Origin of the sequence: Nostoc foliaceum FACHB-393, from assembly GCF_014698505.1 — a bacterium.
GTDB lineage: Bacteria > Cyanobacteriota > Cyanobacteriia > Cyanobacteriales > Nostocaceae > Nostoc > Nostoc foliaceum_A.
The window spans coordinates 1-43,339 of sequence record NZ_JACJTD010000057.1 but is presented as its reverse complement, the minus strand read 5'-3'; the positions used below and the strand labels follow the sequence as shown (position 1 = coordinate 43,339).

The 43,339-nt window shown below is 42.6% G+C and carries 38 protein-coding genes; 14 read left to right on the top strand and 24 right to left on the bottom strand.

The annotated features are described in order from the left end of the window. Nucleotides 1-288: 288 nt before the first annotated feature. Nucleotides 289-1,332 carry an isochorismatase gene (locus H6G92_RS30255; RefSeq protein WP_190899378.1) on the top strand — a complete coding sequence of 348 codons (1,044 nt, stop codon included), beginning with the start codon at nucleotides 289-291 and terminating at the stop codon, nucleotides 1,330-1,332. Nucleotides 1,333-1,414: 82 nt separating this feature from the next. Here H6G92_RS30255 and H6G92_RS30250 read toward each other — a convergent pair whose 3' ends face one another. Next, on the bottom strand, nucleotides 1,415-2,329 hold the full coding sequence (locus tag H6G92_RS30250) for a LysM peptidoglycan-binding domain-containing M23 family metallopeptidase (RefSeq protein ID WP_190899376.1): 915 nt from the start codon (nucleotides 2,327-2,329) through the stop codon (nucleotides 1,415-1,417). Between the two features lie 280 nt (nucleotides 2,330-2,609). On the opposite strand from H6G92_RS30250, the gene H6G92_RS30245 reads away from it, so the two are divergent. Beyond that, the gene (locus H6G92_RS30245) at nucleotides 2,610-3,818 is read left to right on the top strand and encodes an HhoA/HhoB/HtrA family serine endopeptidase (protein WP_190899373.1); all 1,209 of its coding nucleotides are present in this window, start codon (nucleotides 2,610-2,612) and stop codon (nucleotides 3,816-3,818) included. A 258-nt stretch (nucleotides 3,819-4,076) separates the two neighbouring features. Here H6G92_RS30245 and H6G92_RS30240 read toward each other — a convergent pair whose 3' ends face one another. The 3 genes from H6G92_RS30240 to ispD all read right to left on the bottom strand — a co-directional run bounded on the left by H6G92_RS30240 (nucleotide 4,077) and on the right by ispD (nucleotide 5,875). Further along, the gene (locus H6G92_RS30240; protein WP_104908394.1) at nucleotides 4,077-4,424 is read right to left on the bottom strand and encodes a DUF760 domain-containing protein; all 348 of its coding nucleotides are present in this window, start codon (nucleotides 4,422-4,424) and stop codon (nucleotides 4,077-4,079) included. 97 nt (nucleotides 4,425-4,521) lie between these two features. Next, complete coding sequence (gene scpB / locus H6G92_RS30235) at nucleotides 4,522-5,046, bottom strand: SMC-Scp complex subunit ScpB (RefSeq protein ID WP_190899371.1); 525 nt, start codon at nucleotides 5,044-5,046, stop codon at nucleotides 4,522-4,524. Between the two features lie 145 nt (nucleotides 5,047-5,191). Continuing rightward, nucleotides 5,192-5,875: a 2-C-methyl-D-erythritol 4-phosphate cytidylyltransferase gene (gene ispD, locus H6G92_RS30230; protein ID WP_190899368.1), complete on the bottom strand. Its 684-nt coding sequence runs from the start codon at nucleotides 5,873-5,875 to the stop codon at nucleotides 5,192-5,194. Between the two features lie 69 nt (nucleotides 5,876-5,944). On the opposite strand from ispD, the gene H6G92_RS30225 reads away from it, so the two are divergent. Further along, nucleotides 5,945-6,904 (top strand): glycosyltransferase family 9 protein, encoded by a 960-nt coding sequence (locus H6G92_RS30225; protein WP_190899366.1) that lies wholly within the window; start codon nucleotides 5,945-5,947, stop codon nucleotides 6,902-6,904. A gap of 223 nt (nucleotides 6,905-7,127) precedes the next feature. Here the strand turns inward: H6G92_RS30225 and H6G92_RS30220 are convergent, their stop codons facing one another. Further along, a complete protein-coding gene (locus H6G92_RS30220) occupies nucleotides 7,128-7,598 on the bottom strand; it encodes a CRR6 family NdhI maturation factor (RefSeq protein ID WP_190899384.1) in 471 nt (156 codons plus the stop codon). 631 nt (nucleotides 7,599-8,229) lie between these two features. Between H6G92_RS30220 and H6G92_RS30215 the strand changes: the two genes are divergently transcribed. Further along, on the top strand, nucleotides 8,230-8,676 hold the full coding sequence (locus H6G92_RS30215; RefSeq protein WP_190899382.1) for a Fur family transcriptional regulator: 447 nt from the start codon (nucleotides 8,230-8,232) through the stop codon (nucleotides 8,674-8,676). A gap of 79 nt (nucleotides 8,677-8,755) precedes the next feature. On the opposite strand, the gene H6G92_RS30210 is transcribed toward H6G92_RS30215, so the two are convergent. Next, nucleotides 8,756-11,863, bottom strand: coding sequence for a pentapeptide repeat-containing protein (locus H6G92_RS30210; RefSeq protein ID WP_190899364.1), 3,108 nt, complete (start codon nucleotides 11,861-11,863; stop codon nucleotides 8,756-8,758). A gap of 142 nt (nucleotides 11,864-12,005) precedes the next feature. On the opposite strand from H6G92_RS30210, the gene H6G92_RS30205 reads away from it, so the two are divergent. Both H6G92_RS30205 and H6G92_RS30200 read left to right on the top strand, forming a co-directional pair. After that, entirely contained in the window at nucleotides 12,006-13,781 is a 1,776-nt protein-coding gene (locus H6G92_RS30205) for a DUF3685 domain-containing protein (RefSeq protein WP_190899362.1), read from the top strand. Nucleotides 13,782-13,841: 60 nt separating this feature from the next. After that, nucleotides 13,842-14,552, top strand: coding sequence for a diacylglycerol/polyprenol kinase family protein (locus tag H6G92_RS30200; protein WP_190899360.1), 711 nt, complete (start codon nucleotides 13,842-13,844; stop codon nucleotides 14,550-14,552). A gap of 46 nt (nucleotides 14,553-14,598) precedes the next feature. Here the strand turns inward: H6G92_RS30200 and H6G92_RS30195 are convergent, their stop codons facing one another. The 8 genes from H6G92_RS30195 to pilM all read right to left on the bottom strand — a co-directional run bounded on the left by H6G92_RS30195 (nucleotide 14,599) and on the right by pilM (nucleotide 24,338). After that, nucleotides 14,599-16,053: a dihydrolipoyl dehydrogenase family protein gene (locus tag H6G92_RS30195; RefSeq protein WP_190899358.1), complete on the bottom strand. Its 1,455-nt coding sequence runs from the start codon at nucleotides 16,051-16,053 to the stop codon at nucleotides 14,599-14,601. A gap of 151 nt (nucleotides 16,054-16,204) precedes the next feature. Then, entirely contained in the window at nucleotides 16,205-17,374 is a 1,170-nt protein-coding gene (gene cobD / locus H6G92_RS30190; protein ID WP_190899356.1) for a threonine-phosphate decarboxylase CobD, read from the bottom strand. A 26-nt stretch (nucleotides 17,375-17,400) separates the two neighbouring features. After that, nucleotides 17,401-17,685 carry an HU family DNA-binding protein gene (locus H6G92_RS30185; protein WP_010998076.1) on the bottom strand — a complete coding sequence of 95 codons (285 nt, stop codon included), beginning with the start codon at nucleotides 17,683-17,685 and terminating at the stop codon, nucleotides 17,401-17,403. A 1,078-nt stretch (nucleotides 17,686-18,763) separates the two neighbouring features. Then, nucleotides 18,764-18,931, bottom strand: coding sequence for a hypothetical protein (locus H6G92_RS30180; RefSeq protein WP_313890010.1), 168 nt, complete (start codon nucleotides 18,929-18,931; stop codon nucleotides 18,764-18,766). Between the two features lie 238 nt (nucleotides 18,932-19,169). Beyond that, a complete protein-coding gene (locus tag H6G92_RS30175; protein WP_190899354.1) occupies nucleotides 19,170-21,557 on the bottom strand; it encodes an AMIN domain-containing protein in 2,388 nt (795 codons plus the stop codon). Between the two features lie 126 nt (nucleotides 21,558-21,683). Continuing rightward, nucleotides 21,684-22,454: a pilus assembly protein PilO gene (locus H6G92_RS30170; protein ID WP_190899352.1), complete on the bottom strand. Its 771-nt coding sequence runs from the start codon at nucleotides 22,452-22,454 to the stop codon at nucleotides 21,684-21,686. Next, nucleotides 22,451-23,227 carry a PilN domain-containing protein gene (locus H6G92_RS30165; RefSeq protein ID WP_190899350.1) on the bottom strand — a complete coding sequence of 259 codons (777 nt, stop codon included), beginning with the start codon at nucleotides 23,225-23,227 and terminating at the stop codon, nucleotides 22,451-22,453. The genes H6G92_RS30170 and H6G92_RS30165 overlap by 4 nt, the downstream gene beginning before the upstream one ends. Nucleotides 23,228-23,231: 4 nt before the next feature. Continuing rightward, on the bottom strand, nucleotides 23,232-24,338 hold the full coding sequence (gene pilM / locus H6G92_RS30160) for a type IV pilus assembly protein PilM (protein WP_190899348.1): 1,107 nt from the start codon (nucleotides 24,336-24,338) through the stop codon (nucleotides 23,232-23,234). Between the two features lie 142 nt (nucleotides 24,339-24,480). Here pilM and H6G92_RS30155 point away from each other — a divergent pair, with 142 nt between their 5' ends. Then, nucleotides 24,481-25,779, top strand: coding sequence for an ABC transporter substrate-binding protein (locus H6G92_RS30155; RefSeq protein WP_190899346.1), 1,299 nt, complete (start codon nucleotides 24,481-24,483; stop codon nucleotides 25,777-25,779). 30 nt (nucleotides 25,780-25,809) lie between these two features. On the opposite strand, the gene H6G92_RS30150 is transcribed toward H6G92_RS30155, so the two are convergent. The 3 genes from H6G92_RS30150 to H6G92_RS30140 all read right to left on the bottom strand — a co-directional run bounded on the left by H6G92_RS30150 (nucleotide 25,810) and on the right by H6G92_RS30140 (nucleotide 28,245). Further along, nucleotides 25,810-27,108, bottom strand: coding sequence for a bifunctional folylpolyglutamate synthase/dihydrofolate synthase (locus tag H6G92_RS30150; RefSeq protein ID WP_190899344.1), 1,299 nt, complete (start codon nucleotides 27,106-27,108; stop codon nucleotides 25,810-25,812). Between the two features lie 223 nt (nucleotides 27,109-27,331). Further along, nucleotides 27,332-27,457 (bottom strand): photosystem II protein Y, encoded by a 126-nt coding sequence (locus tag H6G92_RS30145; RefSeq protein ID WP_069072075.1) that lies wholly within the window; start codon nucleotides 27,455-27,457, stop codon nucleotides 27,332-27,334. 260 nt (nucleotides 27,458-27,717) lie between these two features. Continuing rightward, the gene (locus H6G92_RS30140) at nucleotides 27,718-28,245 is read right to left on the bottom strand and encodes a gamma carbonic anhydrase family protein (RefSeq protein WP_190899342.1); all 528 of its coding nucleotides are present in this window, start codon (nucleotides 28,243-28,245) and stop codon (nucleotides 27,718-27,720) included. A gap of 242 nt (nucleotides 28,246-28,487) precedes the next feature. On the opposite strand from H6G92_RS30140, the gene H6G92_RS30135 reads away from it, so the two are divergent. From H6G92_RS30135 to map, 5 genes are all read left to right on the top strand, one after another. Next, the gene (locus H6G92_RS30135) at nucleotides 28,488-28,997 is read left to right on the top strand and encodes a TIGR02652 family protein (protein ID WP_442946757.1); all 510 of its coding nucleotides are present in this window, start codon (nucleotides 28,488-28,490) and stop codon (nucleotides 28,995-28,997) included. A 76-nt stretch (nucleotides 28,998-29,073) separates the two neighbouring features. Further along, nucleotides 29,074-29,517: a VOC family protein gene (locus H6G92_RS30130; protein WP_190899338.1), complete on the top strand. Its 444-nt coding sequence runs from the start codon at nucleotides 29,074-29,076 to the stop codon at nucleotides 29,515-29,517. Nucleotides 29,518-29,659: 142 nt separating this feature from the next. Next, nucleotides 29,660-32,509: a M16 family metallopeptidase gene (locus H6G92_RS30125; protein WP_190899336.1), complete on the top strand. Its 2,850-nt coding sequence runs from the start codon at nucleotides 29,660-29,662 to the stop codon at nucleotides 32,507-32,509. 261 nt (nucleotides 32,510-32,770) lie between these two features. After that, nucleotides 32,771-33,295, top strand: coding sequence for a cupredoxin domain-containing protein (locus tag H6G92_RS30120; RefSeq protein ID WP_190899333.1), 525 nt, complete (start codon nucleotides 32,771-32,773; stop codon nucleotides 33,293-33,295). A gap of 287 nt (nucleotides 33,296-33,582) precedes the next feature. Continuing rightward, a complete protein-coding gene (map, locus tag H6G92_RS30115) occupies nucleotides 33,583-34,410 on the top strand; it encodes a type I methionyl aminopeptidase (protein WP_190899332.1) in 828 nt (275 codons plus the stop codon). A 134-nt stretch (nucleotides 34,411-34,544) separates the two neighbouring features. On the opposite strand, the gene H6G92_RS30110 is transcribed toward map, so the two are convergent. Beyond that, nucleotides 34,545-35,798: a hypothetical protein gene (locus tag H6G92_RS30110; RefSeq protein WP_242059361.1), complete on the bottom strand. Its 1,254-nt coding sequence runs from the start codon at nucleotides 35,796-35,798 to the stop codon at nucleotides 34,545-34,547. 433 nt (nucleotides 35,799-36,231) lie between these two features. On the opposite strand from H6G92_RS30110, the gene H6G92_RS30105 reads away from it, so the two are divergent. Both H6G92_RS30105 and H6G92_RS30100 read left to right on the top strand, forming a co-directional pair. Beyond that, entirely contained in the window at nucleotides 36,232-37,629 is a 1,398-nt protein-coding gene (locus H6G92_RS30105; RefSeq protein WP_190899328.1) for an amidase, read from the top strand. A gap of 8 nt (nucleotides 37,630-37,637) precedes the next feature. Then, nucleotides 37,638-38,336, top strand: coding sequence for a Crp/Fnr family transcriptional regulator (locus H6G92_RS30100; protein ID WP_190899326.1), 699 nt, complete (start codon nucleotides 37,638-37,640; stop codon nucleotides 38,334-38,336). An 84-nt stretch (nucleotides 38,337-38,420) separates the two neighbouring features. Here the strand turns inward: H6G92_RS30100 and H6G92_RS30095 are convergent, their stop codons facing one another. From H6G92_RS30095 to H6G92_RS30070, 6 genes are all read right to left on the bottom strand, one after another. Continuing rightward, nucleotides 38,421-38,912, bottom strand: coding sequence for a hypothetical protein (locus H6G92_RS30095; RefSeq protein WP_190899380.1), 492 nt, complete (start codon nucleotides 38,910-38,912; stop codon nucleotides 38,421-38,423). A gap of 21 nt (nucleotides 38,913-38,933) precedes the next feature. Continuing rightward, nucleotides 38,934-39,281: a cupin domain-containing protein gene (locus tag H6G92_RS30090; RefSeq protein WP_190899324.1), complete on the bottom strand. Its 348-nt coding sequence runs from the start codon at nucleotides 39,279-39,281 to the stop codon at nucleotides 38,934-38,936. 93 nt (nucleotides 39,282-39,374) lie between these two features. After that, entirely contained in the window at nucleotides 39,375-40,151 is a 777-nt protein-coding gene (locus H6G92_RS30085; RefSeq protein ID WP_190899323.1) for an SAM-dependent methyltransferase, read from the bottom strand. Between the two features lie 83 nt (nucleotides 40,152-40,234). Further along, nucleotides 40,235-40,774, bottom strand: a complete 540-nt coding sequence (locus H6G92_RS30080; protein ID WP_190899321.1) for a GNAT family N-acetyltransferase — start codon at nucleotides 40,772-40,774, stop codon at nucleotides 40,235-40,237. Between the two features lie 298 nt (nucleotides 40,775-41,072). Next, entirely contained in the window at nucleotides 41,073-41,909 is an 837-nt protein-coding gene (locus H6G92_RS30075) for an EndoU domain-containing protein (RefSeq protein WP_190899318.1), read from the bottom strand. 171 nt (nucleotides 41,910-42,080) lie between these two features. Further along, nucleotides 42,081-42,947 carry an aldo/keto reductase gene (locus tag H6G92_RS30070; protein WP_190899317.1) on the bottom strand — a complete coding sequence of 289 codons (867 nt, stop codon included), beginning with the start codon at nucleotides 42,945-42,947 and terminating at the stop codon, nucleotides 42,081-42,083. Nucleotides 42,948-43,339 lie beyond the last annotated feature (392 nt).

The following is a 43,339-nucleotide window of genomic DNA, read 5'->3' as shown; positions in this document are numbered from 1 at the left end:
ACCTTGGGTCGCCAAATGCTTTTTTGCACCACAGTTGAGCATGAATTCTTATTGGATTTTCCACTCTCTCTGCCCCCTCAAATCTCTTCCCCTAGTAGTTTACTTCTACTTGTGTGTACACCGTAGCTTTTTAAGGGGGGTTAGGGGGGATCTAAAAGTGCTTAAAGTCACAGCGAAACACTTTTCAAACAACCTCTTAGGTTCCCATAATGAGGTTTTCTAAGTAAAGCATTATATTATATTTAACTAAGGGCAAGCTTAATAATTACAACATAAATACAGAATTATATGAATACCCAAACAACAACCCAACTACCAATTCCCCCACATTTTAACTCCAATAAGGTAGGAGAAGTATGGCGCGTACCTTACCAAGAATGTGCAACAGCAGGCGAAGTATGGGCACAAAAACACGACATCAAACCAGCATCTTTAGATAAAACCAGGATTTGTTTACTATTAATTGATGTCCAAAATACCTTCTGTATCCCAGGATTTGAATTATTTGTAGGTGGAAAATCTGGGAAAGGGGCAGTGGATGATAACGTCAGATTGTGTGAATTTATATATCGGAATTTGGGAGTAATCACACAAATTGTACCCACCCTGGACACCCACACAGCAACGCAAATCTTTCATCCCATCTTTTGGGTGAACGCCGCCGGAGAACATCCTACTCCAGCAGCGACTAACATCACCCTAACAGATATCGAACAAGGAATCTGGAGAGTTAACCCAGCAGTTGCTGACAGTGTTACTAATGGAAATTATGAATTATTAGAAAAACATACTTACCATTACGTTAAAAAACTAAGCCAAGACGGTAAATATCCCCTCACAATTTGGCCTTATCATTCTATGTTGGGCGGCATTGGTCATGCTTTAGTTTCTTCAGTAGAAGAAGCAATATTTTTTCACGGCATTGCTCGTCAGAGTCAGACGCAATTTGAAATAAAAGGTGAGAACCCATTAACAGAAAACTATTCCATCTTACGTCCAGAAGTGTTGGAAGATTTTGAACAACGTCCACTTGCTCAAAAGAACACGCGCCTGATTAAGCAACTTTTAGAATTTGATGCTGTAATTATTGGTGGGCAAGCTAAAAGTCATTGTGTCGCGTGGACAATTGACGATTTATTAACAGAAATTAAACAGGTAGATGCTACCCTTGCTCAAAAAATCTATTTACTAGAAGATTGCACTTCCCCCGTTGTCGTTCTAGATATTGTGGACTACACAGAACAGGCAGATGCGGCATTTACAAGATTTTCAGAGGCAGGAATGCACATCGTAAAATCTAGCGAATCAATAGCATTTGGGCATGGGGCATAGGGCATGGTTATTCTATCCCCTTATCTCCCTATCTCCTCCTGCTTGCTCATCCCCCACTCCCCACTCCCTAATCCCTAATACCTCATTTCTTCAAATAACCTTTGGGATCTTGTGCTACCCAACCGAGAGATGAGCTAGAACGCACTTCAAAATGGAGATGTGATTGACTGGAGGTTGGTTTTCCACTAGTACCTACTGTTCCCAGTAAGTCTCCTTTGCTTACCTGCTGACCTACAGTAACCTTGATATTGTCAAGCTGGGCATAGCGGCTTTGAAGTCCGCCACTATGGTTAATAATGACCAACTTGCCATAGGAACCTTGGTCATTAGCAAAAGCTACAGTTCCAGGCGCGATCGCTAGCACATCTGTACCAACTGGTGCTAACAAATCAACACCACTATGAAAGAAAACTTCACCTGTAGCAGGATTAATTTGCCAGCCGTAAGGTAATCCCACAGTTACTACTTGTGCCAAGGGGTATCCAGACAGGGATGCACGGTTTGGCGTACCTACATCAGTAGGTAAAGGGGACTTTGTTACAACACCATTGGGTGACCAATTTACTCCCGGAACAAACACAACTCTGGGGTCTTGTTGGCAGCCATTCACCTCAAAAAGGCTATCAGCACGAACTTTGTATTGTGCCGCTACTTGTCGCCAAGTTTGACCACGAGGCACTTCGACTACAATCCCATTGTAGGGAGGAATTTGAAGTACACTACCAACGGCTACGTAGGTGGAACCCGCCGTAGACATCGCACCATTCTGTAAAGCTGGATTCATGCCAATAATAGTTGTAGGCATGAGATTGTAGCGCTGTGCTATGCTCTCCAAAGTTTCGCCACGAACAACTTTATGGCGTTGGAAGCGAGATAGAGCTGGAGTTGGACAACCACCCACAGCAGCGTTGGCGCTGTTGGTGTTTGGCAGTATGGATACTAGGCTCAAGGCGCTAACTAAGCTACAGAGAAACAGTTGACGAAAGGGTAAAGTCATGTATAAAGGTCAAGAGCGCATTAACTTTAGATTTTAGATGGAGAGTGTGAGAAGTGGGGAGCAGAGGGAGACAAGGAGAAGAATCAATGCTTAATACTTCTCTATGAGAGGCTGCGCCCTAAGCGTAGCTATGCCGCAGGCTTTACGGCAACGCTCAGTACAAATCCCCTATACCCCATGCCCTATGACCAATTCATCGTAAATTTATCTGTCCACTTACCGTTAGCTTGACTACACTTAGAAATTAGCAACTGCATTGTTGTCCTTAAGCAGAATGATTATGAAGTTATCTTTAAAGCAACTGGGCGTTTATGTGTTCTTACTGGTGTTCGGCTGTGGTGCAGGTTTATTTGGTAGTCGCTATCTCCTGCTACAAAATCCCTCGTTCCGACAGTTAAAAAATGTAACAATGGCTTCGCCTCCAGAATCGGTAGTGCCAAATTCTTCTAACGGAGCGATTGGTGCTACTGGGGGCGATAATGTGAATTTTATTGCGACGGCAGTGCAAAAAGTTGGCCCAGCTGTGGTAAGAATTAACGCCACTCGCAAAGTTGCCAATCCCATATCTGATGCATTGAAAAATCCCCTCTTGCGGCGATTCTTTGGAGAGGATGAGCAACCAATTCCCCAAGAACGCATTGAGCGCGGTACAGGTTCGGGATTTATTTTGAGCGAAGATGGAGAATTACTCACCAATGCTCATGTAGTGGCAGATACAGATACAGTACAAGTCACCCTCAAAGATGGTCGCAGTCTAGAGGGGAAGGTAGTAGGAGTTGATTCTGTGACAGATGTGGCAGTAGTGAAAATAAAAGCGAGTCATTTACCGACAGTAAAGTTGGGCAATTCGCAAAACTTAATACCAGGACAATGGGCGATCGCTATTGGCAATCCTCTGGGTTTAGATAATACTGTCACTATTGGCATCATCAGTGCTACAGATCGCACCAGCACTCAAGTTGGTGTCCCAGATAAGCGAGTTAGCTTTATCCAAACTGATGCCGCAATTAACCCTGGTAATTCTGGTGGCCCCTTGTTAAACGCCCAAGGCGAAGTAATTGGTGTTAACACTGCTATCCGCGCTGATGCTCAAGGACTCGGTTTTGCTATCCCCATTGAAACCGCCGCCCGCATCGCCAATGAACTTTTTACCAAAGGGCGTGTAGAACATCCGTTCTTGGGAATTGAAATGGCAGACCTTTCTCCCACCAGAAAACAACAGATTAATCAAGAAAATCAACTGAACATTCAGCAGGAAGCTGGAATTGTAATTAAAGGAGTCACAGAGGATTCCCCAGCCAAGCGTGGAGGACTGCTTCCTGGAGATGTGATTCAAAAAGTTAACGGTAAACCAGTCAAAACCTCAGCCCAAGTTCAGAAGTTCGTAGAGTCCAGCACAGTTGGGGACATAATAGCTATGGAAGTCAACCGCAGCGGTAAAATTCAAACCTTCAGAGTACAGTCAGGAGCTTATCCCAAAAGGAAATAGTCAAAACAATTCGTAATTGATAATGACGCTGGCGGACTCCTTCGCGCTGCGCTAACGTAATTCGTAATTGATAATGACGCTGGGAAAATTGCTACCGCTACGCTCTCAGTGGAAGCTTGAACTCTCCACAAATGTCTTGTTGACACTGAATTTTTAATTCAGCGTGGGCTGCTATACCCTCTTTAATTACGAATTACGAATTACGAACTAGTAATTATTTGGTCAATAGTCCCAGAATATTTGACTACTGACTATTGATTATTGACCATTAGACAAATGCTCTAACTGCATTCTTTGTTCCATCTGGCGCAGAAAATACCCCGTCATCATGGCCGACGCTAGAAGCCCAGCTAAGTTCTCCCGATCTGTTGTGATTTGCACGTTGAAATTTTCTGCCGGGAGCATTCCCACTAGCCCTTGGACATTTTGCGAGATAATTTGTTTAATTTCGGGGCTGGCGGACTGAGCAATCCTAGCTAAAACATCAGGAGACTGATGTTGTAGATATTTGAGTAACTGATTAGGGTATTCCTCAGAGTGGTCGGAAAGAAGTTGATTAGGGTGTTCCTCAGAGTTGTCATTCAAAAAGTCAGGATTAAACACCATTGGCAGTTTTATTTAGCTTAATTGCTAACTCTACTTTAAACCATAGTACAAGGGTAGCGCATTCACCACGGGTATAAGCCCTGAAAAGCAGGGGACATTATTTTGGTTCTAGTTCTAGTTCTAGTTGTTCTTCCTTTTGGCTGGTGGAAAGTATTTGCGGGAGTTGTTCTATTTGGAAATACTGATGAAACTTCGGGGTTACTTGCAGTGAATAAGAGCGAGAATCGCTGTCTCGACGCTTTCGGATGAAACCAAGTTCGACGAGTTCGGGAACGTGTTGATATACTCCTGAGCCGCGTAGGTTAATCAAGTCGCTCTGAAGTATGGGACTATTAAGGGCGATCGCAGCTAAAGTCCGCAATGCACCTACACCCAATTCTACTGGTATCATCGTTTGCACCAAATCATGAAAATCAGACCGGAGTTGCAAACTGTAACCATCTGGAGTTTCTACTACCTCTAGGGCGCTATCTCGGTGGGCATAGTTGTCCATTAGTTCAATTATGCCTTCTTTGACAGTGGCGCGATCGCACGCGGCATACTCGGCGATTTCGCCGAGCGACAAGGGTTTACCTTTTAAATAGAGAATTGCTTCTATCTTCGTCGCTGTGGCTGTAATCATTTAGTTACTAGTCATTGGTTATTAGTCATTGGTCATTAGTACATGACAACTAACAATCAACAAGTGTGTGGCATTATATCGTAAATTGTCAAAATATTGTTTGAAACTCTGAAATTGGACATGGGGAATTGGGGAATCATTTTCCTCAAAAGCCTCTAGTTGTGAGAATAAATTCTGCGATCGCTAAATCTTGTGGAGTAGTGACTTTTAAATTTGTCTCCTCTCCCTCGACAATTCGGACTTCAATACCGCACTTTTCAAACAAAGCGGCATCGTCAGTTACTTCCCAACCTTGACGGACACCTTCAGCGTGGCACTGTTTCAACAACTTGACATCAAATCCTTGGGGAGTTTGTGCTGCCCACAATTTTCGTCTGTCGGGTGTTTCTTGAATTATGCCTTGTTCATCGACAACTTTGATAGTGTCTTTGACCGATACACCAGCAATTAAACCGGGACAGTGACGAATGGCTTGGGCACAAGAGTTAAATAAATCTGGTGTGGCTAGGCATCTGGCCCCATCATGAATCAAAACTTGTTCTGCGGCTACTGGCAGGGACTGCAAACCATTGTAAACAGATTCTTGGCGGGTGGAACCGCCTTGTATCAATTCCACTGGTTTAGTCAGCTTCAGATCGGCGATAATTGCGTTAAAGTCTGGCCAATCAGTAGGCTGAGAAATAATCCCAATCCAACTGATTGTATTAGCGGCTTCTGCGGCTAATAGAGTCCAAGCAATAATTGGTTGCGATCGCACTTTCAGAAGGAGTTTATTACGGTTACTCCCCATTCTTTTTCCGATTCCCGCAGCTGGAATTAGTAAATACACAGAATTCCTCAATCTTTAAGCTATATATTTTCCCCTAAAATAGGGAGCGAGTAAGCGTCAATAAATATTATGCGAGTAGTAGCCCTTGTACCTGGCGGAATTGGCGACCAAATTCTCTTCTTTCCGACTCTAGATGACCTGAAGCGCCATTACCCTAACGCTCAGATAGATGTCGTTGTTGAACCCCGGTCAAAGGCTGCCTACCGAGTGAGCAAGTCAGTTCACGAGGTACTGACCTTTGATTTTCAAGACCGTAATAGTCTGGCAGATTGGGGTAACTTGGTGGGGACAATTCGCGATCGCGAATACGATGTCGTCATTGCTGTTAAGCAAATTTGGTTGCTTGGTCTTTTACTTTGGTTGACGGGAATTCCCATACGTATTGGCTACAAAGGCAAAGGTTCGGTTTTTCTGACCCACGCTGTGCCATTCAAACCATCCCAGTATGCGGCGGCAGTATATCACGATTTGCTGCAACCATTGGAAATAAATAGTCCTGTCCCAGAGTTAGCGGTAAATGTGCCAAAACCAGATATTGAGTGGGCACAAAAAGAACAAAAACGCTTAGGGGTGAATGAAACAGGCTATATCTTGATTCATGGCGGTTTTGGCCAGTTATCCCAGGCTAAAGAACTGGATAAAATCTACCCTGTCGAAAGTTGGCATCAAATTATTCAAGGCTTCCAAGACAAGCAGCCGGATCTGCCTGTGGTGGTGATTAAGGGAACTGATGATGAGCAGTTTGTGCGATCGCTTCTGGGGTCTTCTCCAGATATCAAGGTGACTGCCCCTGATGATATTGGCAAGTTAACTGCTATGATTGCCGGGGCAAATTTGATGTTGTCTACTGATAGTGCGGCACTACAACTGAGTGTTGCAGTCCAAACCTATACCATCGCCTTATTTGGGCCCACTAATCCAGCTAAGTTGTTGCCGAAAAACGATAAATTCCTGGCCATTGCATCTCCCACGGGAAAAACGGCGGATGTTTCACCAAACGCCGTTTTGGAAAAGATTTGGGGTGGCTAAAGGGCAGTTTGTCCTGATTTCTGCGATAAGTCTATTGGATATCCAAATGTAGTTATGCGTTTGTTGAATGACCGCAAAACCTGGACGTGACAGCTAGATTTTGCGGTTATTCAGTATTAAAAACCAGATTTCTCTCTAGCAATGCTTTGTGCTTACTTGCGATCGCGCCTGGGCTAGGCAATAGGCATAAGGGTTTTAGCCTAGTTCCTTTTTCTTCACCGAGTTAAAATATCTCAAAAAAAGCATCATCTAATTCATAACCCAGCATTTGGGCCATAGACTTCAGCCGCGAGAGGCTGGGGATATTTTGCTGTTTGAGCCAATCACCCAAAATGAAGATTTTGTGCATCAAAAATATTTCTAAGGCTTCAGGATTGTACTGAATGCCTTCTTGGGAACTGAACTGGTGTGGTACAAGCATGGCGGCGTAACGAGCAAATTCTCCAGCTTTCCAATCTAGTAAAAATGGTAACCAAGGGTATTTGGCATCTAGGCGCACAAACCACAGCCGCACCTCTGGAATTTCTGAGAGTTCCCGTGGATCGCCAGGTTCGAGATCGTAATTGAGATCAAAGCGTAGCTGCTGTTCATGGGACGCGACCCCATCTTGCAGCAGTTGTTCAATCACGGTTGACGCAGGCGACAGATCCAGATTGTTAATGAAGTCATTATTGAGTGCGATCGCAATTGTCATTGATTCAGCAGCCACTTTCTTGATGCTCAACTGTAGGATCGAGAATATACAGTAGCAGCTTTCAGGGATTGGCGCTACATTGATCTTTATAAATCAATTGGTATTTACTAATACTTTTTTGTTGATAATTGGTCAAACTATACAAGATTTACCCACAAATCTGACCTTCTCAAATTATTTTGATACTTTTGCTTAGTTTTCGCTGGTTATCACAAATATATATCTATTGGCTAGCATTGATATCAGCCTCTGGTGATGCCTGTGGTTCTTCCTAGCCTACACCACTCACGTACACCAAATTTTTCTCCACTTAAATGTTTCTTTACTAATTCCTAATAAATTACTACACGACTTACATAGAATCAGCCTACTTGGGCAAGGCAACGCTTGCCCCAAGGTGGACATTTACAGCAATTTTAAGTTAAAGTTGTAATGAGTTTGTTTTAGATTAAGGTCTGAGAAAGTAGCCGTCAACAAGCAAAAAAAATAATTATCGCCACCTGTCTTTTGCAGCATCAAAAGCCAAAACACAAGTACAGGTAGAACAGCGGTGTGCAATATTATTGCATATATTAAATAACCAATAAACATTTAAATGGGAAATTTTCCCCAACAGTTAACAAGCTGTAATATGCAAAAACAAACAATTTCTCCAAAACCAATTCGTTCTTTAGAAGATGCGCTGGATCGGTGTCAAATCCTGGGTATGCGCGTCAGTCGTCAGCGTCGCTTTATTCTGGAATTACTTTGGCAAGCAAATGAACATCTTTCTGCTAGAGAGATTTACGATCGCTTGAACCAACTAGGTAAAGAGATCGGTCATACTTCTGTTTATCAAAATTTAGAAGCATTATCTAGTCAGGGCATCATTGAATGTATTGAACGCTGTGATGGGCGTTTGTACGGCAATATCAGTGACTCTCACAGTCATATCAACTGTGTGGATACAAATCAAATTCTTGATGTTCATGTGGAACTACCAGAAGATTTGATCCGCAAAATTGAAGAAGAAACAGGAGTGCGGATTACTGACTACAGTATTAACTTTGTTGGTTACCGCAACCCGCAAGAAAGCTGATGGTAGTTAGGAGTCATTCAATTTTAGATTTTTCCTTCAATCCAAAATCTAAAATTGACGACTTCCCTAGCTAATAAAACTAATAATAATTAGTCTCATCAATGGAGTTCTTGCCAAAAACTGTCTCATCATCGGCATCATCATATAAATCTACTGGTACAATTGTGCCTTCGCAGCTTTCAATTAGTCCGATCGCAGGGAGTTTGTTCCAATTATTATCTGGGTTTGTCGGAATTTGGACGGTATTTAAGAAGGGTTGCTGCGATGCCTGTGGCGGTAAACTACGCAAATGTTTCAGTCTTTGAAATGATTCTTTGGAGAACAAAGCACCATTATCAGCGGCCAACTTTTTGTCTGCCTCAGTAAGGATGGCATCAAATAAGCAGGCGTTGGTGAGATTCGCTGAATTAAGATTCGTCCCCATAAGATTAGCCTGTTGCAGGTTTGCGCCTGTCAGGTTTGCCTGTTGGAGATTTGCGCCTGCGAGGTTTGCCTGTTGAAGGTTTGCACCGGCGAGGTTTGCTTGTTGAAGGTTGGCTCCAGCTAAATTTGCCCCCATTAACTCTGCATTGGATAAGTTTGTCTGCTCAAGATTTACCCCAGTTAACATCACTTGTAACAAAGAGGCTCCCGATAAATTTAGTCCAGCCAGAGACTTGATTCGGGTTGCGAAGGCACCCTTTTGCAAAAGGGTTGTTCTAGCAATCAGCGCACTTAAGGCCTCTGGATTGAATTCTGCAAAATTGGCTGGATTCCCACAAGGCCAAAAAGGAATCTTTGTTTCTCGGTAGCAAGCACAAAGCAATAAAAACACATTCAGTCCCACCGCAGCATTCACTTGCTCAACATTCACCGGGTTTTGCAGTGCGTGGAAATGAGTCAAAGCTTTGTGAGCCATCCCTTCATCCAACCAATAGCCTTGACAGTAAGCACGCCAGAAAGACAAAAGCCGTTGGAACAAAACTTCAAAAGAAAACTTGTGCTTTTGCTCCCGGCGCAAAATTGCGTAGGCGCAGTCCGCCGCAGGCATCGCCAGTTCCTCAATTTCCTGGCTAAGTATCCCGTAACCCAGTAAATTGTAGATACGCTGGGCAAAGCTAGTGGGATCAAGCACAAAGGTGAGCGTGCCATAATCCTCATCTTGGTACTGAGTCAGCAATTTCAACTCAGCAGTCACAGCTTCAGCACAAAGATATTCTCCTAACTTGACATGCGAAAACTCAATTAAACTCCTCTGCGCGGCAGTCGCTACAAGGGGGGAAATTCCCGCAACGCCCTGCCTGGCTGTGCGTGAGGTATCCGAACCCTGAATTTTAAAATAAAAAGCTGGTAAATTATTTGTATTTACTTCCTCAGGCAAATTAATTTGATGACGTTGGGAGTGTAAGATTTTCAGAGCGATCGCTTGCATCTGCTCAATTAAATCTTGGGGATGATGACCAGCGAGTAAATTAGCGATCGCTTCTGGAGTTCGGTGGATATGAGCCGATCCTGAGCGCAGGAGCATAGTTTTGATCCCACCAATTAGCGGATAACCCAACAACCATCGACTCAGGCGATGATAAATTTCCCATAACAGAGAAAACTTTGGGGTATTAGTAGCTAATTGTAATACTTCATCATCTAGCAGTCCGTCGCGGTGCAAAATGCCCAACAAATGCAGCATTAGGGGTTGACGAACAAGAGGAGATAATTCTCTTAACTTTGATTGGCTGGCAAATAACCCTGTCTGTTTTAAGAATGTAAAGAAATTTTGAGCGATCGCCAATGATTGCACTTTTGCCCACTGCTGAAACCATTGTTTGAGTTCCTCCACATCCAACGGCTGAATGATAATTCGCTTTAATGGCAGGGGTATCTCTGGGGCGATTTTCTCTAGTGTTGTTGATCGACTCGTTAACAAAATTTTGTGTCGGTACTGAGAATGAAAGTTCAGTAATTGCTGAATAAAAATTGCTTGTGCCCTTATACCCTGACTAGAAGGGGGTAGTTCATCCAAACCATCCAGCAGCAACAGACAAGGGAGATTTTCTTGCTCTAACCAAGCTGAAAGATTAACAGGAAAGGCAGAATTTAGGGTTTCGATGAAAGTTTTGCCATATTTTACATCCCGTAACTTAATTACTATAGGCATCCAGGTAGGGTAAAATTCTTGTGCTACCTGTGCTGCCCAAAGTTGGCAAAAACTAGTTTTTCCATAACCAGGTTCTGACTCAATGACAGCGATCGTTTCTAAATCAGCTAGCTGTTGCTGGGCCCATATCTTTAAATCAACTGGTTTAACAATTTTATTATCCTGCTCAGAAATAATTGCCTCTATTGGTAAGCCTTTTTGTGGTACATAGATATCCTTAAGGGCAAAGGATTCCATGAGTAAAGGCATACTGAGGTTTTTAATCAAACTTGCACGGTAATGTTCTCGCTGCAAATCAATTTTCTCACTGACTGTAGAACCAACTTCTGGGGCGATCAAATTGGGAGATAATGATATCCCCAAACGGAAAAATTTTTGCAGTTGGGCTAGAGGTGCGGCATTTTCGGTAACGACTACCAGTAAGTGCCCAGGAAGTGAGTTGATTAAACGTTGTGTTAGGAGTTTAGCTTCAGGTTCCTCTGCGCCATTGGCAACTAACCAAGCTATAGCAGCGTTGTTTATTTGTTGCACCAGTAATGAATCTGCAACCAAAGACAATGCTTGTTCAGCTTGAGTGTCAGTCAATTTACCTGGGCTGAGAGTTTTCAGCAATCCTTGCAGTTGCGGGTCTTGAAGGCTCAGTTTACCTACATTCTCTTTAAGTATTTGTGCTTGGATAGGTATACTTGCCCGGTCTAGCCACGGTCTTTGTAAGCTTGCTTCCTGCTCTAGAATTGCTTGCAAAGCCTGGAGATAGGCAATTTGAAACGCTAGCCATGTACCTTCGTTACGTTTTAATGGTTTTTTTTTGCTGAGGCTACGCAACAAGTTTTCTGTTAACTGGGAAATAGCACTGATTTCTTGCCAAACAAGACCTAAGGGTAATTCTAAGACCTCTACTAAGGTACAGATGTCAAAAGGCATGAGGCTTTTGACTTCCATATCCTGAACAATCCGGTAGGCAATACCTGCCAATTGCCCCGCTGAAAATCCTTTGATTTGATTGATTGCGATATAGCGTTCTGCCAACCAGTGCCGAATACTCAAGTTCATTTAATTACACAGTGACGGCTGCCTATGGCAATTATGATCGATTTATCCGTTTGCGAAAACAGGTAACAATGGGGAAGACAAAGTTTTGTATCAAAGCTGTTTTCTAATTGGTAAAAACATTGCTTGTGTAATTGAGTAGACTATGAGCGATCGCCTTCTAAAATTATTGTTAATCGACCAAGACCCGATTTTTCGTCTGGGATTACGGGTAGCTCTAGAAGCAATTCCTAACCTGGAAGTAATAGCAGTGGTAGAAAGTGATACCGCTGCCTTGCAGATTTTAACTGAAATTGCCCAAGAAGACCCTAACCAGGTAAATCTGGTAGTTTTGGAATTAGGTAATGGTCGCTCCACCACTAGTCAGCAGCTAGGTTTGCAATTCTGCCGACAACTCAAAGCTTTATATCCCAATCTGCCAATTTTGCTTCTCAGTTCTGTCCAAGAACAAGGACTGCTATTGGCTGCAAAATCTATTGGTATAAATGGCTACTGTCCCAAAGGCACACCACTTGCTGAGTTAGTTGCCGCCATGCAAGAAGTTGCCGATGGTAGTTCCTATTGGTTTCGGGACACGGAAGCAATCACAACTCCTCACTCCTCACTCCCTAGTACAGACGCGATTAATCGCGTCTCTCCCCACTCCCCACTCCCTTTTTCTAGACTGCGAAATAATTTACGTTTGTCAGGAATTGATTACATTAATGCTACCTTAGCCGCAGTAACAGCACAATTACAAGTTCCGGGACTACCAGTATTAGATCGAGCAATTCTAGCTGGACAGCGGCGAGAACTGCTAGCGGCTCGTTGGTTGCTAAATCGGTTGTTGGTTTCACCGCAAGAAAGGCAAGAGGAACATATTCCCGTTACCGATGAGGTGCTTATCAGTCCTTCGTTGAGTATTGCCATTCAGCAAAGGCAAACTGTGTCACCTTTACTTAGTCCAGGAGCGCTACAATCTGCCTTGTTTGCGTCTTGCATTACAAAACTTCAATTTCCTTTACAAAATGTCACAGATGTCCCTTTAGAAATTGACATCTTTCGTGAAGAAAAAAAACGGGAATTACTTTATCTTATCCTGCAAAAATTAGCTCAACAGTTGGATGAACTCCGTGCTTCTCAAATCGAAATGAATCAATTACATGAGGTGAAAAGTACCTTGTTACGCGATTTATGGCAAGCAGCAATTACAGATTTTTTTGGAAAATTCTCTCGAATTCAAATAGGGAAACAAAATATAGAAATTGTTAATTTATTACTACAAAACACAGAAATTGTGCAGGCAGATATTCTTAATAAAATCCCGCTAGTTTTTGAGTTGTATTCTTATCTACTATTTCAAACAGAATTGTATATTGATAATGGTTCTTATCCAGCAGTGAGCAATGAAGCCAAGTCCCAAGCATTAATGATTTTAGAAAACTTGTTGATTCAGGTAGCAAATGGCGTAGTGCAACCACTACTCAACTCTTTAGCAGATGTGGAAGCAATTAAGCAAAAGTTATATAGTCGCCAATTTATTTCTACAAGAGAAATTGAACGGTTTAGAAACGATTTATCGTGGAAATATCGGTTAAAAAATTATATAAATGAGCCAAAAGCAGTTTTTGAAAGTCGCTACGATCTGTTTGTAATTGCGCCTCGCGGTATTGCCAATACTTCAGTTTATGCTCCTCGAAATCAGGAGTTAGGCAAACTTTCTAATATTCCTTTATTCGTGACATTATTTTTAGAATTTAGTGATGCGATCGCACCGCGTTTAAAATCACTATTAGCTATTGTAGGTAGCGGTATAGTCTTCATTCTCACCCAAATAATTGGTCGAGGTTTAGGTTTAATCGGTCGTGGTATTCTTCAAGGTATTGGTAGTGTTTCGTTAATAGAAAAGAACTTTAGACGAAATAGCGATCGGACTAAATGAAAAAGCAAGGGAGTAGAAAGCACAAGGGAAGAATGACCAATGACTAATAACTAATGAATAATGACCAACAATGATTTTATCGGGCTAGCAATTTCTTATGTTTACGCTATTGGTCTGCTTGTCATTGGCGAGGGACTGCGTAGGCTGTTCGGTGTAAAGCCGGATTTGACCCGCAAAGTAATCCATATTGGTGCAGGGATGTGGGTTTTCGGCATCCTGCTACTGTTTAAACACTGGGAAATCGGAATTATACCTTTTGCTTCCTTTATCGGACTCAACTACCTGTTTTACCGCTACCGAATCATCGGCGCAATGGATACCCAGGATAGCTCACCCGGCACAGTTTATTTCGCTATCTCGGTAACACTGCTGTTCGGGCTACTGTGGCGACCAGACGGGCCAGTAGATAGTGTCCCAATTGCCGTAGCTGGGGTAATGGCAATGACTTGGGGGGATGCACTAGCAGCATTAATTGGTAGACGCTTTGGACAGCATAAATACCAAGTGGGAAATTCTGTGCGATCCTGGGAAGGTTCGACAGCAATGTTTGTAACGAGTACAGTGGTGATTTTCTTAGTGCTGTTGCTGCTACCTGGTTCGTCGCTGAGTCCTCTAGCAAAACCTTTTAGTTTGGCATGGGCCTTATTGACTGCGGTGGTAACTGCTACTTTTGCCACCCTAGCAGAGGCTGTCTCACCCCACGGTACTGATAACCTCAGCGTGCCTCTAGTAGCTGCGGGAGTAGTTTGGATTGTGATGCAGGGTTTTTAAGGCACTCCCAATAACCTCTCCTAACTCCTAACTCCTAACTCCTAACTTACAAATTCCAATTGCGGCGGAAATGGAAGAAGCCTTCTAAAAACTCTTGCAAAGCAATATTGCTATTTAACCTTTGCTTACTCCACTCTCTTGCAGTTTTTTCCAGAATTTCTGAAAAACTCGGATAGACGGGAGATAGATTTGCTAAATCTTTGACTTTAATTTTTTGGGACATTGCCAAGGCAATCAAATTAATTAATTCTCCAGCTTCTGCCCCCAATATCGAAGCTCCCAAAATTTCGCCGTTACGTAGCACAATTAATTTACACATACCAGTGGTTTCATCCCGAAGTTGGGCTGCTGCCACTGTTTTAAAATACTGTCGCAAAACTAAAACTTCATCTCGACTAAATAGGCGTTTTGCCTGTGCCTCTGTCAAACCTACTTGCGCCACCATCGGCACAGAAAACATTGCCCAAGGAATAGAGCGATAATCTACTCGTAACCTGGGGAAAAATAGTGCATTGTTCAGGGCAATTTTTGCTTCATAATTAGCGATATTGGCAAAGTCGTAACCACCAATTACATCACCACAAGCGTAAATGCGCTGGTTAGTGGTTTGCAGTTTATCATTTACCACTAAGCTACGCCGATGCCATTTCACACCTACTGTTGCCAAATTTAGAGATTCAATATTCGGCTGTTGTCCAGTCACTACTAAAATTTCATCAGTTTCAATAGCTTTATCTCCTGCTTGAACCCACTTTTTATCCTCAATTAGCCTCACCTGAGTTACCGGTCTTTCGGTGAGGACGCGCACACCTTCGACTTCCAACTGTGCCTGAAGAAATATGGCTATCTCAGGGTCAATATTGGGTAGAAGATAAGGGTGCTTGACTACCAGCGTCACACTGCAACCAAACCGCGCTAAAGTTTGAGCAATTTCAATACTTTGGGGAATTCCGCCGATAATTACCCAATTTTTGGCTAATGTCCCTCGCTGTAAGGATTGCCAAATATTAGATATGGTTAGGTAGCCAGTGCTTTGCAATCCCTCAATCTCTGGAATTTCTGGACATGAACCACTGGCTAGCAAATAGGTACGAGCGCGTAGTAGGCGATTGTTAACAGCAAAAGCCAGTTGGGATGAAGATTGAAATTGACCACTGCCAACGATGATATCTACCCCCAGCGCGGCTAGGATGCTTGGGGAATGCTGTTCTTTGAGATTTGAGGCTACGCATTGAGAATACAGCATAGCTTCTTGCCATGCCATAAATATGTGACATTCTTCTGAAGTACCAGTGTGTGTGGCATGAATACCAAAACTAGCTGCATCATTCAACTTCTGCCCCAGTTTACCGATTTCGGTAAGAGCATGGTGATGAGTAAACCCGTAGTCTACTTTGGGTTCCACCAGGGCAACTGTAGCACGTAGTTGGGTTGCAGCAAGGGCAGCGTAGTATCCAGCAAGACTGCCGCCAATAATTACAACATCGTAGTCAACGGTCACTTGAATTAAGAGTTAGGAATTAAGAGTTAGGAATTAAGAGTTAGGAATTAAGAGTTAGGAATTAAGAGTTAGGAATTAAGAGTTAGGAATTAAGAGTTAAAACCCTTCTTCAATTTATAACTCCTAACTTATAACTTATAACTTATAACTCCTAACTCTCTTTTAACGCTGTTAGTAAGCGTTGGTTATCGGAGTCGGAACGTATAGCAACCCGGAAAAAGCGATCGCCTAGTTCTTTAAAACTAAGGCAATCGCGGATTAAAATCTGGTGATGCTTGAGTAATTGTTGCTGTAACTGCGAAGTAGACTCTTGGGACTTAACCAGTAAAAAGTTAGCAGCACTTACTTGGGGTTGCAATCCTGATATTTCCGCCAAACCCTGAAAGAGTTGGTTTCGTGCAGGTGGTAGCCATGCCCAGGTTTGCTGCTGAAACTCCGTATCCTGGAGTGCCGCAATTGCCGCCGCCGCCGCTAGCGTGTTTACGGGCCACGGGTCACGCCATAGCTGCCATTTAGCTAGGCAGTCGGGGTGTGCGATCGCATATCCTAATCGCAGCCCTGGGAGACTGTAAAATTTGGTCAGCGATCGCAATACTACTAAATTCGCATATTCCTGTACCACCGGAATCAGGCTTTGTTCCTCATTGGGTGGTACAAAATCCATAAATGCTTCATCTACCACAACCAAAGCAAATTGCTCCAGATAGGGCAAAATAGAGTCCCGCGAAAATAGTTTTCCGGTTGGATTGTGGGGATTATTCAGCAATAATCCTTTGTCGTTTGTCCTGTCTCCTGTGTCAGCAAATAATGACCAATGACCAGTGACCTTTCGGGTTCGCAGTTGCTCATGGGGGAAACCCCCAGACGCTCGATAACTCGCTAACGCTGCGCTATCGCCCTTGGCGTCTCCCCTTGGGAGAAGACCGCACTGGCTCACTAATGACAAAGGACACTCCAGCAGATTAGCGTTGTACGCCCTCAGGGTTCGGTAGTAATCGCCAAAGGCTGGAGTTATTAAAATTGTCGCGGCTAATTCAGCTAATTCCCTACCTATGAGAGTGAGTAATTCTGCGGAGCCGTTACCCGGCAGAATCCACTCAGGAGGCAATTGATGGAAGTGACTGAGAGCTAGTCTCAGTTCACTATAGTTTGGGTCTGGATAGTGCTTAAGATTACCAATTTGGGACTGGATAGCAGCGATCGCGCTGTTTGGAGGCCCCAACGGGCTGATGCTAGCAGAAAAATCCAGAATAGCATCAGGGGGACAGCCAGCCAGTGCTGCTGCCCAGGCTAAATTTCCCCCGTGTGCAGGTTGCCGCATTAAAAAATGGTTCCCGAAGACAGAACCTATGCTTTTGGGGGTGCTACCTTTTCTCTAAACAGTTTTCCTGCCGAGAAGGCAGGAACCCTCGTCGCTGGAATTTCCATCTTTTCATTTGTTTTCGGGTTGCGACCTTCGCGGGCTTTACGTTCCCGTGATTCAAATGAGCCAAATCCTACCAACGTTACCTTATCACCAGAGGAAACCGCTTCAATAATCGTTTCCAAAGCGGCAGTTAAGACTGCATCCGCTTGTTTCTTGGTAACACTAGCTTTTTCAGCTACGGCATCAACTAATTCACCTTTGTTCATGTCAAACTCCTGAAGGTTTACTTGAGATTTTTACGGATGCACCCTGATGCATCTGTACTGAAATCTCTGTTCGCAGAAATACAAAAATCATCCTTTGGGAGTATTTTTACTCAAAACGGCTGTACATCCCATCGGCTCGACTTTTCAATGAATCATTCTAAGGTGTTGTAGCCTGATGTGGATAGATGAAACCATTAATTTATATAGATTTCAGGATTTTTTGTAATTTTAGGGTAGTTGTTTCACTAAAAACCACCCCAAAAGTAGGAAAAAATACCTAGTAAATACCCCTATTGCCAATAAAACAGAGGAGTGGAGAGGTGGAAGATGATCAGCGTTTGTTGGGATTAATTACCGTTGTTGAAGAGTTATTGCTGAGATTAACCAATTTTTATGGAAATCGAAGGCTCAGGTTCCCGATTTCTCTAAAAAATCGGGGATTTTGATCACTTTTCACGTTATGTGGAAAAACCAACGCGAAATTTAATCCCCTAGCAAGCTTCTCTAGCAGGAAAAAAGAAAAAATTAAAACCTCTCCCCTAGAAGGCTATCCATTAGCTACATCTTTCTTAACATCTATGATGGCGATCGCTATCATAAATTCTTTTCTGCGTTCGCGCTGCGTGTCGCAGACAGACGCTACACGCAGCTTACTTCTCCATAGGGGTTATGACAGTCCATAGCTGCTAAACCATACTGAGAAGCAATTTGGTAAGCCTCTTGAACAATATGAGTCAAATCACTCGCCCAGTAGGTAACATCACTAAAAAATTCTTCATAAAAATTGAGCTTCTTCGGTTTGCCTGTTAAAAACTGCTTTTGGACTTAGGGACTTCCAGAAATTAAATTATCCAATTTCTGGACTTCACTACGACTATCCCTCCCCCTGCTCCCTGCCCCCTGCCTCTATAGCGATGGTATATTTTTTTATTTGGAAGTCCCTTACCTCCAATTTGACAAACTCACTACAAGCAAATTCCTGTTGGGAATCTCCTAATATTTCAAGGGCTTTATCGGCAATTCTACCAACACCATCTGTTGCGCTGATTAATACCCCTGATATCAATATAAGTTATTTTCATTCTTCTCTACTCTGTAGCTCACCTCTCCGACTGGCAAGTTCTTTTTCGATTTCATCTTCATCTAATAAATGTTTACCAGAAGCAACAATCTTAGTACGAATTTGCTGCAAACGTTCTCCCAATGGGATTTTATTTGCAGAGTTTTTAAAACCAAGAAATTCCACAAAATCTAAAACTTCCTTTTGCTTGTCTTGTGGAAGAGAACGCCACTTTGTTAATAATTTTTGTTCTCAAGTCATTAGTATTTACCCACTACTATTACTTCTATTGTGATTGGATATTTTTATTGTTAAATGACATTTAAATTTAATCCTACTCGTGAACAAGAAGATCCCCGACTTCTTAAAGAAGTCGGGGATCTGAGCCTTTGCCAAAAGTGACTCACCTTGTCCATTATCCTTATTACCTGCCAGGAACCTTCAACCCTCGACGCTCAAGGATTTGCCGCACTTCTGGGCTGGGGGCGTAGTTATAGCCGTAGGAGGAGTTCTCTGTATCATCCATAATCTGAGGTGTGAGTAATACAATCACCTCATTGCGCTGGTTCTGTCTGTTTGTACTTCTAAACAGCGAACCAATTAGTGGAAGATCACCCAAGATGGGAATTTTAGAGACAGTTGTCCGGTCTGCGTCTTGAATGATGCCTGAAAGAATTAGTGTTTGACCATCTCTCAAGCGAATCGAGCCAGAATTAAGAGAGCGCTCCGATACCAAGAATATTTGTTGGGTACCGCCTCCTCCAACGTTGATAGTAGCTGGAGCTTGGGGTGCTTTGACGACAGGAGCTACCGATAGAGAGACAAAACCGTTATCATCAATCCGCTCAACTTTGACAGCTAGGGTTAAACCTACTCGGTCTTTTTCAGCTGAAATAGTTTCTGTAGCAAGATTCGCATCGCGAACTATTTCCCTTTTAATATTGCCTACCACTTCCTGAGTCAGATTCACATTAGCGGTTTGACCTTCTTGGACAATTAAGGTCGGGTCTGTCAAAATCTTGGCGTTGCCATTTTGTACTTGAGCCTGCAAGCTAGCGAGAAGACGTTTAGGGAACTGGAATATGGTCGGCAAGCCGAATGTGGTTGTTGAAGGGGTTGTCGTGGTTTGCTGCTGAAACTGAGTCGGTGTACCAGTAACAGGATCAATCGCTGTTGGGACAATTGCAGTTGTACTTGTTCCTGGTGTAAATGCTGTAATACCTGGTTGTAGTGGATTAGAGTTTGTGCCAGCAGTAGCTGTTCCTGTATTTGGGTTTAGAAAAATATTTGAGCTTTGAAGTGGATTAAGAGTTGTAGGTGTACTAGTCACACTGGTTGATGCTTCAGCTCTTGTAGCTGGTCTCGAACCACCAAAATTCAAAGATGCTGCACCGCCATCATTTGTAAAGTAGTTATTACCAACTCCAAAGGAAAAGCTAGTGTTGTAGTCTTGGGTGTTCAAGAGGTTAACATCGATAATCTTGACGTTGACTACCACTTGACGACGGCGGATATCAAGCTGAGTTAGTTGAGACATGGCCATCTCAACTAGCCGCGGAGGGCCAATCAAAGTCAGGGAATTGGTGCGCTCATCTCCTAATGCCTGTAAACCTCTAAGTAATGGGTTAGAGTCTGTAAAATTAACGCGTTGAGTTTCAACTTTGGTTTCTGTAGTTGTCTGAGTTTGGGTGATAGGAGCAACTCCAGTACCCACGGGTACGGCATTAACACTGGTAACTTGTCGTTCGCGGCTGACGGCGCTTTCTGCTCCTAAGCCGACCAAAAAGTTCAAGGCGACTCCCACTGTCACCTGATTGAGTCGCAGGCTACGCATAACCATGTCACGGGTGGAATTAGGTAGTTTAGGCCCAACAAAAACCGTGCGATTACTGCGATTCGCTTCTAAACCACTCAAGCGTAAGACGTAGTTAAACACATCTTGCACTGGCTCATTTTCTATATCTAACGAGATTGTTTGAGAAACTGCTGGTGCATTAGCAGCACCACCTTGCTGACCTCCAGCAGCTTGCTCGCCTCCGATATAAGCCAGGTTCAAACTAGCAGCACGGGCAAGTAGTGACAAAACCTCACGCACCGGCGCATCTCGCAATACTAAACGGGGTACACGTTCCTGAGTTCCTAAGTCAATGGTGCTAGGAGAAGCATCAGTATTAGAGATGGCAATATCTCCCACTGGTGGCGCGACAGCTCTAGGTAAGAAAGGTGGAGCCTGACTCACCGGTTGACCTGGCCCAGCTGCTTTTGCAGGTTGTCCGTCAATGGTGACTTCCGGGTTAGGAACAAGAACATCTGGCTTCTGACCCGGTTGGGCTGGAGTAGTAGCAGGCGGTGCTGTGGATGTTGGCGTTGGCGCTGTTGGCGTTGATGCTGATGCTGTAGTGCCACTGGATGGGCTAAAGCTGAGTGTAATTCCATTTTGCGATCGCACCACGGGTTGACTCTCAGGTGTATTGTTACTACCAGTTACGGTCACCCGAATGCTATTGGCATCAAGCTGATTAATCTCAACGGAGGCAATTCCTGGTGCTGGGCTATCTTGACGAAAACTATTGCCTTGTGGTAATCGTAATTGAGTATTGATAATATCTGCGACTAAAGTCTTGCCTCTTTTTGTAGTGAAAACTTGGGGGCGCGACCCTGAAGAAGTTTTCAAAGCAACGCTAATTCCACCATTAACTGGATTTAACTGTACGTTAGTAACTTGACTAATTTGTGCCCAAACTGGTTGAGCTGCCAAAAATACAAAAGCGGCAGTACCCAATATAAAACTATTACCGTGAAGCTGTTTCACAGTTCATTCCTCACCTTATAAAACCTTGTTTACAAACAATTTTGAGTAGGCGAATAAAATTCGCCCTGGCTCTAAGTTTACTTAACGCTAAATCGGCGCTTAGAAACCGCCTTGGCTCTAAGTTAACTACTTTTTCGGGGCATTTTTAGCCGCCGCCGCCGCCGCTACTTCTTCTGCACTAAGTGGCATCAATACCTGTAACTGGAATGACGTATTGATCGCTGCTGGCCCTACCCGAACCGGCGTTTTATCTAATGGCGATCTTGACTCTACTGGAGCCAAAGTTGCTTGATAATCTTTAACTATTAACAAAGGCTGTAAACGCTCAATGTTACGCATTATCGATTGTGTTTGCTCATAAGTTCCTGTAATTTCGGCATTGATACTGCTGCGTTGCAGCTTACCGTCAACCTGTAGTCCTAGAGTTCCATCGATAATCGGTTCTGGTTTGGCGGAAACTGGCACAAATTTCTTGAGTTTGGCTCTCACTGCATTAATAGAAGTTGGAGTACTGCCAGAGTCAATTAATCGGTTCAGATCCAACAGCAATGTATCCAAGGTTTTTTCGTTAGCAAATAAACCTAAAACCTGAACTTTTTGCTGTTTTGCCTGTGCTAGCTCGTCTTTAACTTTGGCAATCTGTTTGATACTGGCTTTTTTTTGCTCAATTTGCGCTTGCAGTTCAGAGCTTTTAGCTTGCTGCTGCTGATAGCTTTCCCAAGCTGGCATCAGCAGGTTTAACAATATATAACCTGCTCCCGCTAAACCAATTACCCCTACCAAGATACCAATAATTTTTGGTGTGAAAGCAATACCAAATACCACGGGGTAGGCTGGCGTTTCCGAATCGAATTCCCCACCATGTTCGGCAAAATTTAAATCATCACTCAGCGTCATTTTGAAATGACTCCTGTTTGTTGCATACTACGAATTCGAGTTACTAACCCCACTGTGCCTTTTTTTTCCAACTCCCGGATTAATTCCGAAGCTGGAACATCGTTCATACTCGATTGAATAGTGTATTTAACTACTTGGGGCGGCTTAATTATTACAGCATTAGTAGGTTGACCCAAACCTGGAGTTAAGGGAGCATCTACTAACGTTGCCGTCAGAATTCTGCTTTCTGAGGACTTCAAGAACTGAGACTGTTGTAAACTCAATAAGAAATCATTGACATCGTTAAAAGAACGAGCCAATCCGGTAATTTCTAATCCCCCAGCGGGATTGCCTGCTGGCTTCCCTTCCACTGCCGCAATGGGTGGGATTTGCTTGATGTTCTCGATTTGCACTGTCGCTGGGATGCGATCGCGCAAATCTTGCAGCATTGCTGACCAAGGTCGAATCTGGTCAAATACGGTGACTAAAGCTTGGGTTTCCCCTTTGATTGCATTCGTCTCGGCTTTGATTTTATTCAGATTTCCTATTTCTGTATCTAACTTCTTGCTTTCTTGGTCTAGTTGTGCTATTGTCCCCTCTAATTCAACAATCTTTCCTTGTAACAACCACCAACCAACTCCCAATAAAGCTGGAAGACCTACACCTAGTGCAACTCCCACATACACTGGTGTCATATTCCCTGTAGGCAGGTTTAGAGATATGCCTCCCTTTCTCTCAGGCTTTTTCTGGTATGCTGGGCGGTCTTTAAGAAAGTTAACATCTAGGCTGTACATTTTGTTACACCTCCCGCATTCCTAGACCTAGTACGATCGCCAAACCAGAGCGTTGTACCTGTGGATATTTATCAGTGTCAACTTCCAAAGATAAAGACCCTATTGGATCTATTTGGGTAGTTGGCAAGCTCAATCGTTGCGTAAAGAATTCATCTAGCTGTTGGAGTCCACCTCCTGGGCCAGCTAATATAATTTGTGCTACCTCCAAATTTTCACTTTGATTGAGGTAAAAATCGATGGAACGGCGCAGTTCATCTGTAAGTTCTCCCAACACTCTTAATATGGCTGCCATACCAGGATCGAGTTCGGTGACACCAGTTTTGCCGCCGTCTATGGGAGTTGGCGGAATAACCATTCCGTGTAACAGTTCCATATCTCGTGATGTGGGTAAGCTCATTGCCCTTGCTAAGGCAGTTTGCATTTGATAAGTCCCAATTGGGACTGTGCGTGAAAATTGCGGCACTCCGTTAACGATGATGGCGATTTCTGTACTGTCAAACTCTATATCAACTAGTACTGCTGCTTCTTGTGGCCCAAATTGTCGCAGTTGCTCACGAATAGTCCGAATCAGAGCAAAACTGTTAATTTCTAAAACATCGATTTGTAATCCTGCCTGCTCGAATGTACTTATATAGGTATCCGTTATCTCCTTGCGGGTGGCAACTAGGAGTACGTGTACTTTTTCAATGCCATCTTCATCTACAAAGTACCCAAGTTTCTGATAATCTACATCAGCTTCTTCACGAGGATAGGGTAAATATAAACCTGCTTCATGGTTGAGCACCATTTCTCGCAGTTCTTTATCATCTAACTCTGCTGGCACTGGTATGATCCGAACGATGGAATCTCGCCCTGGTACACCAGTGGCAACGCGAGAAGTTTTGATTTTGCTCTCAGCTAGCGCCTGCTGAATTAATTGCGCCATTGCTGCGGGGTCGGTGATTTGACCATCAGTAACTATGCCTTCGGGAACTGCTACCGATGTAAAGGTTTCTAGTTTCAAGCCTTGACGCTGCTTGCGTAGCTGAACTACATTTACCCGTTCGGGAGCAAGTTCAATGCCGACCCCTTTATTCGATTTGCCAAACAGACTATTGAAGCTTTTTACCACATTTGTGCCCGCTGGACTGCTAAATTGAAAATTTAAATGATACTAAGAAATGGACTTGGTGCTAAGTAATTTATTTAGCCTATAATCTCGACAATTCTGATCTAAGCTTTTCACACTGAGCAAGCGTAAAAATACTGGGAAAATGATTCAATTGCGAAAATTTAAACAACTTGTTGCTTTTACACTGCTGGGATTATTAACCTGTTGGATTGTAAGTTGCAGCACAAGTAATGTTGGTACAGGTACAAAACAGGCTAGTTCAGGCACGGCAACTGTTGAGTTTTGGACGATGCAACTCCAACCTCAATTTACCGACTACTTCAAAAACCTAATTGCGAATTTTGAATCGCAAAATCCAGGTATAAAGATTAACTGGGTAGATGTACCTTGGGCGGCGATGGAGAACAAAATTTTAACAGCTGTCTCAGCAAAAACGCCACCTGATGTAGTTAACCTCAATCCGGGTTTTGCTTCCCAACTTGCTGGACGAAATGCCTGGTTAGATTTAGATGCGAAAGTCCCAAACGATGTACGTTCCTCCTATCTACCGAATATCTGGAAAGCAAGTACGCTTAATGGCAAGAGTTTTGGGATTCCCTGGTATCTCACCACAAGGTTAACCATTTATAACACTGATTTATTAAAACAGGCAGGTATCAATAAAACACCTGCAACCTACGCAGAATTGGCACAAGCAGCCCAACAAATTAAAGATAAGACTGGCAAGTATGCCTTTTTTGTGACTTTCGTGCCGCAAGATTCCGGTGAAGTGTTGGAATCTTTCGTGCAAATGGGTGTCACCTTAGTAGATGCTGAGGGAAAAGCAGCGTTTAATTCAGCACAAGGTAAGGCAGCGTTTCAGTATTGGGTAGACTTGTATAAAAAAGGTTTGCTTCCTAAAGAAGCTTTGACGCAAGGACATCGCCACGCGATCGATTTATACCAATCTGGAGAGACTGCGTTTCTAGCTTCTGGGCCAGAATTTCTGAAAACGATCGCTAATAATGCCCCGAAAATTGCACAAGCTTCGGGAATAGCACCTCAACTCACTGGTGAAACAGGCAAGAAAAATGTTGCGGTGATGAACATAGTTATTCCCCGCGATAGCAAACAACCAGACGGGGCTGTAAAATTTGCTTTATTTGTCACCAATGACGAAAATCAGTTAGCCTTTGCTAAAGCTGCAAATGTCTTACCTTCTACAGTCAAGGCATTGTCTGATAGTTACTTTAAAGATGTTCCAGCTAATGCTTCAACAATAGAAAAAGCGCGAGTTATCACTGCCCAACAACTGCAACAAGCAGAAATATTAACTCCTACTTTGAAGGATTTCAAAAAACTCCAAAAGGCGGTTTACGAGAACTTGCAAGCAGCAATGTTAAACCAGAAGACTGTAGATAAAGCCGTAGAGGATGCGGCGCAAGAGTGGAACAATAGATAAATTTTGTAATTCGTAATTCGTAATTCGTAATTATGATTTACGAATTATATTGGTGGGTGATAAAAAATCGCCTACTAAATAAAGGGAACCACATAAAACGATTAAATCGTCTGTGGTTGCGGTTGAGGTTGCGGTTTCTAATGCTGTGAATAAATCTGGATGGATTTGGCGATCGCTTAATTCTGGACAGAGGCTGTAAGCTAGATTTGCTAAGTAGTCTAGATCAGCGGAAGTTCTACCGGGCCAAGATTCTACTGGTATTGGTACTAGGAAAAGGCGATCGCCTGGCCGCAACAGGGCGGCAAAAATATCAGCATGATCTTTGTCAGAAAACATTCCCATAACCCAGTTGACTGGCTTGTGGTTCACTGCGTCTAAGCTATCGACATACTGGCGGAGAACTTGGGCTGCGGCGGTATTATGAGCACCATCAAGTAATAATTTATGGTTATTCCAGGTAGTCCATTGCATCCGCCCCGGCCATTTAGTTTTTGCCATGCCGTTAGTTATGGCTTCTTCAGAAATCTGCCAACCCTGTTGTTGGAGAATTTCTAAAGCAGCTAAAGCCAAAGCTGAATTAGTTAATTGAATCTGTCCCGCTAACGGTAACTGGTATTTAATTAATTTAGAATTTTGAATAGTTTGATATTCTGCCCATCCAGAAGCTATTTCACGGGCGGGTTGAGGTGTAAAAATCGGGCATTTTAATTCTAAGGCACGCGATCGCACAACTTCTTCTGCATCTGGTGGCAATCCTCCAACCACAACGGGACATCCCGGTTTGAGAATACCTGCTTTTTCTCTAGCAATGTCAGCGACGGTGGGGCCAAGTTGCTGCCAGTGTTCCCGGCTGATAGAAGTGATGATTGTAACCAGGGGTTCCAAGCAGACATTGGTAGCATCTAAGCGTCCTCCTAGTCCTACTTCTACTACAGCCACATCGACTTGCTGCTGGGCAAAATATAACCAAGCAGCCGCCGTAATTACTTCAAACTGAGTTGCAGATTCCTCATCAGCACGAATAGCAGCTTGGACTTCTTCTAATAATTGGCTCAATTCTTCAGAGGAAATTGGCTGTTCATTCAGACAAATACGTTCTGTCCAATCGACTAAATGGGGGGAAGTATAGCGTCCTGTCCGATAACCAGCCTCAGTAAGTACTGAGGAAAGATAAGCACATACTGAACCTTTGCCATTGGTGCCAGCAACATGAATGATCGGGACTTGGTGATGAGGATTGCCCAGATTTGCCAATAAATTGACAATGCGATCGAGTCCTAGATGGACACCAAAACGTTGCAGGGGCTGTATTACAGAATCGATATCCAAGGAAGGGGAGATTGGGGAGTCAGGGAATGAGGGAGACAAGGGGGACAAGGGGGACAAGGGGGACAAGGGGGACAACGGAGAATTATTGAACAAGTTTCTTTCTTGTCTCCCCCCTCTTCCTTGTCTTTTCCCAATGCCCCATGCCCATTAATTGATATCAATAAAACCGGCTGCCTCTGTGAAGAGAAACAGTCGGTTAAAGATCGATGATATTGAGCCGTATTTAAGCTTCTCTATCCAAAAAGCCTTGAATTTGTCTTAAAGCCGCAGCGCCAATATTAAACACTGCCCAGCTAGCGGCAATGGCAACTGGTGCTAAAACGATCGCTATACGGTAATCGATATCCATATCTAGAACCCCTCTTTTAAGTAGAAATTAAAGTTTTGTCAACTGCTCTCATTTTTATTTTTAGCTGAAGTGGGCAACTTTTCCAAGTAGATATGTAAAGAATGATTAAATTATGGGGCATTGGGCATTGGGAAAAGACAAGGAAGAGGGGGGAGACAAGAAAGAAACTTGTTCAATAATTCTCCGTTGTCCCCCTTGTCCCCCTTGTCCCCCTCATCTCCCCCTGCTTCCCCTGCTCCACAATCCCCACTCCCCCCTCCCTAAGGCTTCTGAAAGCCGAGATCAGTACCCTTACCAGCATGAACTAAAGCTAACTTTTGGTAACGTTTAGCGTGTTCAATAAGTTCTGCGGCTTGAGCCTCTGTTACTTGCCGCAACACTTTGCCAGGAATGCCTACAACTAGGGACAAAGGAGGTACATCTTTGGTTACGACTGCACCAGCACCGATAATGCTACCAGCGCCCACTCGTACCCCGTCTAAAATCACTGCGCCAATGCCAATCAAACTTCCACGCTCAATGTAAGCGGAATGTACCACAGCGCGATGCCCTACGGTCACATGATCTTCTAAAATTGTCGGAAACCCAGGATCTCCATGTAAAATTGCACCATCCTGAATATTTGTGCATTCGCCAATTTCAATCCGTTCTACATCTCCCCTAACCACTGCTCCATACCAAATGCTTACCCCTGCTGCTATATTTACCGAACCCATAACAACAGCATTGGCTGCGATGAAGGCAGCTTGAGAAAAATCAGGAGATGTCCAGTAAGAAGCGGTAGACACGATAGAATATTAATATGGTACCCAGGAACACTGGAGAAAATCCAACCTTTGAGGCTGGTTGAACAACCAGGATATCACACTGTTAAGCCTCTACGGTGAGGAAAACACTAGTGAAGAATGTTCCTGCCGCAACTCCGTGTCTATGCCGCAGTGAGCAAGTAACCCAAAGTAGTGGAGCCGAAGTGTATAATCCAATGCACTAGTGCTGGTGAAGACAAAATTATGTTTGTACGCACTTCATGATGAATCCAGGCTTGCAGTACCCGATGTTTGGGCCGGAAATACAGTGTCCCCACTGTCGCCAGACTATTCCGGCGCTGACACTAACAGATACCTATTTGTGTTCGCGTCATGGCGCTTTTGAAGCTAATCCTAAAAATGGAGAGTTAATCCATTTGCAATCGGGGCGTCATTGGCGGAGGTGGAATAATGAATGGTATAGACAGCATACTCATCCCGATGGTATTCGGTTTGAAATTCACGAAGCATTAGATAAGCTCTATACCCAAGGCTATCGAGCAACAAGAGTGATTATTGCTCGACGCTATCAGGAATTGATGAGTGGCTATTTAGAACGCAGCACCCCTTGGCGTTCTGGACAACCAGAAGCTACTGCTGCGCGTTTATACGGCTTACCCGTGGAGTTTAGCCCCGATAGCTCAGAAGATCCCTGTTGGGAAGTGATCAATTTTGACTTGGAAAAAGAGCCTGGCGTCCCTGTGCGCTACCCTTATTTCAGGTTGTTTGAGTAAAGTTAGGAGTTAGGAGTGAGGAGTTAGGAGTTAAATTCAATTTAGAACTCATAACTTACAACTCCTAACTTTTGTTATGCACCACGCTTCTATTCGGACTGCGAATATTCATCGAGCGATCGCTTTCTACGAACATTTAGGCTTTACAATTTCGGAACGCTTTACTACGGGCTACACTCTAGCTTGCTGGATGGAAGGATTGGGCGGCAGAATTGAACTAATCCAAATTCCCGAACCAAAACCAGCGCCAGATGCGTTTGCTGATGAGCATTATGTGGGGTATTATCATCTTTCGTTCGATTTAACTGAAATTACACCAGATTTACCTAGCTGGTTGACAAATTTACAAAAACGTGTTCTGTTAGCTGCCGGGAATCAACCCGGAGAATTACAACCGTTGAAGGTACTTTTAGAACCGACACAACAGCAAATAGGCGATCGCATTTACGAAGTGGCTTTCATCGCCGATACCGATGGCTTACCTCTGGAATTCATTCGAGTTTTAGCAAAAAACCCATAATTTAGCTTTTTTATTAACTTTATTGCTAATATATTGTTTTTCTGTATTGTTACCGAGGTAACAGATTTTTTTGCAATATTAAACTGTGGTCACTCTCCAACATAACTATGTAACTTAATTTACAGATATATTTGCTAAATACATGTATGGATTTTCTAGATTTTATAAATATCCCTTGCCATTATTATTTTTAAGCTTATGGCTAGTAGCGGTTTTTTTGTTGAGCAATAAACCTGCTCATAGCCAACATCCAACTATATCTAATAAAGAAAAATACCAGTCAACCTTGCTAGCAAAAAGAATAATGCCCTCAACACTGACACTAAATGTCCGTAAGACAGTGCTGGAAAATGGTCTAACTATCCTCACAAAGGAAGTACATACTGCACCAGTGGTGACGGTGCAGGTGTGGTACAAGGTTGGCTCACGCAACGAAGAACCGGGCGTGAATGGCATTGCCCATCAGTTGGAACACATGATGTTTAAAGGTACAAAAAATCGCCCGATTCAATTTGGCCGTTTATTTAGTGCTTTAGGTAGTGATTCCAATGCTTTCACCAGCTATGACCAAACTGCATATTACGGTACTGTGGAACGAAACAAGCTAAAAGCGCTCTTAGTGCTGGAAGCAGACAGAATGCAAAATTCCCAGATTGAGCCAGAACAACTGGCGAGTGAAAAGCGGGTAGTAATTTCCGAGTTGCAGGGTTACGAAAATAGTCCAGAATATCGCCTCAACCGTGCTGTCATGCAAGCGGTGTTTCCTAATCATGCTTATGGGTTGCCTGTAGGTGGAACCAAAGCTGATGTCGAGAAATTTGAAGTTGAGCAGGTAGAAAAATATTACCGCAATTTTTACAGTCCTGATAATGCCGTTTTAGTAATTGTTGGAGATTTTGAAACTGCAAATACCCTAGAAATAGTTAAAGAGGTGTTTGGTAAATTACCCAGGGGGCAGGGGGCAGGAGTTATTTCTTCCTCATCTCCATCACTCAGCACTCGTTACTCAGCACTGGCTCAACGCCCCGCTACCGCTAACAGCACTCCCATAATATTGCGAGAACCGGGAGCAGGGCGGCTGTTACAGGCGGTTTACCCGCTACCAGATGCAAATCAACCGGATGTTCCTGCACTGGATGTAATGGATTACATCTTGACAGAGGGACGGAATTCTAGACTTTATCAGGCATTGGTGGAATCAGGGTTAGCTAGTGAATTAACAGCATCCGTTACCAGCTTGCGAGAATCTGGCTGGTATGAGGTGTTGGTGATGGCTGGTTCTAAACAAGATTTGAAAAAAATTGACTCAGTGTTGAGTAGTGCGATCACCAATGTAGCAGAAAAAGGCGTGACATTAGAGGAAGTTGAACGAGCTAAAACCCAATTAACAGCAGATGTAATTTTGAGTAACCGTGATATCACTTCTCAAGGAATGCAATTAGGCAATGACGAGACAACTACTGGTGATTATCGCTACACAGACCGTTATTTGGCTGCTGTCCGTCTGGTGAAGCCGACGGATGTCGTTGCTGTCATTAACAAATACCTTACCAAAGGAGCCAGGACAGTAGGCTTTTTTGAACCAACCCAGAAGCTGATAACAGAGGTTGTTGATAAACCAGACTCAGCCCAAACTACAGAGAATTTTTCTCCTGGCGCACCTGTACTTCCTTCTGAGGTGGGGAAGTACTTACCGCCTGTGGATTTGGCTACAGATGCGATTGCACAAGTATTACCACAGGAATTTAAATTTACTAACGGACTGCGGATATTACTGTTACCAGATCATAGTACTCCCACCGTTACCTTGAGCGGTCACATTCAAGCCGGAAAGGAATTTGATCCAGATAATCAAGCTGGGTTGGCTGCTTTTGTGGCGGAGAATTTGCTAAATGGCACTAAGAGCAAGAATGTCTTAACTATTGCCAAAGCTTTGGCAGAAAGAGGGGCGAGTTTAGACTTTGAAGCCTACCGCGAAGGTGTGCGAATTGAGGGTGATAGTTTAGCAGAGGATTTGCCGATACTCCTTGAGATATTGGCTGATGTTGTGAAAAATAGTACCTTTCCAGTCAAAGAGTTGGAATTGCATCGCCAACAAACTTTAACTGATTTGCAGCTGCAATTAGATGAGCCATCAGAAGTAGCTAGAAGAGTATTTGTTCAGTCAATTTACCCGAAAAAACATCCCTTACACACCTTTCCCACAGAGGAGAGTTTACAGCAGATTCAGCGCCAGGATGTGATTGATTTCAAAGCTAAACATTATCGTCCAGATACTACAGTGCTAGCGCTGGTGGGAGATTTTGATCTGGACAAAGTGCGATCGCTCATTAAAAATGAGTTTGGTAACTGGGAAGTTAGCGGCCAAGCACCCACATTAAAATATCCCACAGTGCCAATGCTGGAGAAAATAGTCAGTGTCAACCCAGTTTTACCAGGTAAAGCCCAAGCCGTTACATATATGGGTTACACAGGCATTAACCGTTATGATTTTCGGTTTCACGCAGCCTTAGTATTGAACCAAATTTTGGGAGGCGATACCCTATCTAGTAGACTGGGTGCAGAAGTGCGCGATCGCCAAGGTTTGAGCTATGGAATTTATAGTTCCTTCCAAGCCGGGAAGAATGCAGGCACATTTTTGATAGAAATGCAAACTAGTCCTGAAGATAGCAGTAAAGCGATCGCTAGCACCCGCCAGATGCTAAAGCAAATCCATCAACAAGGTGTCACTGCACTGGAAGTAGAAACAGCTAAACGCACCCTCGTCAGCAACTACAACGTTTTGCTGGCAAACCCAGAGGAATTAACACATAGAATTCTGATGAATGAGGTGTATGGACTCGACAAATTAGAATTGTACTCCTTTACTCAAAAAATCCAAAAAGTCACTCTTGAGCAAGTTAATCAAGCGGCTCGTGAGTTACTCCACCCAGATCAAATCGTAGTCGTTACTGCTGGGCCATCTGTGTTAGCAGAGAAAAGCATTAGGTAGAGATGGGCACTGGGCATGGATAATATAAAGAATGGGTAAACTCAGAACTTGCACCAGTCCCAACAACTGTCTCAGAATTCATTCTGAGGCTAGTCTTCAAAAGAAGAGTGAATAAGGATTGGAGTCCACTTGAGTGGATTTGCGCTATGAGCCAGAGAATTTATTCTCTGGCGGGAAGTGGGCAGGTGCAAGATATAAAGTAGTTTTTCCGCTACCTATTAATTATTCCTGCTCATCAGCATTGCCTTTTGAGAACTACCAATGAAAACTTACAACCATTTATACCAAATTGTAATTACATTGCTTGCTTTTCCAACTACTGTTTGGCTGCAAATATTACGGCGAAACTACGTGATATTAACGTTGCTCCTAGCTCTAAATTTCATTGCTGCGACTCCAGCGATGGCGGCAAATTTGTCTGACGATTTGCTCAAGCAACCAGCCACAGAAATTAGAGTTAGCTTGGGTAATTCGGCTAATGAACTCAAATTTGAGCCAAATCATTTGGAATTCGAGGCCGGCAAACGCTATCAACTAAAGCTTACCAATCCCAGCCAACTGAAGCACTATTTTACTGCTAAAGATTTTGCCGATGGTATCTGGACACAAAAAGTTGAAGCAGGCAAAGTAGAAATTAAAGGAGCCATTCACGAACTGGAACTCAAGCCTGGTGCTGAGGCAGAATGGGTATTTGTGCCCTTGAAATCTGGCACTTATGGCTTGCGTTGTCCAATACCAGGACATACCGAAGCAGGTATGACTGGAGAGATTGCCATCAAGAATTAAAAATTATTCGACTCAGTATTGAGCAGCGATCTAATGTTTAAATTAAAGTTAATTGAGCTAAATACCATAGTGTGCAATGGAAAATAAGTTAGGGCAATTTAGATTGAAGTCCAACACATTAGGAGTAGGCAATGTGTTATTATATATACGTTAGCGGCTAAACTGGAAGAATCCCTATTTGGGATTAAAATAACTTAAATTATAGATATTATTTCTCAAGTAATCTAGAGAAAGCATTAATACTTCAGCGCTAGAGCCACCAGTAATTATTAATTTATTAATTTCCCATGAACATTTTCAGTAACTTACTTTCTCAAGCGACTCAGCCTGCACCTGCGAAAAAGCAACGTCGAGGAATTGAAATCAAATCGCCGCGTGAAATTGAAATCATGCGGCAATCAGCGACAATTGTAGCAACTGTTCTAAAAGAAATTTCCGAGTTAGTAAAGCCAGGAATGACAACGGCTGATTTAGATGTTTATGCAGAAAAACGCATCCGCGAAATGGGTGCAACGCCTAGTTTTAAAGGATATCACGGTTTTCCTGGTTCTATCTGCTCTAGCATCAATAATGAAGCAGTGCATGGTATTCCTAGTCCCAAGAAAGTGATTCGCGTGGGGGATGTATTAAAAGTAGACACGGGTGCTTATTATCAAGGCTTTCATGGTGATTCTTGCATTTCAATTGCTGTCGGTGAAGTGACGCAAGAAGCTGCTAAATTAATTCGCGTAGCAGAAGAAGCTTTATATAAAGGCATTGAACAAGTAAAAGCTGGTGTATACCTGCTTGACCTGGCTGGAGCAATTGAAGATCATGTTAAATCTAACGGCTTTAGTATAGTCGAAGAATTTACTGGACACGGTGTCGGTCGTAATCTGCACGAAGAACCTTCAGTATTCAACTATCGTACCCGTGAGATGCCAAATGTTAAACTCCGTGCGGGAATGACGCTGGCAATTGAGCCAATTTTAAATGCGGGTTCTAGACACACCCGGACATTATCTGACCGTTGGACAGCAGTCACTGTGGATAATTCTTTGTCGGCTCAGTTTGAGCATACAGTGTTGGTAACAGAGACCGGTTATGAGATTTTAACTGACCGTTCTAAGCTGTAATTTTTAGTTGTAATTATCTGTGTTAAAAGAGGTGAAGCGTCAAAAGAGGGCGATTTGCCTCTTTATTTTTTTACAAAAATCGAAAGGCTCGGATTCGTAACTTCTTAGAGAAATCAGAAATCTTGTAATTATTTTTAGTTCTGGATGATTTGCCTGATAGCCGCATAGTTAGTTTTATAAATAACAAGTGTTTCTTTAGCTTGTATAGAGACAGAAGTTTTCTCTGGAATCGCTTCTAACAAATTGATTGCCTGTTGCCATTTGTCTTGTGCTTGCTGCCAAACTAGTAGCGGATGAGGTGGATTTTGGACAAATAAATTAGCTTCAATTGCTAACTTTTGCGCTGCTTCTAAGTTGGCTAAGGCTTTCTTTTCAATTAAGACTCTTTGATTGATAGATTTATAGTTAATCCGATAGTAAGCCAATTTCTTCTTTGCTCGGTCATAAACTGATGTTTCAACAGGAATGCTATCTAATAATTTTATTGCCTGATGCCATTTAGTTTCTGCTTGTTGCCAGACTTTTAAAAAATGCGGTGGATTTTGAACCAGAGAAGCAGCTTCCATTCCGAGTTTTTGAGCAGATTTAAAGTTAGTAATGGCACTTCTTTCTTGATTTAAACTTAGACTCATCTGCTTCGATTGTAGACTTTGCTCTTTAATTTTCCAACCAGCAAAACCTAAGATTAATAAACTTGAAGCTATGAGTAAAGCTGAACATACTATTTTTTGTGTGGAAAACTTTGGTACTATTTCTACATGCTGGCTAATAATTGGTTCTTTACTACTTTCGTGCTTAATCTTTTTCAGCGCTTCTTCTGCCTGTTCCTTTAAAGTGTCACCCTGGATAATTAAAGTTGCAATTTGTTCTTGGAAAAAATCACAATCATTAAGAATGTCTGTCAATTCTTGAAATTTGCCATCACTAGATATAATTAATTCGTGATCATCATCTAACCACTCTAAGGCAAAGCCAGATTTACCACAGAAAGCAGACACACCTAATAAAATGTTTAATAAATTATGACTATTTTTAATAGTATCAAAAATATAATTTAACTTTTCTTTTAGCTGGAACAATTCATTTTTAGAATTGCTAATTTTGTGAATTTGTCGCTCTAAAACATGAGAATTTTCAAAGGCTAAGTTAATTTTTAAGCTTTCAGCAATAACCTGAAAATGGGCACATATGCTGAGATTATTATTATCGAAATTTAGTTTATTTACTAACTGAAGATCACTGAGAATATCAGCAGCTATTGCCTGCAAAAAATAACCCCACTCAATCCAGACATCGATTTTTGATTTTAAATCAGTTAAAGTAATTTTAGTTTTTGAGTTACCAAACTTCTCTGCTATGGCTGGATCTACTAATCCAACAGGTATCAAGAAACTAGGGATTGTAGCTATTCGAGGAAGTGTAGCGATCGCAGAATTTTTGATGTTCTCAAATCCCAATTCCTGAACAATTATTTTTTGAGTATTTCGTAGTTGTTCCTGAGCATTATTGATCAGGATAATTTGTTCCATGATTTCATTAGAATCGCCAATATTCAGTTTTAAACTCTGAATTAGTGTTGGCAATTCACTAACAAGTATTTCTAGGTTAGCCATAAATACCCCTTAGGGATTTGTCGAAAGTTTATGCGAAACAATTAAAATGGCTTGAGTAAGAACGTAAACACGCCTGTTGCATCTGAGCATCCTAGTTGAGTGACAAATCTCAGGAGCTATAAAATGTATAGTTCCCGGAAATCCTGCTAAAGTAACAATTTCACATTTCAAATCCCAGAAAAAGACAAAATTACCCATTCACTAACGTATGAATGAAGTTGATTTAGCATTTACCCCAGCACTAGAGTTGGCACAATTAATCCGTCGCCGGGAAGTATCACCGCTAGAGTTGGTGGAAATATATTTAGAACGGATTGGGCAGTTAAATCCCCAATTAGGAAGTTATTTTACGGTGACGGCAGAACTAGCGATCGCAGATGCCAAAGCCAAAACAGAATTATTGACAACCACCTCAGAACTACCGCCATTTTTTGGGGTGCCAATTTCCATTAAAGACCTCAATGCTGTAGCAGGTGTTACCTGTACTTATGGAAATCCAGCATTACTGAACAATATCCCTAACTATGATGATGGCGTTGTAACCAGGATTAAGCAAGCTGGGTTTACTATTCTCGGTAAAACAGCCACATCCGAATTAGGTTCATTACCATACAGCGAACCTACGGGTTTTCCTCCAGCTAGAAATCCGTGGAATTTAGAATACACCCCTGGCGGTTCCAGTGGTGGCGCAGCAGCGGCGGTAGCAGCAGGATTGTGTGCGATCGCTCAAGGTTCTGATGGCGGTGGTTCGATTCGGGGACCTGCGGCTTGTTGTGGTTTGGTGGGACTCAAACCATCAAGAGGCAGGGTGAGTAAAGCACCCGTAGGCGAACGCCTTGCTGGAATTGCCGCCAACGGCCCGATCGCCCGCACCGTGGCTGATGCTGCTGCCCTTTTGGATACTATATCTGGCTATGTCACAGGCGATCCTTACTGGTTGCCTGATCCTGAACCATCATTTCTCGCCGCCACTCAGACAAAACTCGGTGCATTGCGAATTGCCTTTGACACTACTATTTCTCCTTTAGGAGAAGCTGATGCCAACTGTCAGCAAGGTGTCCGCCAAACAGTTGAGTTATTAGAACAACTCGGACACCAAGTTGAACAGAAATCTCCAGATTTTAGTGGTTTAGTTGAACCATTTCAAATCGTTTGGCAAGCTGGGGTAGCTGCTTCGGGACTTCCTGTTGAAGTTATGCAGCCATTGAATCGCTGGCTATTTGCACGCACAGGTTCTGTTGCTGAGTATCTTCAAGCAGTTTCCCAAATGCAGATAGTGGCACGGCAGATTGTGGCGTTTTTCGATACCGTGGATGTGCTGGTATTACCAGTTTATCTACATTCACCCATCCTGGTTGGGGAATGGGCTTCCCTGAATCCAGAAGAGACATTCCAAAATATTATTCAATGGGTTGCCCCTTGTCCACCGGCGAATGCAACTGGACAACCCGCGATCGCAATTCCTGTAGGCTTTGATAGTAAGGGTTTACCCATCAGTGTGCAGCTAATTGGTAAACCTGCCGCTGAAGCCACACTCATCAGCCTAGCAGCCCAATTAGAAGCGGCTAACCCTTGGATTCATCATCGTCCAGCCTTTGCAATATAAGGCTAATCATGCAGGCATCCCTGGAACAACTTTCGCAAATTATTGTATTTGCAGGCTTAGAAACAGCAGAGAAGATAAGTTTGCAACCTTACACTCAGGTGCAACACCATAGCAAAGGAGAGATTATTCTGCATGAGGGCGATCGCTTACCAGCTAAACTCTATGCTGTTGTCAGTGGATCAATTCAAGTTACCAAAACAGCAACAACGGGGAAAGAAACAATTTTACGCGCCCTAGCTGCTGGAGAAATTTTTGCGGCTCCTGCTTTGTTAGGAAATGGAATTTCTCCGGCAACTGTCACTGCTGAATCTGATTGCGAGATTCTCACTGTAGAGCGAGATGCTTTATTAAAAGCAATTGGACAAAATCCTGAAATCGCATTACGAATGCTGATGGTTTTTAACAGTCGAATTCAGCAATTGCACGAAACAGTTCACGGATTAGTTTCTGAAAGAGCTATTGTTCGCCTTGCTAGGTTAATTCAATATTTTGCTGCTGAATCTGGAACTGAATCAAGTCCACAAGGTGAGTGTTTAAAAGCCAAATTATCTTATTATCGGATGGCTCGGAGTAGTGGCATTACTTACGAAGAATGTGTGCGGTTAATTAAAAGTCTCAAGTTAATAATTGCCTATAGTCGGGGTGGGAAGATTACAATACTTGATGCGGAAAAATTAGATGCGATCGCTTCTGGAGATATAGATTAGAGAATCTAACGAATACAATTCGCGGTTACATAGAGAAAACCTGCCTCCGCAGGTTTCACAAGCTTAATTTTCCGTAAACAGTTATCAGACTTCTACAGCTCCTCTATCTTGTTCACGTGCAGCGACAACTAGAACTAGACATAGAGCTGCGATCGCTTTTTGCCATTCCTGCCGAACTTGCGCGTCTTCAACACCTGCAAACATCCCTACCAAGCGGGGGATAGAAGCTTCTAAAGCCGGACGAGGCACTGGTCGGTGTAACTCAACTAAATGAGTTAAACTTTCTTGATTATTGACAAAACCAATTACCCATGTTGTTGTGTGATCAGGACTATCAGGAACCCGCTTGACTCCCAACTCATTTTTTAGCCAATTGTAGAAAGGTGGTAATTCCTCAGCTAAAACTTCTCCTGCTGTGGGTAAAGTTTCCTTAAGCAAATTGATATCTAAGCTGTTTAATGCTTGCTGCAATTGAGGTGAATTAAGAACTTCAGCTAGAGGTTGTGATAGTATTTGTTCCAACTGAGTTTCAGAAAGATTTAAATTTTGAGTGAAAGTGAAAAGTAGCGATCGCATATTTCCAGACTCCATAAATAACTAATTACTCTCTGTGACTTTCTCAGAAAGAGTGAGCAGAAATGTCAAGTTATCTTCAGCTTTTAAGGCATGGGGTGTGTTAGCAGGCATAAAGACAAAAACACCAGGTTTAAGGATGATGTTTTCTCCAGATAAAGTAAGTAAACCTCTGCCTTCGATGACGTTGATAGTGGCATTACGAGTAGAGGTATGCTCAGAAATATCAGTGTTAGCTGCTAGGCAAAATAGAGTGTATTGACAAGCATTATCTTTCAGCAATACTTTGCTGAGAACTCCCGCACTGGGGTATTCAATTTGTTCTCGTAGTTGGGTAATAAAAGATGGACTAGTTGTGATTGAATTTGTCATAGTATTTTAAGATTATGAACCGTAAACAAAGGCTGATAATCATTCAAAGATTATCGGTATTTATCAGGCGATGGTTTTTGAAAATAAATTATGTTACTGGGCAACAGCACACAAAATTATGTAGCCTAATTCGTGTTGGTATTTATGAAAAACTTGGTGAATTTCTAAAACCCGCTTGCGGATATCTCTCTGCGTCAATATATTCCACAAAATCCGAATTGTGTTAAAAATACCTTCATCTTGAAATATCCGCCTTAAATTCAATAAATTCATTGAGTCAGTTTGGCATTTCTCTACTTGCAATCCTGCTGTTGCAAAAGCCGTAATCCAGTTGGTTTCTGACAGTGGTGTAGAATTAACTCGAATTACTCGTGCTAAATCAGCATGAATTTGTTCTTCTTTGTCACAAGCTAATAGTTCATGGGAGAGAAATTTACCTCCCGGTTTGAGTCGATTGTGAATTTCAGCTAAAAGCTTGGTTTTTCCCAATGGCGATTGCATTGTAAGAATGGCTTCTGCCAATACATAATCAAACTTTCCTGGGATTGCCTCTAGGTTAAAAATATTACCTTCAATGATTTCGACTTGATTTTCTAACCCAGCAGCGCAGATATTAGCACGCGCACAAGCTACACTCTCAGGATTTTTTTCAACGCCTACTACTTTGACATGGTAGCGTTTTGCTAAAGCGATCGCACTGTAACCAAAGCTAGAACCTAGCTCTAAAACTGTCTCTCCAGGCTGAAAGTTTGCCCACTGAAATAATTTCTCTGTGGCTATTCGTCCACCAGGACGCAGATATTTTTTACCCGCTGCTGCTAAAATTTCGTGTCCGGTAGCTGTTTGGAAATTGAGGATAGTGTTGGTCATGTCTGTGACCCTCTGAAGTTGTCTTACCCTCAATTTCTCAGGAATTTATGATATTGTCTCTGAGGTAGCTCATAGAAGCAGTATTACTTTGCTTTCCACTCGTGGTCAAGGATAGCGTAAAGAAAGTTGTCGTACCATCTACCTTTGATTAACTCTTTTTCCCGCAGATAACCTTCACGACGCATACCAATTTTTTCTAATACTTTTACAGAAGCAACATTCTCTGCAACACACCAAGACCAGATACGATGTATTCCCAGTTCTTCAAAGCCAAACTTTAAAATGGCTTGTGCTGCTTCTGTTGCATAACCTTGTCCCCAATACTGAGAATTTAGTTCATAGCCAATGTTTGCTTCCCGTATTTCCGGGTCGTTTACACGGATACCACAATTACCAATAAGCCGATTTTCTTCTTTAAGGACAATAGCTAACTGAAACTTTGTTCTTGGTTGCTCTTTTTGCTGATCAATAAACATCTGGATAAACTCACACACATCGTTCTTTGTGCGGTGCGTCCAATAGTTATAACGCAAGTACAAAGAATCAGATTGATAAGCAAAAACCGCCTGCCAATCTGCCTCTACAAAGTCACGCATTAGCAAGCGGTGTGTTTCTAATATCATGTCTTTTATTTATAAGCTTATAGTAGTTCCCACTTAGAGGATGTTTGAAAAGCTGTTTGTGATGTATCAAAGACTTGTAGATCCTCCTAAATCCCCCTTAAAAAGGGGGACTTTGATTCCGGTTCCCCCCTTTTTTAAGGGGGGTTAGGGGGGATCTTTATACAACTTGATACTTTTCAAACAACCTCTTAGATGCGGTACAACATTATATCGCAAGGTGTAGGGCACGGCATGCCGTGCCCCTACGGCTGTACCTCAGGTAAATAAGAACCGCTATAGTGCAGATGATCTATAAATTTTAACTTTTACATTTTGCACCTTGAGGAGTAGCATCGGGATAATAGGTAATGATCGCTTTTTCTTTACTGACAAAAACAGTAGGGAAGGATTTTCCTGTTTCTCGATCACGCACATTGTAAATACATGCTTCCTCATTATTGCCTTGGAGTTTAAATATTTTGGTGGCATCTAAAAGCATTTCTTCAGCATTGCTGAGGTAGCCATAGCCTTTAATTACATCTGTTACTGTACGATTTTTCTGTTTAATTACTACACCCATTGTATAAATTACATTAGGAATAACTTCCTCTCGTCCTTGATTATTTGGCAAACGTCCGCCTATTCCTTCATCTTGTAACTGTAAATATCTGCCATAGAAATGTAAACCACCAATATCATCGGCGTTATATATTTCACCACAAAAGATATGTTCAAACCCCCGCCGTTTGAACCAAATATTTGTTAAATCTTCGAGAAATTGTGCTTTATTCCTACGTCCCGGACGAAGTTCACCACCGCTAGCTTGCTGAAGTTTCTGCAACACATCTGGGTAATAAGATAACAATTGTTTAAAATTATTAGAACTAACTCTCGTACCAATAGGACCGCAGAGTTTTAGTACAGCTTTGTCAAAAGAATTTAGCAGCGGTGGAGGTGGTGTAATATCTACCTGTTGTCCTGGAGGGAAACGAACAGAAACTGGGTTATTTACATTATCAAAAAACGGCAGAAGTTGCGTATTTTGCTTAGGCTGTGCGTCTCCTGGATTTTGCCAGATGAATTGAGAAGCTACCAGCAGAACTGCAAACACTCTTAACCTCTGCTTTAACCTATCGATTACAGAATTTAGCTGCATAAATTTTAGATTAATTACTTTCGATAATAGTTTCGCATGAATACAAAAAGACGCAAAGATACTAAAAAAATCTTTGCGTCTTTTTGTAAGATTTACGATAGTTTATGCAGCTATACAAGCCACGGAAATCTTAGGCAACTTCTACCACATCTACATTAGCTAGTAAAATAATTAGGTTGCCCCATCAATTTTTTGCACTTCTTCATCAGATAGTTTCACATTGATAGCACGTGTTGAGTCTTCAATGCTGAAAACCTTGCTAGCACCAGGAATTGGCAAAATAGCGGGCGACTTGGAACGCAACCACGCCAAGACAATATTATACACTGACACGCCTTTTTCTTTAGCTAACTGAGCGATCGCAGGGATATCTTGCAAGCCCTGATGGCGACGTCTACCACCAAAGGGACTCCAAGGCAAAAAGGTCAATCCTTGCTGTTCGCAATACTTCAACACACCGTCATTTTCTGGCTGTCGTTGCCAAGGGCTGTATTGATTTTGCACCGAGACAATATCTACCACATCCCGCGCCCGCTTAATTTGTTCAACGGAAAAGTTAGAAACTCCCACAAACCTAATCAAACCTGCCTCCACTGCCTCTTTCACAGGTGTAAGGGATTCTTCAATTGTGTAATTAGGATCGGGAGAATGGTATTGCCAAACATCGATAGGTTTAGCACCACCCAACGCCTCAAAACTGACTCTAATTGTTTGGCGCAAATGTTCTGGGTTGCCGTTGCTTGTCCAGTTTCCATCGGGACGCATTAAACCGCCTTTAGTTGCCACAATTACTTGGCTAATATCGCCTTTGTAGCTAGTAAGCGCCTTGTGAATTAGTCGCTCGTTGTGATGCTTATCTGACTCATCTTTGCAGTAAGCGTCGGCAGTGTCAATAAATGTAATACCCAGATTGAGAGCATGATGAATCACTTGGATGGATTCTGATTCGGGAGGACGATTAGAAATTGACATGGGCATACCACCCAAACCGATCGCACTTACAAAGACACCAGTTTTTCCTAGCTGTTTGGTTTCCATGCTTCTAGCTATAGCTTTCTGCCCCAATTATCTACCAGTTAGCCAAAGCTTTTTTAGCGATTCATCATAAATCCTCCCTAGTACTTAGACTAGGTAATCAGTGAATATGCTACCAAGGGAATACTCTACTCAAGGGTTAAGTATTCTATACACAGACACTTTGCTCATGAATTTTTAGATTTTTACCTCTGAGCAAATACCAAATTAAAATCAAATTGATAATTAATATAGCGGTTCTCGTTTACGTGAGATACACCCGTAGGGGTAGGGTGTTGACTTTATAGGAAAATCGCCCAAAAAACTTCATGCAGTATCTGTGTCTTCATTGAAGATCGAAAATACAGTTTTTCTTTTTGAGAGCATGGACTGACCAAAAACTTGAGATGACCAGG

Excerpts from the sequence above, each read along its gene's own strand:
- H6G92_RS30255 (WP_190899378.1), top strand. The coding sequence starts at position 289 with ATGAATACCCAAACAACAACCCAACTACCAATTCCCCCACATTTTAAC.
- H6G92_RS30250 (WP_190899376.1), bottom strand. The coding sequence starts at position 2,329 with ATGACTTTACCCTTTCGTCAACTGTTTCTCTGTAGCTTAGTTAGCGCC.
- H6G92_RS30245 (WP_190899373.1), top strand. The coding sequence starts at position 2,610 with ATGAAGTTATCTTTAAAGCAACTGGGCGTTTATGTGTTCTTACTGGTG.
- H6G92_RS30240 (WP_104908394.1), bottom strand. The coding sequence starts at position 4,424 with ATGGTGTTTAATCCTGACTTTTTGAATGACAACTCTGAGGAACACCCT.
- scpB (WP_190899371.1), bottom strand. The coding sequence starts at position 5,046 with ATGATTACAGCCACAGCGACGAAGATAGAAGCAATTCTCTATTTAAAA.
- H6G92_RS30225 (WP_190899366.1), top strand. The coding sequence starts at position 5,945 with ATGCGAGTAGTAGCCCTTGTACCTGGCGGAATTGGCGACCAAATTCTC.
- H6G92_RS30220 (WP_190899384.1), bottom strand. The coding sequence starts at position 7,598 with ATGACAATTGCGATCGCACTCAATAATGACTTCATTAACAATCTGGAT.
- H6G92_RS30215 (WP_190899382.1), top strand. The coding sequence starts at position 8,230 with ATGCAAAAACAAACAATTTCTCCAAAACCAATTCGTTCTTTAGAAGAT.
- H6G92_RS30210 (WP_190899364.1), bottom strand. The coding sequence starts at position 11,863 with ATGAACTTGAGTATTCGGCACTGGTTGGCAGAACGCTATATCGCAATC.
- H6G92_RS30205 (WP_190899362.1), top strand. The coding sequence starts at position 12,006 with ATGAGCGATCGCCTTCTAAAATTATTGTTAATCGACCAAGACCCGATT.
- H6G92_RS30200 (WP_190899360.1), top strand. The coding sequence starts at position 13,842 with ATGACCAACAATGATTTTATCGGGCTAGCAATTTCTTATGTTTACGCT.
- cobD (WP_190899356.1), bottom strand. The coding sequence starts at position 17,374 with ATGCGGCAACCTGCACACGGGGGAAATTTAGCCTGGGCAGCAGCACTG.
- H6G92_RS30185 (WP_010998076.1), bottom strand. The coding sequence starts at position 17,685 with ATGAACAAAGGTGAATTAGTTGATGCCGTAGCTGAAAAAGCTAGTGTT.
- H6G92_RS30170 (WP_190899352.1), bottom strand. The coding sequence starts at position 22,454 with ATGACGCTGAGTGATGATTTAAATTTTGCCGAACATGGTGGGGAATTC.
- H6G92_RS30165 (WP_190899350.1), bottom strand. The coding sequence starts at position 23,227 with ATGTACAGCCTAGATGTTAACTTTCTTAAAGACCGCCCAGCATACCAG.
- H6G92_RS30155 (WP_190899346.1), top strand. The coding sequence starts at position 24,481 with ATGATTCAATTGCGAAAATTTAAACAACTTGTTGCTTTTACACTGCTG.
- H6G92_RS30145 (WP_069072075.1), bottom strand. The coding sequence starts at position 27,457 with ATGGATATCGATTACCGTATAGCGATCGTTTTAGCACCAGTTGCCATT.
- H6G92_RS30135 (WP_442946757.1), top strand. The coding sequence starts at position 28,488 with ATGAATCCAGGCTTGCAGTACCCGATGTTTGGGCCGGAAATACAGTGT.
- H6G92_RS30130 (WP_190899338.1), top strand. The coding sequence starts at position 29,074 with ATGCACCACGCTTCTATTCGGACTGCGAATATTCATCGAGCGATCGCT.
- H6G92_RS30125 (WP_190899336.1), top strand. The coding sequence starts at position 29,660 with ATGTATGGATTTTCTAGATTTTATAAATATCCCTTGCCATTATTATTT.
- H6G92_RS30120 (WP_190899333.1), top strand. The coding sequence starts at position 32,771 with ATGAAAACTTACAACCATTTATACCAAATTGTAATTACATTGCTTGCT.
- map (WP_190899332.1), top strand. The coding sequence starts at position 33,583 with ATGAACATTTTCAGTAACTTACTTTCTCAAGCGACTCAGCCTGCACCT.
- H6G92_RS30105 (WP_190899328.1), top strand. The coding sequence starts at position 36,232 with ATGAATGAAGTTGATTTAGCATTTACCCCAGCACTAGAGTTGGCACAA.
- H6G92_RS30100 (WP_190899326.1), top strand. The coding sequence starts at position 37,638 with ATGCAGGCATCCCTGGAACAACTTTCGCAAATTATTGTATTTGCAGGC.
- H6G92_RS30095 (WP_190899380.1), bottom strand. The coding sequence starts at position 38,912 with ATGCGATCGCTACTTTTCACTTTCACTCAAAATTTAAATCTTTCTGAA.
- H6G92_RS30090 (WP_190899324.1), bottom strand. The coding sequence starts at position 39,281 with ATGACAAATTCAATCACAACTAGTCCATCTTTTATTACCCAACTACGA.
- H6G92_RS30085 (WP_190899323.1), bottom strand. The coding sequence starts at position 40,151 with ATGACCAACACTATCCTCAATTTCCAAACAGCTACCGGACACGAAATT.
- H6G92_RS30080 (WP_190899321.1), bottom strand. The coding sequence starts at position 40,774 with ATGATATTAGAAACACACCGCTTGCTAATGCGTGACTTTGTAGAGGCA.
- H6G92_RS30075 (WP_190899318.1), bottom strand. The coding sequence starts at position 41,909 with ATGCAGCTAAATTCTGTAATCGATAGGTTAAAGCAGAGGTTAAGAGTG.
- H6G92_RS30070 (WP_190899317.1), bottom strand. The coding sequence starts at position 42,947 with ATGGAAACCAAACAGCTAGGAAAAACTGGTGTCTTTGTAAGTGCGATC.